General features: G+C 49.1%; 57 protein-coding genes and 2 pseudogenes (2 of these 59 running past the window's edge). 57 read left to right on the top strand and 2 right to left on the bottom strand.

Annotated features, from left to right (window positions below; all coding sequences use genetic code 11):
* The 23 genes and pseudogenes from EJL91_RS18100 to EJL91_RS18210 all read left to right on the top strand — a co-directional run.
* Positions 1–954, top strand: the 3' portion of a protein-coding gene (locus tag EJL91_RS18100; RefSeq protein WP_125143381.1) for a TolC family protein. Its footprint begins 267 nt before the window's first position; only the last 954 of its 1,221 coding nucleotides appear in the window; the start codon falls outside the window, past its left edge; the stop codon is at positions 952–954.
* Positions 955–973: 19 nt separating this feature from the next.
* Entirely contained in the window at positions 974–2,197 is a 1,224-nt protein-coding gene (locus EJL91_RS18105) for a TolC family protein (protein ID WP_125143382.1), read from the top strand.
* 309 nt (positions 2,198–2,506) lie between these two features.
* Positions 2,507–2,980, top strand: coding sequence for a flavodoxin (locus tag EJL91_RS18110; RefSeq protein WP_125143383.1), 474 nt, complete (start codon positions 2,507–2,509; stop codon positions 2,978–2,980).
* Positions 2,981–2,999: 19 nt separating this feature from the next.
* Complete coding sequence (locus EJL91_RS18115; RefSeq protein ID WP_125143384.1) at positions 3,000–3,437, top strand: cupin domain-containing protein; 438 nt, start codon at positions 3,000–3,002, stop codon at positions 3,435–3,437.
* A 33-nt stretch (positions 3,438–3,470) separates the two neighbouring features.
* On the top strand, positions 3,471–4,163 hold the full coding sequence (locus tag EJL91_RS18120; protein ID WP_125143385.1) for a dihydrofolate reductase family protein: 693 nt from the start codon (positions 3,471–3,473) through the stop codon (positions 4,161–4,163).
* Positions 4,164–4,671: 508 nt separating this feature from the next.
* A complete protein-coding gene (locus EJL91_RS18125; protein WP_243125451.1) occupies positions 4,672–6,366 on the top strand; it encodes a C40 family peptidase in 1,695 nt (564 codons plus the stop codon).
* 28 nt (positions 6,367–6,394) lie between these two features.
* Positions 6,395–6,574 (top strand): ATP-binding protein, encoded by a 180-nt coding sequence (locus tag EJL91_RS25160; protein ID WP_125143386.1) that lies wholly within the window; start codon positions 6,395–6,397, stop codon positions 6,572–6,574.
* Position 6,575: 1 nt separating this feature from the next.
* Positions 6,576–6,932: a winged helix-turn-helix domain-containing protein gene (locus EJL91_RS18135; RefSeq protein WP_479723356.1), complete on the top strand. Its 357-nt coding sequence runs from the start codon at positions 6,576–6,578 to the stop codon at positions 6,930–6,932.
* Positions 6,933–7,126: 194 nt separating this feature from the next.
* The gene (locus EJL91_RS18140) at positions 7,127–8,326 is read left to right on the top strand and encodes a S8 family peptidase (protein WP_243125453.1); all 1,200 of its coding nucleotides are present in this window, start codon (positions 7,127–7,129) and stop codon (positions 8,324–8,326) included.
* A gap of 90 nt (positions 8,327–8,416) precedes the next feature.
* Positions 8,417–11,233: a penicillin-binding transpeptidase domain-containing protein gene (locus EJL91_RS18145; RefSeq protein WP_164516880.1), complete on the top strand. Its 2,817-nt coding sequence runs from the start codon at positions 8,417–8,419 to the stop codon at positions 11,231–11,233.
* Positions 11,234–11,237: 4 nt separating this feature from the next.
* Positions 11,238–12,359 (top strand): FtsW/RodA/SpoVE family cell cycle protein, encoded by a 1,122-nt coding sequence (locus EJL91_RS18150; RefSeq protein ID WP_243125455.1) that lies wholly within the window; start codon positions 11,238–11,240, stop codon positions 12,357–12,359.
* Positions 12,360–12,436: 77 nt separating this feature from the next.
* The gene (locus EJL91_RS18155; RefSeq protein ID WP_125143389.1) at positions 12,437–12,796 is read left to right on the top strand and encodes a hypothetical protein; all 360 of its coding nucleotides are present in this window, start codon (positions 12,437–12,439) and stop codon (positions 12,794–12,796) included.
* Positions 12,783–13,394: an SH3 domain-containing protein gene (locus EJL91_RS18160; protein ID WP_125143390.1), complete on the top strand. Its 612-nt coding sequence runs from the start codon at positions 12,783–12,785 to the stop codon at positions 13,392–13,394. Before EJL91_RS18155 ends, EJL91_RS18160 begins: the two co-directional genes overlap by 14 nt.
* A gap of 98 nt (positions 13,395–13,492) precedes the next feature.
* On the top strand, positions 13,493–14,086 hold the full coding sequence (locus EJL91_RS18165) for a DUF362 domain-containing protein (protein WP_341467030.1): 594 nt from the start codon (positions 13,493–13,495) through the stop codon (positions 14,084–14,086).
* Between the two features lie 117 nt (positions 14,087–14,203).
* A pseudogene (locus EJL91_RS18170) lies at positions 14,204–14,512 on the top strand (nickel pincer cofactor biosynthesis protein LarB); the annotation flags it as partial.
* Between the two features lie 159 nt (positions 14,513–14,671).
* Positions 14,672–15,577 (top strand): LysR family transcriptional regulator, encoded by a 906-nt coding sequence (locus tag EJL91_RS18175; RefSeq protein ID WP_125143391.1) that lies wholly within the window; start codon positions 14,672–14,674, stop codon positions 15,575–15,577.
* Between the two features lie 186 nt (positions 15,578–15,763).
* Complete coding sequence (locus EJL91_RS18180) at positions 15,764–16,039, top strand: hypothetical protein (RefSeq protein ID WP_125143392.1); 276 nt, start codon at positions 15,764–15,766, stop codon at positions 16,037–16,039.
* 110 nt (positions 16,040–16,149) lie between these two features.
* Positions 16,150–16,869, top strand: coding sequence for an alpha/beta hydrolase family protein (locus EJL91_RS18185; RefSeq protein WP_206429520.1), 720 nt, complete (start codon positions 16,150–16,152; stop codon positions 16,867–16,869).
* A gap of 1 nt (position 16,870) precedes the next feature.
* Positions 16,871–18,040: an iron-containing alcohol dehydrogenase gene (locus tag EJL91_RS18190; protein ID WP_125143649.1), complete on the top strand. Its 1,170-nt coding sequence runs from the start codon at positions 16,871–16,873 to the stop codon at positions 18,038–18,040.
* A gap of 19 nt (positions 18,041–18,059) precedes the next feature.
* The gene (locus EJL91_RS18195; protein ID WP_125143393.1) at positions 18,060–18,782 is read left to right on the top strand and encodes a flavodoxin; all 723 of its coding nucleotides are present in this window, start codon (positions 18,060–18,062) and stop codon (positions 18,780–18,782) included.
* Positions 18,779–19,315, top strand: a complete 537-nt coding sequence (locus EJL91_RS18200; protein WP_125143394.1) for a flavodoxin family protein — start codon at positions 18,779–18,781, stop codon at positions 19,313–19,315. Before EJL91_RS18195 ends, EJL91_RS18200 begins: the two co-directional genes overlap by 4 nt.
* Positions 19,316–19,327: 12 nt before the next feature.
* Complete coding sequence (locus EJL91_RS18205) at positions 19,328–20,317, top strand: aldo/keto reductase (RefSeq protein ID WP_125143650.1); 990 nt, start codon at positions 19,328–19,330, stop codon at positions 20,315–20,317.
* A 138-nt stretch (positions 20,318–20,455) separates the two neighbouring features.
* Positions 20,456–21,298, top strand: coding sequence for an aldo/keto reductase (locus tag EJL91_RS18210; protein WP_125143395.1), 843 nt, complete (start codon positions 20,456–20,458; stop codon positions 21,296–21,298).
* Between the two features lie 61 nt (positions 21,299–21,359).
* Here the strand turns inward: EJL91_RS18210 and EJL91_RS18215 are convergent, their stop codons facing one another.
* Entirely contained in the window at positions 21,360–22,247 is an 888-nt protein-coding gene (locus EJL91_RS18215; protein WP_125143396.1) for a LysR family transcriptional regulator, read from the bottom strand.
* Between the two features lie 138 nt (positions 22,248–22,385).
* On the opposite strand from EJL91_RS18215, the gene EJL91_RS18220 reads away from it, so the two are divergent.
* From EJL91_RS18220 to EJL91_RS18355, 29 genes and pseudogenes are all read left to right on the top strand, one after another.
* A complete protein-coding gene (locus EJL91_RS18220) occupies positions 22,386–22,940 on the top strand; it encodes a flavodoxin (protein ID WP_125143397.1) in 555 nt (184 codons plus the stop codon).
* Positions 22,937–24,088, top strand: a complete 1,152-nt coding sequence (locus EJL91_RS18225; RefSeq protein ID WP_125143398.1) for an alpha/beta hydrolase — start codon at positions 22,937–22,939, stop codon at positions 24,086–24,088. The genes EJL91_RS18220 and EJL91_RS18225 overlap by 4 nt, the downstream gene beginning before the upstream one ends.
* A 39-nt stretch (positions 24,089–24,127) precedes the next feature.
* Positions 24,128–24,838: a flavodoxin gene (locus EJL91_RS18230; protein ID WP_125143399.1), complete on the top strand. Its 711-nt coding sequence runs from the start codon at positions 24,128–24,130 to the stop codon at positions 24,836–24,838.
* Between the two features lie 137 nt (positions 24,839–24,975).
* Positions 24,976–25,230, top strand: a pseudogene (locus EJL91_RS25010) (prolyl oligopeptidase family serine peptidase); the annotation flags it as partial.
* A 61-nt stretch (positions 25,231–25,291) separates the two neighbouring features.
* Positions 25,292–25,492, top strand: coding sequence for a hypothetical protein (locus EJL91_RS25015; protein WP_243125489.1), 201 nt, complete (start codon positions 25,292–25,294; stop codon positions 25,490–25,492).
* Positions 25,493–25,643: 151 nt separating this feature from the next.
* Positions 25,644–26,195, top strand: a complete 552-nt coding sequence (locus EJL91_RS18240) for a carboxylesterase family protein (protein WP_243125457.1) — start codon at positions 25,644–25,646, stop codon at positions 26,193–26,195.
* The gene (locus tag EJL91_RS25410) at positions 26,192–26,386 is read left to right on the top strand and encodes a flavodoxin (RefSeq protein WP_243125460.1); all 195 of its coding nucleotides are present in this window, start codon (positions 26,192–26,194) and stop codon (positions 26,384–26,386) included. The genes EJL91_RS18240 and EJL91_RS25410 overlap by 4 nt, the downstream gene beginning before the upstream one ends.
* A gap of 223 nt (positions 26,387–26,609) precedes the next feature.
* Positions 26,610–28,049, top strand: a complete 1,440-nt coding sequence (locus EJL91_RS18250) for an MATE family efflux transporter (protein WP_243125462.1) — start codon at positions 26,610–26,612, stop codon at positions 28,047–28,049.
* 32 nt (positions 28,050–28,081) lie between these two features.
* The gene (locus tag EJL91_RS25295; protein ID WP_341467031.1) at positions 28,082–28,780 is read left to right on the top strand and encodes a cyclophilin-like fold protein; all 699 of its coding nucleotides are present in this window, start codon (positions 28,082–28,084) and stop codon (positions 28,778–28,780) included.
* Positions 28,776–29,099, top strand: a complete 324-nt coding sequence (locus tag EJL91_RS18260) for an ABC transporter permease subunit (RefSeq protein WP_341467037.1) — start codon at positions 28,776–28,778, stop codon at positions 29,097–29,099. Before EJL91_RS25295 ends, EJL91_RS18260 begins: the two co-directional genes overlap by 5 nt.
* 16 nt (positions 29,100–29,115) lie before the next feature.
* Positions 29,116–29,871 carry an amino acid ABC transporter ATP-binding protein gene (locus EJL91_RS18265; protein ID WP_125143401.1) on the top strand — a complete coding sequence of 252 codons (756 nt, stop codon included), beginning with the start codon at positions 29,116–29,118 and terminating at the stop codon, positions 29,869–29,871.
* 33 nt (positions 29,872–29,904) lie between these two features.
* Positions 29,905–30,918, top strand: a complete 1,014-nt coding sequence (locus EJL91_RS18270) for a DUF362 domain-containing protein (protein WP_125143402.1) — start codon at positions 29,905–29,907, stop codon at positions 30,916–30,918.
* 91 nt (positions 30,919–31,009) lie between these two features.
* Positions 31,010–31,243: an HPr family phosphocarrier protein gene (locus EJL91_RS18275; RefSeq protein ID WP_125143403.1), complete on the top strand. Its 234-nt coding sequence runs from the start codon at positions 31,010–31,012 to the stop codon at positions 31,241–31,243.
* A 163-nt stretch (positions 31,244–31,406) separates the two neighbouring features.
* Positions 31,407–32,111, top strand: a complete 705-nt coding sequence (locus tag EJL91_RS18280; RefSeq protein WP_125143404.1) for a RibD family protein — start codon at positions 31,407–31,409, stop codon at positions 32,109–32,111.
* Positions 32,112–32,680: 569 nt separating this feature from the next.
* Positions 32,681–33,862 (top strand): linear amide C-N hydrolase, encoded by a 1,182-nt coding sequence (locus EJL91_RS18285; protein WP_125143405.1) that lies wholly within the window; start codon positions 32,681–32,683, stop codon positions 33,860–33,862.
* A 21-nt stretch (positions 33,863–33,883) separates the two neighbouring features.
* Complete coding sequence (locus EJL91_RS18290) at positions 33,884–35,227, top strand: phenylacetate--CoA ligase family protein (protein WP_125143406.1); 1,344 nt, start codon at positions 33,884–33,886, stop codon at positions 35,225–35,227.
* Positions 35,228–35,258: 31 nt separating this feature from the next.
* Positions 35,259–36,020 carry an ABC transporter ATP-binding protein gene (locus EJL91_RS18295; protein WP_125143407.1) on the top strand — a complete coding sequence of 254 codons (762 nt, stop codon included), beginning with the start codon at positions 35,259–35,261 and terminating at the stop codon, positions 36,018–36,020.
* Between the two features lie 16 nt (positions 36,021–36,036).
* Entirely contained in the window at positions 36,037–38,391 is a 2,355-nt protein-coding gene (locus EJL91_RS18300) for an ABC transporter permease (RefSeq protein ID WP_125143408.1), read from the top strand.
* 147 nt (positions 38,392–38,538) lie between these two features.
* The gene (locus EJL91_RS18305) at positions 38,539–39,147 is read left to right on the top strand and encodes a cyclophilin-like fold protein (RefSeq protein ID WP_125143409.1); all 609 of its coding nucleotides are present in this window, start codon (positions 38,539–38,541) and stop codon (positions 39,145–39,147) included.
* A gap of 27 nt (positions 39,148–39,174) precedes the next feature.
* Positions 39,175–39,978, top strand: a complete 804-nt coding sequence (locus EJL91_RS18310) for an ABC transporter permease subunit (RefSeq protein ID WP_164516881.1) — start codon at positions 39,175–39,177, stop codon at positions 39,976–39,978.
* A gap of 177 nt (positions 39,979–40,155) precedes the next feature.
* Positions 40,156–41,103 (top strand): alpha/beta hydrolase, encoded by a 948-nt coding sequence (locus EJL91_RS18315; RefSeq protein ID WP_125143410.1) that lies wholly within the window; start codon positions 40,156–40,158, stop codon positions 41,101–41,103.
* A 76-nt stretch (positions 41,104–41,179) separates the two neighbouring features.
* Positions 41,180–42,082 carry a transporter substrate-binding domain-containing protein gene (locus EJL91_RS18320; RefSeq protein ID WP_125143411.1) on the top strand — a complete coding sequence of 301 codons (903 nt, stop codon included), beginning with the start codon at positions 41,180–41,182 and terminating at the stop codon, positions 42,080–42,082.
* A 249-nt stretch (positions 42,083–42,331) separates the two neighbouring features.
* Positions 42,332–43,390: a C45 family autoproteolytic acyltransferase/hydrolase gene (locus EJL91_RS18325; protein WP_243125464.1), complete on the top strand. Its 1,059-nt coding sequence runs from the start codon at positions 42,332–42,334 to the stop codon at positions 43,388–43,390.
* A 48-nt stretch (positions 43,391–43,438) separates the two neighbouring features.
* Positions 43,439–44,092, top strand: coding sequence for a LysE family translocator (locus EJL91_RS18330; protein WP_125143412.1), 654 nt, complete (start codon positions 43,439–43,441; stop codon positions 44,090–44,092).
* Between the two features lie 386 nt (positions 44,093–44,478).
* On the top strand, positions 44,479–45,975 hold the full coding sequence (locus EJL91_RS18335; protein WP_125143413.1) for a sensor histidine kinase: 1,497 nt from the start codon (positions 44,479–44,481) through the stop codon (positions 45,973–45,975).
* A 30-nt stretch (positions 45,976–46,005) separates the two neighbouring features.
* The gene (locus EJL91_RS18340) at positions 46,006–46,701 is read left to right on the top strand and encodes a response regulator transcription factor (protein WP_125143414.1); all 696 of its coding nucleotides are present in this window, start codon (positions 46,006–46,008) and stop codon (positions 46,699–46,701) included.
* A 100-nt stretch (positions 46,702–46,801) separates the two neighbouring features.
* On the top strand, positions 46,802–47,320 hold the full coding sequence (locus EJL91_RS18345; protein WP_125143415.1) for a flavodoxin family protein: 519 nt from the start codon (positions 46,802–46,804) through the stop codon (positions 47,318–47,320).
* 15 nt (positions 47,321–47,335) lie between these two features.
* Positions 47,336–48,403, top strand: a complete 1,068-nt coding sequence (locus EJL91_RS18350; RefSeq protein ID WP_125143416.1) for a DUF362 domain-containing protein — start codon at positions 47,336–47,338, stop codon at positions 48,401–48,403.
* Between the two features lie 48 nt (positions 48,404–48,451).
* A complete protein-coding gene (locus EJL91_RS18355; protein ID WP_125143417.1) occupies positions 48,452–48,994 on the top strand; it encodes a flavodoxin family protein in 543 nt (180 codons plus the stop codon).
* A gap of 417 nt (positions 48,995–49,411) precedes the next feature.
* Here EJL91_RS18355 and EJL91_RS18365 read toward each other — a convergent pair whose 3' ends face one another.
* On the bottom strand, positions 49,412–50,302 hold the full coding sequence (locus EJL91_RS18365) for a LysR family transcriptional regulator (RefSeq protein ID WP_125143418.1): 891 nt from the start codon (positions 50,300–50,302) through the stop codon (positions 49,412–49,414).
* A 162-nt stretch (positions 50,303–50,464) separates the two neighbouring features.
* Between EJL91_RS18365 and EJL91_RS18370 the strand changes: the two genes are divergently transcribed.
* From EJL91_RS18370 to EJL91_RS18390, 5 genes are all read left to right on the top strand, one after another.
* Positions 50,465–51,871, top strand: a complete 1,407-nt coding sequence (locus EJL91_RS18370) for an MATE family efflux transporter (protein ID WP_243125467.1) — start codon at positions 50,465–50,467, stop codon at positions 51,869–51,871.
* Positions 51,872–51,984: 113 nt separating this feature from the next.
* Entirely contained in the window at positions 51,985–53,922 is a 1,938-nt protein-coding gene (locus EJL91_RS18375) for a beta-glucoside-specific PTS transporter subunit IIABC (protein ID WP_125143419.1), read from the top strand.
* A 216-nt stretch (positions 53,923–54,138) separates the two neighbouring features.
* The gene (locus EJL91_RS18380; protein WP_125143420.1) at positions 54,139–55,578 is read left to right on the top strand and encodes a glycoside hydrolase family 1 protein; all 1,440 of its coding nucleotides are present in this window, start codon (positions 54,139–54,141) and stop codon (positions 55,576–55,578) included.
* A 23-nt stretch (positions 55,579–55,601) separates the two neighbouring features.
* Complete coding sequence (locus tag EJL91_RS25025; protein ID WP_243125469.1) at positions 55,602–56,297, top strand: cyclophilin-like fold protein; 696 nt, start codon at positions 55,602–55,604, stop codon at positions 56,295–56,297.
* Positions 56,298–56,351: 54 nt separating this feature from the next.
* On the top strand, positions 56,352–57,671 hold the 5' portion of the coding sequence (locus EJL91_RS18390) for a glycoside hydrolase family 1 protein (RefSeq protein WP_125143421.1). 96 nt of this gene lie beyond the right edge of the window; only the first 1,320 of its 1,416 coding nucleotides appear in the window; the start codon lies at positions 56,352–56,354; its stop codon lies off the right edge, out of view.

A 57,671-nucleotide genomic window follows, 5' to 3' on the forward strand; every position in this document is an offset into this window, starting at 1 on the left:
TATGAGTATCAGAAATTTCTGAAAGAGTACGGAAGGACAAGAGAAGATATTGCGAAGGCCTACCGGGATATGGCAGATGATTTAGAGGCCGGTATGACCGGGGAAGACGGAGTGGCAATGATCAGTGATTTTCAGCTCCGGCAGCAGGCAGACCAGCTTCGGGAACAGGCAGATGATAACATCGAAGACAGCAGAATCATGTACCTGACCTATTGCAAAGCAGAGGCAAGTCTTGCTATGTCGGCTCAGTCATATTTTATATCATATTACCGGAAACAGCTGGAGCTTTTAACCGCGCAGGAAGATCGAAACCAACTGGCAAAGAATTTGGAGTTGGCGAAAGTCCAGAGACAGGCGGGGGTTCTCACCGATGCGGAAGTTCTGGCAGTACAGGAAAAAGTCATGACACAGGAAAAGACGGTGACAGCGGTGGAGCAGCAGATCGAGAATACAAGGCAGAAGCTGATTGTTATGTGCGGCTGGAACAGTACGGATCAGCCGGAGCTTACCGATGCGCCGATGCCGGATATGCCGGAACTGGATGCTATCGACCTGGATGCGGACAGACAGGCTGCAATCGGTAATAATTATACCGTTCGGATCAATCGGCAGAAGCTGGAGAATTCGTTGAATGCAGATCAGAAGGCCAGTATACAGAGAACGGTCGACGGAAATGTCCGTCAGGCAGGTGTCTCGCTGACCGGTGCATGGCAAAGCCTGCAGTCGGCACGGCGTTCCTATGAGCAGGCGGTTTCTGATGCGGCCGCGTCAGAACGGGATCTGGCGCTTGCAGGGGCAAAATACAGTGCGGGCATGATTACTGCTTATGATTATGAAACCGCCCGGTCGGATTTTACAGAAAAGCAGTATGCCATCCGGAGCATAGAACTGGATCTGCTGGAGGCACTGGAAGTTTATCGGTGGAATGTAAATGGAATGGCAAGCGCAGAGTAAGAAAGAGGTGGTTTGAGAGATGAAGATCAGAAAGCAGAAACGGATTACCGGAAGCAGCCGCCATCTCTTTGTGTGGGCCTGCAGTTTATCTGTGCTGCTGTGTATGAACAGTCAGGCTGCATTTGCCGCTGCTGGTCCGGGGCAGGAAGAACGGGAAAAGGAACTGTCTGAAGCTGCCTTATATGAGGCCGTGGACGGATATCAGATACCGGAAGAAGAACGTGTGGATTCGGTGATTGAATACCGGGAGCTGGGCAGTCTGATTTATTACTATAACTCATCTGTCCGGGAAATTGTAACAGGGACAGAGGACAGCAGGACGGAATATACGGAAATAAGGGATTATCTGCGGAACGAGAGGGACAGCGCTCACAGAGACAAAGAAGATGCGGAAGACAGCGGAAATATGGAGGACTACGTTGCTAACAGCACATTGGAAGAAATTTATCGGTCGGGAGTAAAAAGTTACAATGACAGCATAAAAAGATTGGATCAATATTCTTTTAACCGAAACAGGATCGTTCTGGAACGACAGCTGACCAGTGCGGCACAGAGCCTGATGATCTCTATGCAGTCGCTTCGTCTGCAGCAGAATTATTTGGGGACGGCAGAAGAACTTTACCATGCCCTGTATGATAATCAGACAGTTCAGTTTAAGGCTGGACTGTCAACCGGGCAGACGGTGCAGGCGGCATATAATAATTGGACATCTGCCAGAAATTCTTTAGAATCTCTGGCGGACAGCGAAAGTCAAATTTATCAGAACCTGTGCCTCTTACTTGGGGTGGATGAAAACGGGAGCATGACATTCGGAGCGCTACCGGATGTTGATTTTCAAAAAATAGACGCAATTGAACTGGAAAAAGACGTGGAACGGGCGGTAAATAATAATTCGGAAATGATAAATTTGAGAAGAACGAATTCGGATGGAGGCAGCTCAGGCATTCGTGATAAAAAGCGAAAGGTGGATGCGTTGGAGAAAGAGATACGAATAGAGGTTCAGCGGCTGCACGGAGAAATCATACAGACCAGACAGGCGTATGAAGCAGCAGCAACCGGCTTTTCCGGCGCAAAATCCACCTGGTCGAATGCACAGACGAAATACTCGATGGGAATGCTGAGTTATGCGGAATATCTGCAGGAAGAAATGTCCTATATTCGGAAAGAGACAGACTGTAAGACAGCAGAGCTGAATTTATTTCAGGCGGTGCAGGATTATGAATGGGCGGTGGCTGGGATATAAGCGTGACATTCATTTTCTATTGCCATTATGCAGCGGGCACCTATGTTAGCCCGTTCGGCGAGATCTTCTAGTCTCCAGCAGGAAATGGCTGGTTACGTCGGATTTGAGTGTTTTTCGTTCATTGGAGAATTCAGTTGATATGCTGATTGAAATAGCGGATAGCGGAGTGAAAGGATAGCGGAGTGAATGGCGGAGTGAAAAGACACTTGACTTAAAGTCAACTCTAAGTTGTAAAATCATATAAGTAAATAGGTGGTACTGACAGTTACAGCCGGGATCATCAACAGAAATAAGGAAAGGAGAGGAAGCATGAGAACAATAACCCTGTATTATTCCTATTCAGGAAACACAAAGAAAATTGCAGAAATGATACATGAGAAAACCGGAGGTGATATTGCGCAAATTGATACCGTTGTACCTTATGGTGATGATTACAATCAAGTGGTAGCGCAGGGGCAGGATGAGGTCAACTGCGGGTACACACCGGAAATTAAAAAACTGGAGGTTGACTTATCTGAGTATGACACGGTCGTGCTTGGGACGCCGGTGTGGTGGTATACGTTCGCGCCTGCGATAAAAACCTTCCTTGAATCCAACGATTTATCCGGCAAGACGGTTTATCCGTTTGCAACGAATGGAGGCTGGATCGGTCACACATTCAAGGACATCGAAAACGCATGCCGTGGTTCGGTGGTTAAGGCGGGGATGAATATCAGATTTACTGAGGACAGACTAAAAACACCGGCGGCTGATATAGAAAAATGGATACAGAAAATTCAATAGAAAAGTGAGGGCTCAATATATGAAGATCATGGACGAAACAGAATTTAAGAAAGTGAACGTATTTGGAAAAGGCGAGGAAAATACAGGATTTGCACAGTATTTTATCGGAAATTCTTATTTGAATCCGATGGTAAAGCCGGGTGAAACGCCGCTTTTCCTTGCCAATGTAACCTTTGAGCCGGGCTGCCGGAATAACTGGCATATCCACCATGCAAAGTCAGGCGGCGGGCAGATGTTAATCTGTACCGCGGGAGAAGGCTGGTATCAGGAGGAAGGAAATGAGGCTGTCAGCCTGCAGGCGGGTTCTTTTGTTACGATTCCGCCGAATGTAAAACACTGGCATGGAGCAAAAGCAGATTCCTGGTTTAGCCATATTGCGGTAGAGGTTCCCGGTGATGAGTGCACCAGCGAATGGTTCGGGCAGGTATCGGATGATGAATATGAGAAATTGGCCTGACAGAGATCTGTCGGGAAGAATGGAGAAAAATAGATGAAATCAAGAGCAAAAGTTATCTGCCATATGATGACAACGATTGACGGAAAGATCGTCATTGACTGGGACGGTAATTCTGATTATGAACTGGTCGGAGAGGAATACGACCGTTTGATTTCAGCCTACGGCAGTGCGATGGGCTGCGGTCGGGCTACGCTTCAGACAGACGATGACGTGGATTTTGAAAAATATAAGGGTGTGTCTGTTACATATACGGATAAGGCTGCGGTACTGGATCAGGATACTTCTCTCTCGGTTGCCTTTGACCGGTTTGGCAAGCTTCGGCCGCAGTCGCCGCATATGGAGTATGGCGGAATGAAGCAGGTAGTTCTGGAGGTTCTGACCGAACAGGTAAAACCGGAGTTTCTTGCTTATCTGGATGATAAGAAAATTCCGTATTTATTTGCAGGCAAGAGGGACTTTGAGCCGGAACTGTTTCTTGAAAAATTGAAAGAAGATTACCACGTGGATACCTTTGTACTGTGCGGCGGCGCTCAGATCAATGCGGAATTCATGCGTCATGATCTTGTGGATGAAATCAGCGTCGTGATTGGCCCGGCTGTAGACGGAAACAGAAATGCATTGACGCTGGTGGGAGCGGATGATGTAACCGGCTTTCCGAAATTCTTTAAGCTGAAAGAACTGCGGGAGCTGCCGGGCAATGGTGTTCTGCTGCGGTATGAGAGATAAGGACGCATCCAGGCAGTAAGGGATGCGGCCGATTCATAAAAGATTTGCGCTGTCAGAAAATTGTAAGCACCGTTTAGAAAATGTTTAGACTTTCGTGAGCTGGATGTTATATGTAAGTGCTAATGTATGATTATCTTATATATATTGCCAGCCTTCATAGGCAGAGAAATTGCCACACCTCCTAAAATAATATGCCCGACAGAGCTGCCAAATAGAATGGAAGCAGACTGTCCGGCATATTATTTTGATTTTTGTGAAATTGATCGAAGGACAGTCGGGGACGAACACTCCCGCCTTAAACATGAGATAGGTGAGCCATATGAAAGAGACAAAAGAGAGAATGGAAAAAAGCGTGAGATGAGATATTCCCGTAAGTCAAAGTAAAAAAGAGAAATTAAAGTACTCTTGAAAGCGTTTTACCTCACGCCACTTTTGTGGCCATGGGAAAGGAAACCTTCATCGTAAGTTAGAGACTGCGTGATACGCCAGCATAAACAGAGGTGAGAACATGGAAAAACATCGAAAAAAGAATAGACGGACGAATCAGCCCATATCATCGGAGCACGGTAAAGAGCGTATCCGCGGAAGCCGGAAGCGAAAGAAAAAAGAACGCTCTCCCTTAATGAAGATCACCATCGCGGTTCTCGTAATCGCCATCCTGGTGGCAGGAACCATTTCTATCATACGGATGCTGAACCGAACAGGAGATAACCGTTCCGGGAGCCAGGGGGAGGCAGGGATTGCAGTACAGGCTGCCTACCAGGAAAATGAAGAGCAGCCATTACAGGGAGATGAAGGCGGCGGAAGTGAAGGAGAGATACCGCCTGAGACAGCGGATGATCAGATACGGCAGGCGAGAGAGGGGGCGCTGACGGCTTATGGGAATCTTGGCATTGCAAATGTTTCAGATTCCTTAAATATCAGAGAGTCGCCCGGGGAGGATGGAACCATCATCGGAAGGCTGCCCTCAAACGGTGCATGTGACATTTTGGGGACAGAGGGGGAGTGGAACCATATCCGCTCCGGGGAAGTGGAAGGCTATGTCCACAGCCAGTTTCTTCTGGGCGGTGAGGCGGCAAGGGAGCAGGCTCTCATGATGATGGGGGAAATGGCTATCATCACATCGGAAAGTCTTAATATCAGGAGTGAACCCGTTATCGATTATGCAAATGTGGTTGGACAGGCATGGAAGGATGAGCGCTATCCCGTTGTTTCCAGAGAGGAAGGCTGGCTGCAGATAGAGGAGGGTTATATATCGGCCGAGTATGCTCAGGTTCGCTACGCGCTGGAGGAGGCCCGCCCTGTGGACCAGCAGACCATTGCGTTGAATCAGTACAGGCAGCTTGTTGTGTCCAAAGTCAATAACTATTTAAATGTACGCAGCTCCCCGGAGGATCGGGGAAACGGGAATGTAATCGGAAAGATGCCAAGCTACGCGGCGGGAGAAATCCTGGAGACGCTGGATGGCTGGTATCATATACAGTCCGGCGGAATCGACGGTTATATTACTTCCGATCCCCAGTACACCGCGGTGGGGCAGGAAGCCAGGGATCTGGCATATCAATCCATAGAGCTGATGGCCATTGTCAATACGGAAACGCTCAATGTCAGAGCGGAGCCCTCCACGGGTTCCGGCATCTGGACTCAGATTTCCAGGGAGGAACGGTATCATGTGGTGCAGCAGCTGGATGGTTGGGCGCAGATAGAACTGGACTCCGGCGGCGAAGGAGAGGAGATTGACGGCGCTTTCATATCGATTCAGGATGGAAATGCGGAGGTTCGTTATACCCTAGCCGAGGCAATCAAGTTTTCACCTCTCGAGGAACTGGCAAATGAACAGTCCTCCCTGCGGAGCCGGATTGTCAATTATGCAGTTCAATTTGTGGGGAATCCGTATGTATGGGGCGGAACCAGCCTGACAAACGGCGCGGACTGTTCGGGATTTGTATTATCTGTGATGAGAAACTTTGGAGTATCCCTGCCAAGAACCTCCCAGGCCCAGTCCCAGGCAGGAACGGCGGTGAGTTCCTCTGAAATGCAGCCCGGGGATCTGGTGTTTTATGCCAACGGCTCGGGAACCGTGAACCATGTGGCGATGTATATCGGGAACGGGCAGGTGGTTCACGCCTCCAGCCGCAGAACCGGAATCCGTATTTCTACATGGAATTACCGGACTCCCAAGGTGATCAGGAGGGTGCTCTAAAAGTTGGCCGGACTGTAACAAAAGCAGTATGTATTTTAGCGGTACATCCCGGCGAATCGGGCCGGGTGTTCCGGATGACAGCCTGGAACGGATTTTTGAAAGCTTTTACCGGGTGGATAATGCCAGAAGCCATGCCGGGGAGGGCAGCGGAATCGGACTGGCGGTGGTGCGGGAAATTATCATAGGACACGGAGGCAAGCGGCTTTGAGGTGGAGCTGGTACATGATGGGAATGAGGGAATGGACAGGAATGAGCAGAGGGGACAGGGGATCACAATCCGTAACCTGACTATCATGCCGGATGCAAGACGGGTATTTCTGGCGGGCGAGGAAATTAATCTTGCAAATAAAGAATTTGAACTGCTCTTGTTTTTGGCGGAAAATCCTAACATCGTATTTTCCAAAGAGACTTTATTTGACCGGATTTGGGGCATGGATGCCGCCGGGAATACGGCAACCGTTACCGTACATATAAACCGCTTGCGGGAAAAATTGGAAAAAAATGTTTTGACGCGGCCATTAATCGAAACGGTCTGGGGAGCCGGCTATCGTTTTCATGTTGAATGAGGCAGATCGGCTTGAAAGAAAAATTGTAAGGTTTGTTTTTAAATTGTTTAGGAATTTGAGAGATATAATTTATTTTTTTAAGGTACACTTCCGGAAACGGTGTGCCAGTGATTGCGGAGGTTCTCTGCAATCCATACCGCTGCCGGCGCTGTTAAAGCCGGTTATGTTTGATGAAAGAAAGAGAAAGGAGCATCATGGATAGAAAAAAAGTTACAGCGGCGCTCATGTGCGTTTTGTATATCAGCCTGTCTTTTCAGCCAGGATTAAGCCAGGCTGCGGCTGGCGATGAGATTATGACACGATCATCGTTCACACCTGTTGCAGAAATCAATCTGCAGGATGATATGCTTTCTTTTTATCAATATCAGTGGGCGCTAAAAAATGACGGCCGGTTAAGAGGGGCGTATTCCACAGCGGCCGGGCCCGGAACAGTAACAGGAAGCAGCATTGTGAATGTGGACGGCGTGGAGGGAATGGATATCCGCATAGAACCGGCATGGGATATTTATACGCAAGCCTCCTACCGGCGCCCGGTCACCATTGCTTTGATCGACACGGGTGTGGACATCGGACATCCTGAATTGCAGGATGCCATATGGGTGAATGAGGATGAGATTCCTGATGATGGGATAGACAATGACCTTAACGGTTATGTGGATGATGTAAATGGATGGAATTTTTATACCAATCGTCCACAAGTGTTTGACGGAACAGATGATGAGCACGGAACCCATGCGGCGGGAACCATCGCCGGGAAGTGGGACGGCAGGGGAATTACCGGTATATCGGACAGCAGCTATGTGAAAATCATGGTGCTCAAAGTGCTCGGTTCAGAAGAGGGAAGGGGAAGAACCACAGCAGTAAAGGAAGCAATCCGTTATGCAGAGAGGAACGGAGCAGATATCTGTAATCTCAGCATGGGAGCTCCGGAATATGATGAGGAACTGGAATTGCTCATTCGGAATTCCAATATGCTATTTGTGGTGTCGGCAGGAAATGGAGATGAAACAGGGCGTGGATATGACATAGACCGGCGGCCGGCATATCCGGCTTCCTATTCATCTGAAAATATCATTACAGTTGCGAACCTGATGTTTGACGGCTCCCTGGCGGCAAGTTCTAACTATGGAGCGGCCAGCGTGGATATCGCCGCACCCGGCAGCCTGATATTAAGTACATTGCCCAATCATACATTTGGTTTTATGTCGGGAACCTCGATGGCGGCGCCGATGGTAACAGGAGCAGCAGCCTTGGTTTATTCCTGCAACCCGAATCTGCCGCTTTCCGGTGTGAGAAGTGCAATCCTGAATTCAGCGAGAAAAATAGACGGCTTAAATGGAATGGTGGCCACAGGTGGTATTTTAGATGTTTATGCGGCGATGACAGGACAATAGGAAACAATAATAGGAATACAGATATGCCAGGCAGGGAAACGTAATGTGCGCTTTGTCTGGCATAAATGCATGAAGAAAAACAGGAGATATATGAGGACTTTTATTCATCATATTTTAAGATACAGGATGACTCTTTTTGGGATCGTGATGTTATTTATGGGGGTCATTGTGGCAAGACGGTTTTTTATGCTGCAGGTGGTGGACAGTGAAGAGTATCAGGAAAATTTCCGGAACCGGATTGAGCGGGAGCAGGTATTCCAGGGAAGCCGCGGTATTATATATGACCGAAATGGAACGGAGCTGGCCTATAATGAAGTGACGTATACTGTAACGATTGAAGATAACGGAGTGTATGGGAGCAGCAGGGAACGGAATGCCGCCCTGAATGAGCAGATTTCACAGGCCATTGATCTGATTGAAAAGAATGGAGATTCTGTCATTAACGATTTTCCCATTTCCATAGTTGACTCCAATTACACATTTCGGGATGAGGGAAACCGGCTGCTCCGGTTTCTGGCAGACGTATACGGTCATGCCGGAACCGATGATCTGGAATATAATGAGAGGCTTGGATATGATGAACGGACTGCCACAGCCGGACAGGTGATGGAATATCTCTGCTCGGAACGCAGGTATGGAATACCGGAGGATTATCCGGCTGAGCGCGCCCTGCAGGTGGCCTCGGTACGTTTTGCCATGGGCAGCAATAACTATCAGCGCTATATGACAACGGATCTGGCAAGAGAGGTAAGCCAGGAGACCATGGTAGCTATTTTGGAAAATCAGCCGGAACTGCCTGGTCTCGACGTAACAGAACGGCTCGTGAGACGATATACAGACAGCAAATATTTCGCCCACCTCCTGGGCTACACGGGACCTGTGTCGGAAGAGGAGCTGGAACAGCTTGCAGACAGCGGAGTTCAATATGACCGGAATGACATAGTAGGAAAAGCCGGAATTGAACAGTCCATGGAGCGGGAGCTTCACGGCAGAAATGGTGGGGAGAGGTTCTATGTGGACAACGTAGGGCGGGTAACCGAGATTTTGGAGTCCACCGGGGCGACTACGGGAAATAATATTTATCTGTCCATTGACGCGGAACTTCAGAAGGCCGTATATGACCTGCTGGAGCAGAAGCTGGCGGGAATTCTCCTTGCGAATATCACACGGGAACCGCCGGAAGGAACGAATGATTTGAGTATTCCGATTGAAGCCGTTTATTTTGCGCTGATTGACAACCATGTGATTGATACGGAACATTTTTCAGGTGCGGAAGCCGGGGCGGAGGAACGGGTGGTGTCAGGTCTGTTTGAGGAGAGGCTTAATCAGGTAATGGCAGAAATTCCCGAGGCTGTCAGACGGCCGAATCAGGAGCTGGGAGAAGAAATGCAGGCGTATCTGGACTATGCGCTGGGAATTCTGGAAGAGGAGGGATATTACCGCAGCGAAGAAGTGGACCGAAACAGTGAATTATACAGCCGGTGGCAGTCGGATGAAATCAGCCTGGAGCAGTTTCTGCAGGGGGGAATCGGAGAAGGCTGGGTGAGCACGGAAGGCCTTCTGCCCCAGGAGGGTTCCTATACAATGATAGAGGAGAATCTTAATGCGTTGGAATCATGGATCGTGAACCGGCTTTTGGATGACTCCGGCTTCCATGAACTTTTGTACCGCGAGATGATCCGGCAGGGGAGTATTACCGGGGAACAGATCAGCAGGATCCTGATAGAACAGGGAGCCGTGGAGGACAGGGGCGGAGATTACGACGGGCTGGGTATCGGGACTCTGGAAGCGTATACCTTTATCAGGGATAAAATCCGAAATCTCGAAATTACGCCGGCCCAGCTGGCGCTTGATCCCTCCACAGCCTCCAGCGTGGTTGTGGAACCGGGGACCGGGAAGGTTCTGGCCTGTGTCACCTATCCGGGGTATGACAATAACCGGCTGGCTAATTCCGTGGATGGAGACTATTACAATGGACTGCTGAATGACGCATCGCTGCCGTTATATAATAATGCGACACAGCAACGGACAGCGCCCGGCTCCACGTTCAAGCCAGTGACGGTGGCTGCGGGGCTAACGGAGCAGGTGATTGACAGAAATAGCGAAATTGAGGACCTCGGTATTTTTGAACTTATTACCCCCAGCCCGCGCTGCTGGATTTATCCATCCGGCGCCACCCACGGAGCCATTAACGTGACGGAGGCCCTCCGGGATTCCTGTAATTACTTTTTTTACACCTTAGGCTATGAAATGAGCCTGGAAAATGATGTCTATCGGGAAAATAGAGGAATCGAGACCATTAGAAAGTATACGGAAATGTTCGGCTTCAATGAAAATACAGGCATTGAGATTCCCGAAAGCGCTCCCCAGATGGCAGACGGATTCCCGGTTACGGCAGCGATCGGACAGAGCAACCACAACTATACGACAACCCAGATGGCCCGGTATGCGGCTGCTCTGGCAGATAAAGGGAACCTGCATAATCTGACGCTGATTGACCGGGTACAGGAAGGGGCGGATGGAGGGTTCAGACAGATGGATGAGCCGGATGAACGCCTTCTGGAGGAGATACTCCCCTCTGCCTGGAATACCATCGGAGAGGGCATGAGAATGATGGCGGAGAATAACCGTATTCTAAGAGAACTCCCTTTCTCTGTGGCAGGAAAAACCGGAACGGCCCAGCAGAACCGGACCAGGCCGAACCATGCGCTGTTTATCGGTTACGCTCCGTATGAAGCGCCGGAAATCGCAGTAGCAACCAGGATTGCTTATGGATATGCTTCGTCTAATGCAGTGGAGGTGACTTCAGATATACTTAAATATTACTTCCGTACAGAGGATGCATCGCAGCTTTTGACCGGCCAGGCGGAGCTTCCGGAAAACCGCGGCAACAGTTTTGCAGATTAGGAGGATGGTGAAGCATACGGATAAAATGCTGAATGATTTTACATTTAAGAAATTTGATTTTTTTTTAGCAGCCTGTACATTACTGCTTTCCCTGATTGGCGTGATTCTGATTGGAAGCGCCAATCCTGTCTACCGGGAACGTCAGATAGCCGGGGTTATACTGGGGACGGTAATGATGTTACTTTGTTCTTTGCTGAATTACAAGCTGATAGCGAGAACGGGATGGGCCATTTATATTACCAGTCTGGCACTGCTTCTGAGCGTGACCATTGCCGGCGCCATATCCGGCGGAGCGGCCAGATGGATTGAGATAGGCCCCCTGCGCTTTCAACCGTCAGAGCTGACAAAAATCCTGCTGATTGTATTTTTTGCATGGTTCTTTGACAGTAACCGGGAGAAAATGGACAGGCCGGGATTCATTCTGTGTATCCTGGCGGTACTGGCGCTTCCTCTTGTACTGATCCTGGAACAGCCGGACTTGTCTACCGCCATTGTGGTGGGATGGGTGGTCGTATGTATGCTTTATATAGCTGGACTTGACTACCGGATTATCCTTCGGGTACTGCTGGCCGGGGTTCCGGCGGCCGGGCTTTTCCTGTTTCTCGTCACACGTCCCGGCCAGGGAATACTGAACGATTATCAGTACCGGCGGATTATGTCATGGCTGGCGCCGGGAGAGTGGGCGCAGGATTCCTACCAACAACAGAATTCGGTCATGGCAGTAGCAAACGGCGGACTGTTTGGAAGGGGGCTTGGCAATGACAGCCCGGTTTCTGTCAAAAACGGCAGCTTTCTCCCTGAACCCCATACGGATTTCATCATGGCAGTGGCAGGGGAAGAATTAGGATTCTGGGGCTGCATGGTAATTCTGCTGCTTCTAAATCTGATTGTCTTTGAATGTATCAGAATCGGAATCCGCACAAGGGATTTGACGGGCAGGCTGATCTGTACCGGGATGGCTGCCCTCATCGCAGGACAGGCATTTGTCAATCTCTGTGTGGTAACCGGGCTGATGCCGACTACCGGACTTACGCTGCCCTTTGTCAGCTATGGCCTCACCTCCCTGGTGAGCCTGTATCTGGGATTAGGACTGGTGCTGAATGTGGGGCTGCAAAAAGGGGACTAGATGGTGGAACAAAAGTCCCTGACCGTGAGAATGAAATAACTCCAATCCGCTATCTTCTGGCAGATTCGGGAGAGAACATGGAGGAGAGAAGAGGAGGTGCGGCCGGAATTGCATTTATCACCCCGGAACTGGGATTTATGGCCTTGTCCCACAATGGAGGAGATGAAGCGGAGCTTTTTCGGACGGAGGACGGAGGAAGAACAACAAAGCGGGTGGAGCTTCCGTATTCTGTGATGGAAGAAGTGGCGAATCCAGATGAACCCTTTGATTTCCCGGAGATGCCATATGAGGAGGACGGAATACTGAAGATGCTAATTGGACAGGGCGCCGACGGTGATTACCACGGAGGAAGCAGGGCTCTTTATCAGTCGGAGGATCAGGGAATCACTTGGGATTATGTCAGGGAGATAGAAAGCGAGTGGAATGATGAACAATGAGAATTACGGAAGAATGCCGGAAGAATGGCAGCAGAAGCGGGAACGGAAACGGGAGGCCAGACGCCGCCGCGTTCTGATTTATAAAGGGCTGATAGGGCTTTTTATGTTGCCGCTGGTTGTAGGCGGGTATTTCATATTTGCAGGGCGGGGAGACGGAGAGGATGACCGGACCGAAGGAGTTCTGACCGAAACAACCGTGGAGACGACGGCGGAGTACACCGAATCCGCTGTCATTGCAACGCCATCCTCTGCAGAAGCGCCGGAGCAGCAGACGGAGGAAGAAGAGGAAACGCCTCCGGAAACGGCAGGTGAAGCGGATGTGCTGGAAGGATATGAAACCCCGGGAATTGCCAATGTTTCAGATTATCTGAATATCAGGGATCACGCTGAAGCTGACGCCTCTATTATCGGGCGGCTGCCAGCAGGCGGCATCTGTGAGATCCTGGAGGAAGGGGAGATATGGTACCGCATCCGCTACGGAGAGGTGGAAGGATATATTAACGGAAGCTATCTCCTGACAGGCGAAGCTGCGGCCGAGCGGGCGGTTTCCGGATCCTCAGATCTGCTGCCGGCTGCAGTAGATTCTGAAGAACAGTAAAAATTAAAGATATTCTGAATGAAAAAACTTTATGATAAGTTTAACTTATGGATTTGATTAAAAACGCGAATTGATGATTGCTCTGTTAGATTGCGGATGTGAAGATTCAGGATGAGGACGGCTCTATGACACTGCCTGTTGAGGGCGGAACCCGTCTGTCCGAAAACTATGTGGGCGCGGTTTTTGGGGATTATGATTCCTATCTGGTATTATCCCATTTTAAAGGCCATGCCATGGCCGGTTTTGGAGGAGCAATCAAGAATATCTCCATCGGACTTGGCTCCAGCGAAGGAAAGAACTGGATTCATACGGGCGGCGCCAGCCGGACAAGCTTCATGGGCGGAGCTCAGGATGCGTTTCTGGAAGCCATGGGAGATGCGGGAAAGTCTGTTTCCGACTACCTGGGAAACGGAGAGAGGATTACCTATATTAATGTAATGAACCGTTTATCCATTGACTGTGACTGTGATGGCAATCCCGCCGAGCCGGATATTCATGATATCGGTATTCTGGCATCCAACGATCCGGTGGCACTGGATCAGGCCTGCATCGATTTGGTGTCCAGTGCCCAGGGAAATGAGAGCCTGATGGATCGGATTGCGGACCGCGACGGGATTCATACCCTGGAAAACGCAGAGACCATTGGTCTTGGAAGCCGCTCTTACCGTCTGGTGAATCTGGATCAGGAGTAAAGAGTAAAATATAGGTATCAAAAGCATAAGTGTTCCGGGTGTGAAACAGCATCCGGGGCATTTCTTTTAGCATTATGCTTTGTGGAAGCGGGAGCAGACTCCACACGTTATTCGCTATCGGGGAGAATCACGGATCTGCCGGTGGCGGAAGAAGCGGCTCTTACAGCCGAAGCTCTGGGCAATGAGGTAGTCTGCTTGTACGATGTGGGGGTGGCCGGACTGCACAGATTGCTGGCGCATTCAGAGGATATTATGTCGGCCCGTGTGATTATCGCGATTGCCGGAATGGAAGGGGCGCTGGCCAGCGTGATTGGCGGCCTTGCAGACTGCCCGGTGAGCGTGGTAAATATAGATAATGGGTTTGGGGCTGCATATTTAGGCAGCATGATTAATCACATGAAGATTCCGGAGGCAGGGGGGATGTAATCCAAGGTTTTTCTCACATTTTAGGATATCTATAAAATTTGCTTGAATAGCCGGAGGACACACTTAGAACTGTGAGGAAGCAAAAAGAAAATTCAATTCGAAGTTCCTCCGGTTTCGTGATATACTTGATTGCAGGAAAAACAGAGAGAGGAGGTTTGTATGTATAATCACCAATTAGATACGTTTATTCAAGTAGCTGATGCCGGCAGCTTTTCCAAGGCGGCGGGGAGTATGTATATCTCCTCCACGGCGGTAATGAAACAGATTAACCTGCTGGAGAGCAGCCTTGAGGTGCAGTTATTCCATCGCACCCCACGAGGTCTGACGCTGACCGATGCCGGGAAATCCTATTATCAGGATGCGAAATACATGATACAATATGCGAAGGATGCACAGGTGCGGGCTAAAAATGCCATGCAGAGCAACGAAAACACGATACGGCTGGGAAGCTCGCTGATTACCCCATGCCAGTTCCTGATGGAGCTGTGGCCCCGTGTTCATGAGGTGTACCCTGCCCTTAAATTTGAAATTATCAATTTTGAAAACACACCGGAGAATGCAAGCGGGATTCTTAAGAATCTGGGACAGGACATCGATGTGGTAGCCGGGATTTTTGACGAAACCATGCTGGCCCTGCGAGGATGCAATGCGCTGGAACTTTTACGGGTTCCCATCTGCCTCGCGGTTTCCATCTATCATCCGCTGGCTCAGAAAAAACGGCTGTCTGTGGAGGATTTGCATGATCAAAAGCTGATGCTGATGAAACGAAACTGGAGCAAATATACCGACCGGCTCCGGGACGATTTGTGGGAACATCACCCGGAAATCCAAATTGAAGATTTCACGTTTTACAATCTGGAGGCGTTCAACCGGTGTGAGCATGAGAATGCCCTTCTGATGGCGGTTCCCCAATGGGAGAATGTCCATCCCCTGCTGAAGATGATTCCGGTAGACTGGAAACACGAAATCCCCTTTGGACTGCTGTATTCCCATACTCCATCTAAAACAGTGAGTAACTTTGTTCAGGCGGTGGCAAAGGTTTTTGATCTTGCTGCCGAAACATAAAACAGAATGAACGAAAAGAGTGTTTGTGAGATTTTCTTGCAGGCACTTTTTTTAGTTACAACCTTTGACTTGATGCTGAACAACCAAACGATACTTCTGTTCCGGTGCTGACGGATTTATAATCAGTGTATCAACAAAAGATTAACGGAGCGCAGCAAAAGGAGAACTGAAACAGGAGGAAGCATAATGAAAACAATATTTGCAACAAGTATTTTGCTTTTGTCTATGACCTTTTCAGGCTGCGCCGGACAGGAAATCATGCCCGGCATTTCCGATACAGGGCCACCGGCCATTCATGATGGGGAGCTGGCAGATATGACAATCTATGACGAAACTACACCCATCGCTGATGTAGTCAGTGACTCAGCGTTCGGGGACTATGGCAGACTGATTTTTCCTGCTGACGATGGATATTACAGCGGAACGACTCTGGCGAATTCCGGCTCACATGGTATACTATGAGCACTTAGTGAGGTATTCTACGAACTTAGTGCGAGTCATACCTGGCCACTTAATGAGGTACTCCACGAATTTAGTGGATATGGTATCACAACATACGCCCTGAAAAAACGGTGGAAATCGTCAATTACCTGAAAGATCATGCTGCCGCTGGAGAAACCGTCTTTTACAATATTTACACGGCAGAAGAAAAGGCGGCTGACCCTGATAAAGAGGACACGGGATTGTTTTTCTTCAAGGGAAATCCCGGAGAAAGATTTGCGGTATGTAATGCAGGCGGCGGTTTTGCTTATGTGGGCGCTATACAGGACAGTTTCCCCCATGCGCTGGAGCTGTCCAAAGCAGGCTATAACGCATTTGCACTCATCTACCGTCCCGGTGCGCAGACTGCCTGTGAGGATCTGGCACGAGCTGTCAGCTTTATCTTTGAAAATGCAGAGGAGTTGGAAGTGGACACCAGTGACTACTCCCTTTGGGGAGGCTCGGCGGGAGCCAGAATGGCGGCATGGCTCGGCTCCTATGGCCCCGGTGCCTTTGGGGGTAATGATCTTCCAAGGCCGGGAACCGTGGTCATGCAGTACACCGGTCACAGCGATTACACAGAGAACGATCCGCCCACCTATGCCTGCGTGGGGGAAAATGACGGCATCGCAAGCTGGCGCACGATGCAGAGCCGTCTCACGGCTATGAGCGCCCTGGGCATCGACACAGAGTTTCATAAATATCAAAACCTTGGTCATGGCTTCGGCCTCGGTATCGGTACAGATGCCGAGGGCTGGATCGGGGATGCAATCAAATTTTGGGAAGCCCATATGAATGGAAAGGATGAATAAAATGAACAACTTTATTTTTGAAAACGCCACGAAAGCCATTTTTGGCAAGGGGTGCGTCAAGGAATATCTGGGCTGTCTTACGAGTCACTATGGCCCCAATGTCATGCTGGCTTACGGCGGCGGCTCTATTAAACGGAATGGTGTCTATGATGAAATTACCGGCATTCTGCAAAGCGCAGGAAAAAACGTGATAGAATTCAGCGGCATCATGCCAAACCCCACCTATGCCAAGGTGCTGGAGGGCGCAAAGCTGGCCAGAGAAAATCAGGTGGCTCTCATTCTGGCTGTGGGTGGCGGCAGCGTTATGGATTGCTGCAAGGCGGTTTCCCTGGCCGCTGTCTATGAAGGGGATGTGTGGAAGCATTTCTGGGTCAATCCGGGCATCATTGACTTTGAGCCGCTTCCGCTGGGAATTGTGGTCACGGTGTCTGGTACCGGCAGCGAGATGAATGGCGGTGCGGTGATTACCAACGAGGAACTGAAAATGAAAACAGGCCGTGACTATCCCAAATGCAATGCCAAATTTGCCCTGATGGACCCGACCTATACGTTGTCTGTTCCTGAGCTCCAGATGGTGTCCGGCGGTTTTGACACCCTGAGCCACATCATGGAGATTTATTTCAGTGAGCCGGATGAGGAAAATGTGTCCGATGACATTGCCGAGGCACTGATGCGGGGCGTGATCCGTGACCTGCGGGCAGCGGTCAGGAATCCAAAGGATTACACCGCCCGCAGCAACCTGATGTGGGAGGCGACTATGGCAGAGAACCGTATCATCAAGCTGGGCAAGAAAACCGATTTTGAGTGTCACATGATGGAGCATCAGCTTGGCGCTTACACCGACTGCAATCATGGCGCTGGGCTGGCGGTACTGCATCCGGTCTATTACCGTCATATATGCGAGGCGGGCAAAACCAAATTCGCCCGGTTTGCCACCCGTGTCTGGGACATAGCCCCGGAGGGAAAAACGGAGAGCGAACTGGCGAACGCCGGTGTGGAGACGCTGGCAAAATTCATTGGGGAGTTGGGGCTGCCATCCACCCTTCGGGAGTTGGGGATGGATAGCAGGGAGAAGCTGAAAGAAATTGCAGATTCCTGTCCCATTGTTCCCGGAAGCTACAAGAAAATGACGCATGAAGAAATCCTTGCAATCTTCAACGAGTGCTTTTAACGAAAAGGAGAAAACCACGATGAAAAGTATACGCACAATCCTTCTTCTCCTTGCCATGAGTGTGAGCTTGACTGCCTGCGGCAAGGAGAGTGTTCCGAACAATGAAAGCCCTCCGCCGGGTATGTCCTCCACAAAACCGGAGCAGAAAACAATTCCTTCTGAAAACAGCAATATCCTGATTGCCTATTTCTCCGTTCCGGAGGATGTTGATACGACAGGAGCAGATGCTGTTGCAGGCGCAAGTGTTGTGGTAAGCGAAGGCGAGAAGCTGGGCAACACGCAGTATGTGGCGCAGCTTATCCAGCAGACCACAGGCGGTGACTTATTCCGCATTGAAACAACGCAAGTCTATCCCGGCGATCACGACCCGCTGGTGGAACAGGCTGCAAAAGAACAAGACGCAGATGCCCGTCCGGAGCTTGCCACGCAGATTGACAATTTTGACCAGTATGAAATTGTCCTGCTGGGCTATCCAAACTGGTGGGGAGATATGCCCCAGCCGCTATACACCTTCTTAGAGGAGTATGACTTTGGAGCCAAAACCATGATTCCCTTTATCACCCATGGAGGCAGTGGAGCATCCCGCACAGTGGAGACGATTTCAGAGCTTCAGCCCGGTGCGCTGATTCGGGATAATGCGCTGATACTATCCCGCAACGATGTGGCTGCCAGTGCCGGCGAAGTGACCGATTGGGCAGAAGGGCTCCATCTTAACAGAAAAAATGAGGAGAAAAGACGATGAAAAAAAATGTTTTGATATTATCAGGAAGTCCCCGTAAGGGCGGAAACTCTGACCTGCTGTGTGATCAATTTTTAAAAGGCGCACAGGAGAGCGGCAATCAGGTGGAGAAAATCTTCCTGCGCAGCAAGAAAGCAGCGCCGTGTAACGCCTGTTATTATTGCAAAAATGGCGGTCAGTGTGCCATCAAAGACGATATGGCGGAGATTCTCGACAAGATGCAGGCTGCCGATGTGATCGTCATGGCAAGCCCGGTCTATTTTTACTCCATCGACGCCCAGATGAAAGCGGTTATTGACCGCTCCGTGGCCCGCTGGACGAATATCCCGAACAAAGAGTTCTATTACATCATGACCGCTGCTGAGGACAGTGCCGATGTTATGGACTGTACATTGGAGTGTTTCCGTGGTTTTGCCCGGTGCTTAAACGGCTCCAAAGAAATGGGCGTAATCTATGGAAAAGGCGTGTATGAGGCCGGTGCAATTCAGGGAATGCCTGCCATGCGGGAAGCCTATGAGATGGGCAGACAGGTGTAAGGAGGTAAGATGATGAAGGCTCGCACTCTGGGAAAAGATTTGACGGTTGCTGCTGTGGGGCTGGGATGTATGGGATTCTCTCATGCCTACGGTGCGGCGACTGAAAAAAGTGAAGCAGTTGAAGCAATTCAGAAAGCCTTTGAGATAGGCTACACCTTTTTCGATACAGCGGAAAGCTATCTTGGAACAAACACAGACGGCAGCATTTCCTACAATGAGGAATTGGTTGGAGAGGCACTGTCCCCTTACCGGAATAAAGTGCAGCTTGCCACAAAATTCGGTGTTCGCCATGATAACAGAAATATCCTGACAGACAGCCGCCCGGAAACCATCCGAAGCTCTGTAGAAGGAAGTTTGCGCCGTCTGCATACGGATTATATTGATTTGTACTATCAGCACCGTATTGACCCGTCCGTTCCCGCCGAGGAAGTAGCAGGGGTAATGGCTGACCTGATTCGAGAGGGTAAAATTACCCATTGGGGCATCTCCGAGGCGAATGAGGATTATCTGCGAAAAGCGCACGCTGTCTGCCCCGTGACAGCTATCCAGAACCGCTATTCCATGATGTACCGGGATTATGAACGGTTGTTTCCGGTTTTGGAGGAGCTGGGTGTTGGGTTTGTTGCATTCAGTCCCATGGCAAACGGGTTTCTCACGGGGAAATACACAGCGGACAGTAAGTTTACGCAGGATGACTACCGCAGCGCCATGCCGCAGTTTACTGCGGATGCCATGCAGAAAAATCAGGAACTGCTGGCTCTGCTTTACGGGCTTGCGGAAAGTAAGAATGCCACTCCGGCTCAGATTTCTCTGGCGTGGATGTTATGCGGGAAATCATATATTGTTCCCATCCCCGGCACCCGAAAAATCAGCCGCCTGACAGAAAATGCGGGAGCTGCAGACATAGAACTGACCGCTGATGAAGTCAGAATGCTCAATAAGGCACTGGATGGAATGGAACTGTCCGGAGTATTTGGGGGTTCCCCCATGGCCAAAAAATAGGTCAGGAAAGGATTCATATTTATGGAAAAAAGTAACGGCTGGCAGAGATGCTATCCCCCCGTTTATGCGGGCTGGCCCAAAGCATGGGCGGCACTGCGAATGGCAAAAGAGGTTTACGAAAACTGAAGGAGAAAAAGTATGGAATATGTGAATTTGAATAACAGAGTGAAAATGCCCATTCTGGGCTACGGCGTGTATCAGGTATCCAATGACGAGTGTGAGCGGTGCGTACTGGATGCGATTGATGTGGGATACCGTGCCATCGACACCGCACAGGCTTATGGCAACGAAGAAGCTGTGGGCAGTGCAATCGCCAAATGCGGACTCCCACGAGAGGAATTGTTCCTCACAACGAAAATATGGATTTCCAACGGCGGTCAGGAAAAAGCTGCCGCATCCATTGACGAGTCCCTGAAGAAACTGGGGACGGACTACATTGATTTAATGCTGATTCACCAGCCTTTTAACGATTACTACGGCACTTACAGGGCGATGGAGGACGCATATAAGGCGGGAAAACTCAGGGCTATCGGTGTATCCAACTTTTATCCCGACCGTTTCATCGACTTGTGCAAGTTTGTGGAAATCAAACCTGCTGTCAACCAGATTGAAACCCATGTGTTCCAGCAGCAAAAGACAGCTCACTCCTATCTGGAAAAGTATGGTGTCCAGCATGAGAGCTGGGGGCCTTTTGCAGAGGGGCGCAAGGACTTTTTCGGGAATCTTGTGCTGAATCAAATCGGTGAAAAATATGGGAAGTCTGCGGCTCAAACCGCACTGCGTTTCCTGATTCAGAGTAATGTGGTGGTAATCCCCAAGTCTACCCACAAGGAGCGTATGGCTCAGAATCTCGATGTGTTTGACTTTGTGCTGAATGCCGGGGATATGGCAGCCATTTCTGCACTGGATGAGGGGGAGAGCCTGTTTTTCTCCCATTATGATCCTGATACTGTGGAGATGCTCACCGGGCTGGCGCGGTAAGTAAGACAGCATAAAAAAGCACGGAGCCAAAAACCTCAAAAGTTTCTGACACCGTGTTTTTTTATACTTCAACCTGTCCGATTGCCATGATAAACTGCAATACTTCCTTTGACGGGTTCTTAGCGTAAATCAGACCATAGGGAAAGGGGGAGTCCCATTCTACCGGGAGAGTCGTTAAAAGCGGATGAACGCCAGACCAGCATTCGGCTGAGAGCATCAGGTCATTGGAGGAAACAATGTGGTTAAACTGGTTCAAATCCACAGACTCCAAATCCCGTAAATGGATTTGAGGATGGTTCTGCTCCAGATCATCCCGAACCCGGTCAATGTAAGGCGTAATGCCCCGTTTTTCTATAAGCAGCGTTTCGCCGTGCAGATCTTCTACGGTCAATCGGCTTTTAGTTGCCAGACGATGAGTCTTAGAGCAGGCAACGCACATCGGCAGGTCGCACAGATGAAAGGAATTATAGCGGTCTCCCCAATAGTTTGTCTGGTAGGGACAGGAAATCAAGTCGATTTTCTTTCCCAGATTATCTAAAACCTCATTAAAAGCAGGGACGGTATCCTCGAAAGGAACGATGTCCAGCCGGATATTGGGGTACTGTTCTGATGCCTTATGCCATTGCTCCAGCAGGATACTTGCCGGATTCATTAAGGACAGGCCGATATGGATGACATATTCCTGCCGGTTTTCCAGTTCCTTTGCTTTTTGCAGGATGGAGTTTGAATGGCGGATCATCCTTTTCGCTTCGGCATAAATCAGTTTTCCGGCATCCGTCAGCACCAGACCTTGTGTGCTGCGGTGGAACAGCTTAATGCCCAAATGATCCTCTAACAGATTGATCTGTTTCGTGACCGCATTTGCAGAAACATACAGTTTCTCGGACGCTTTGAGGAAGCTGCCGCAGTCAGCTGCTTGAATAAAGGTGTCCAAATGTCTGTTATACATAATTCACTCACACCTGCCTTTCGTTCACACCTTTTGGTTGGTACTATTATAGCTTTTTTGCCGTTCCAATGCAAGACTTTCTGCTGTAAAATAAGTATGAAAAGTAACAGAAAAACTACAGCGTAGGAGGTGTGACATTTGAAATCGCTGATTGCCTACTATTCACGGCGGGGTGAAAACCTTGTGAATGGAAGCGTACAGAGGCTCACGGTTGGAAACACAGAACTGATCGCCGCAGTCCTTCAAAAATTTACAGATGCGGACTGCTTTCTCATTGAACCGTGTGAGGCATATCCGGAGGACTATTACCAGTGTATTGATCAGGCGCGGCAGGACTTGCAAAGAAATGTCCGGCCAAAGCTGAAGAAGTACCCGGAGAGTATTTCTCCCTATGATGTAATCTATCTGGGCTATCCGAACTACTGGGGAACCATGCCCATGGCCGTGTTTTCCTTTCTGGAACGGTTCGACTTTACCGGAAAAACGGTCAAACCCTTTTGCACCCACGATGGCGGTGGTATGGGTCACAGCGAGCGGGATTTAAAATGCGTTTGTCCTACCGCACATATTGCTCCCGGTCTTTCTATCCATGGAGCGGAATTCAAATATGAGCTGTCCTCCATAGAAGATTGGGTGCGGGAAACCGAATCAACCCCCTTAAAAAAACAAACAACAGGAGGAAACAATTTATGACAGTAAAACGTAGAATAGCAACACTTACGCTGACCGGCGTGCTGGCTCTTTCACTGCTGGCCGGATGCAGCAGCACCCCATCCACCGGCGGCACGGTGGAACCTTCGTCCCAAAATACGGCGGAACCAACAGAATCTCCGACCAGCGAAACCTCCAGCACCAATACGCTGAGGATTGCCGATCAGGGCATCTTTTCCGCCGGGGGCACGGTGACAACCTCTGATGGAACATTTGATGTTGAAAATTATTATACCTCGCGGGAAGGCTCTACCTCCCATGTAGACCACGCCAATGTGTTCTATCAGATCCCGGAAGAGGAAAACGGCCTGCCGATGGTATTTCTCCATGGCTACGGTCAATCCCGCATGGGTTGGATGACTACCCCTGATGGACGGGAGGGCTGGTCAGATATGTTCCTGAAAAAAGGCCACAGCGTATGGCTAATTGACCAACCCCGCCGCGGCGAAGCCGGACAGACCTCTGTGGCTGGTACGATCAGCACAGAACCCTCTGATCAGACTTGGTACACCCAATTCCGCATCGGTACTTATCGGGATGGTGCATTCACCTATAACGAAGGTTCCCAGTTCCCTGCCGGAGAAGATGCTCTGGATCAGTTTTTCCGCCAAATGACACCGGATACGGGCATGGATTCCGTGGGTGGCGACCAAAACATCGACATAACCGTGGTTGCTCAGGCTGTGGCGGCTGCCATTGATGAAGCATATGAACGCACCGGCAAGGAATCCATTTTAGTAACCCATTCTCAAGGCGGAATGCCCGGATGGGAGGCAGCCAGATATACAGACCACATTGCCGCCATCGTAGCCATTGAACCCGGTATGGCTCCTGCAGTGGACAGCGAAGATTATGCAGCTATGCTGGAACAGGAAATCCCGGTCGCCCTTTACTATGGGGATTATATCGGCGAGGAATTTACCGATGTCCCGGCGGCGGGTATGTGGTCGATGATGGCCTCAAGCGCAGATACTTTTACAGAGGCTTATACTGCGGCTGGGGCAGCCAGTACGGTCATTCATCTGCCTGACGAGGGCATTACCGGAAACGACCATTTCATGTTTCAGGATAGGAACAACGATGTGATTGCCGACCATGTGGAAGCATGGATTCAGGAAAATGTGAAATAAGCACAGGAATGAAAAATTCCACGATTGGAGGTACTACTTATGAAAAGAAACATTTTGAAAAAATGGATGAGCTGTCTGCTGGCGGTATCCACGCTCTTTGCCCTGACTGCCTGCGGCAGCAGCAACGCAGTTTCTCAAACTCCGTCTCCCAGCCAGAGTCAGAAAACCACGGCCCCGGAGAGCAGCGAAGCTGCCGACACGGCAGACACCACCACTTCCCAGCCGGGGGAAACTGTGCAGCCCACAACAGATGAGTCTGGCGGCGTTACATTGGTGGTTTACTACTCCGCCACCGGCAACACAGAAAGCGTGGCCAATGCCATAGCCGCTGCAACAGGCGGCGACCTGTTTGAACTGGAACCTGCAGAACCGTATACCGATGCTGATTTAAACTGGACGGACGACAATAGCCGGGTTAGCGTAGAGCATAACAATTCGGATGACAGAGTGGTGGAACTGACAGCCTCCACTGTGGATAACTGGGACAGCTACGATACGGTGTATATCGGGTATCCCATCTGGTGGGGCATTGCGGCGTGGCCGGTGGATACCTTTGTGAAAGCCAACGACTTCACCGGGAAAACCGTAATCCCGTTCTGTACTGCCGCCAGCTCCGGATTAGGCGAAAGCGGAGAATTGCTGGAAGAACTGGCGGGCAGCGGTGAGTGGCTGGAGGGGCAGCGGTTTAGAAGCGGAGCCTCTGAATCCGATGTGACCGACTGGATCAACGGACCCCAAATCAACCAATAAAGCAAAGAGCAAGGCAAGGGAGCCGCAGCTATGAAAGGCTTCGGCTCCCTTGTGCTGTCTCCGCTTTCCATAAGGAGGCAAATTTAATGAAAGAAAAGTCGATGATGCGCGTTATTCCATTGTTTATGAGCTTGAATATGCTGCTGTCTGCTTGTGCGGGCGCATCACAAAATAGCCAGATAAATGTGCTGACCGGGAGTGCTGCACCAATACAGCAGACTGGGCCGGAACAGACATCTGCTCTGCCGGTTCAAACTTATCTGAAGCAATTCGCTGTGGATAAAGCGCGAGTTTATGCCGCCGGGTACTCAGCGGGCGGCGAAACGATGTCGCAGGCAGTTTCAATGCGCCCGGATCTGTATGCCGCCTATCTTCACGGAGCTTCCCAATGGGACGGAACCTATGCGCCCGTGGCACAGAACCGGGTGTCAGTGTATATCTTTATGGCGGAGAATGACGAATATTACGGTTCCCAGAAAGCGAGGGACGCCTACAATGGCCTATTGGATGCATACCGTGAAACCGGCCTGTCCGATGAAGAAATCAACCGTTTTCTGCAAATCGAGATTCCTGATAATGAGTATTTCAACCGTCAAGGTATCTATCATTACCACGGAGGCGGAAATATCTTATTTGATGATGAAACGATTTTGAATTGGATTATTGAAAAAGAAAAGAAAGGAAACTGTTTTCCCTGTCTGCCTGCGGGCAGCAGGCGGAGCCTTCTGCACAAAGTCAGCAGCCGGAATCTTCTTCGGCGCAAAGCACGCAGACTGATGGTATCGTTCAGACTGCCGCCGGTCAGGTGCAGGGAACGGATCAGGACGGCATCCGCCGCTATCTCGGCGTTCCTTACGCACAGGCTGCCGAGCGGTTTGTTCCGGCAAAGGATGTGGAGCCGTGGGAGGGGGTTCTGGCAGCGGACAGCTATGGCTCCAAGTCTTTGCAGGGCAGCATCTCCGGGATTGACGGTGAAAGTGATCAGACCGGAACTGATAATAACTGCCATAATCTGAATATCTGGACACCTGGCATCAATGACGGGGAAAAACGCCCGGTTATGGTATGGCTGCACGGCGGCGGATTTTCTACCGGCTCTGCTAACGAGGAGGGCTATGACGGCGAAGCACTTAGCCGCAGCGGGGATGTGGTGGTGGTATCAGTCAATCATCGGCTGAATGTGTTCGGACATCTGGACTTGTCTGCTTATGATGACAAATACCAGCATTCTGCAAATGTAGGAATTACCGACATCGTGGCGGCACTTGAATGGATTCAGGATAACATCGAAGCCTTCGGCGGCGATCCTGAAAATGTGACTGTGTTTGGCCAGTCCGGCGGCGGAGCACCTTTGTGAAAGCCAACGATTTCACCGGAAAAACGGTAATTCCATTCTGCACATCCGCCAGTTACAGTTTGGGCGAAAGCGGCAAACGATTAGCTGAAATGGCTGGGACCGGTGATTGGCTGGATGGTCAAAGATTCTCGGAGAACCCTTCCGTTAAATCAACCATGCTGTCGTTTATAAAAAGTTTATGTTTTTGTTAGATGAATGTTATTACAGTCTTATATGATATCTGAAGTATTGATTTACTCTCTTTATATGAATTTAAAGCGATGTTTACAAAAACAATACATAGGCAAAAAGCATAGACCGGTATTTAATATAGGCATTTGATATTAACCCGCAAGGGTATTAAAATAAGTATAGCTACAAAGGAGGTGCAGAGGTGAGATCATACAAAAATAACAAGGTCAGATCTGTGGGCCGATGATGAGTATACTGGACGAAACCGGCACCATAAAGAAACGAAACAGAACAGAGGAACTGCTCTTTAAAATTAAAGAGGGGACGGATATGACGTCTTCCCAGCAGCTCAAATTGGTTCTCCGTTTGAGTATACCTGCCATTATGGCCCAGATTACATCAATCATCATGCAGTATATCGACGCTTCCATGGTGGGGCGGCTGGGAGCTGCAAAGTCCGCGTCGATTGGACTGGTATCCAGCAGTACCTGGCTGTTTGGAGGGCTGTGTACCGCGGCGGCAGCCGGATTTACCGTCCAGGTGGCACAGCTGATCGGGGCCGGGAAAGAAAAGGAAGCCAGGGCAGTCCTGCGCCAGGCATTACTTGTTACTTTGTTCTTCAGTATCCTACTGGTTATTGCAGGAACTGCAGTCAGCTTTCCGCTCCCGGGCTGGCTGGGGGCGGAACCCATAGTGCGAAACGATGCAGCACACTATTTTCGTATTTATATTTTTTCACTCCCCATGATCCAGTTAAGTCTTCTGGCGGGAGGGATGCTCCAGTGCAGTGGGAATATGCGTATACCCAGTTTACTAAACATTCTGATGTGTGGCTTGGATGTGGTGTTTAATGCCTTTTTAATCTTCCCGGCGCACAGGCTGTCCGTGCTTGGCCAGGTGGTTATCATTCCAGGGGCAGGACTTGGGGTAGCGGGAGCCGCGCTGGGTACTGCACTTGCCCAGGGGGTGACCGCGGTTTTGATGCTCCGTGCACTTATCTTTCATTCACCATCACTGGATATCCGGAAAGAGACCGGCTGGAAGATTGAAAAGGAATGCATAGAGAAAGCGGTCCGGATTGGAGTTCCGGTTGGCTGTGAACATGCATTGATGTCCGGCGCTATGGTGGTGACAACGCGGATTGTGGCTCCCCTCGGAACCATAGCGATTGCTGCCAATTCCTTTGCGGTTACGGCGGAAAGCCTATGCTATATGCCGGGATATGGAATTGCGGATGCCGCCGCAACGCTGGTAGGGCAGAGCCTGGGAGCCGGCAGGCGTGAACTGGTACGGAGATTTTCCCGGTTGACGGTTTATCTGGGAATGGCTGTAATGACGGTTACAGGTGCGGTCATGTTTTTAGCAGCGCCGCTCATGCTGTCTCTGCTGACTCCGGATCCGCAAATCCGGCAGTTGGGCGTCCATGTTCTGCGGATTGAAGCATTTGCGGAACCGCTATTTGCAGCCTCCATTGTAATATCCGGGGCGCTGCGGGGAGCAGGAGACACATTGATTCCGAGTATTATGAATTTTTTGAGCATCTGGGCAGTACGCCTTACGCTGGCGGCATGTTTGTCTGTTCCGCTGGGACTTACGGGAGTTTGGATTGCCATGTGTATAGAGTTATGTTTCCGTGGTGTGATATTCCTTTATCGTTTGTGGGGAGAACGTTGGATTAAATAGGATGCAGGATCGTGTATAGGAGGAAAGGAAACATGAGACAAAAGAAATGGATTCTAACCGTTGCAGCAGTGATGTTATTATCAGGTCTGCTGGCCGGGTGCACACCATTTGATCCCGGATCGGCTGACACAGCCGCAGCAGCAGACGCGACCGTGAAACCGGCGGTCAATTCTGAAGCAGAGGAGGAACCGGCGGAATCTGACAGCACCGGAACATCAGGTGATGGAACTGTCAATGGAAGTATGGAGTCTGAATCAAGGCCCGGACTGGAGGCCGGTTCGGAGGAAGAGATGATTAAGGAGGAAGATAAAGCCATGAAAATCAGTGTGGAAGGAAACGGACATACGGTTGTTTTTCAGTTGGTGGACAACAGCGCTTCAAGATCTCTGTATAAACAGCTGCCATTCACGGTCGAGGTACAGGATTACAGTAATGATGAAAAGATATTTTATCCCCCGGAAAAACTTGATATTACTGACGCGTCGTTGGGGCAGGGACCGGCGGGAAGCCTGGCATATTTTTCATCATGGGGGAATGTGATTATGTATTATGGAAGCTATGGACCGTATAACGGTTTATATGAACTTGGAACTGCTATTTCAGGAAGTGAGTTTATTGAAACAATGAGCGGAACATTGCAGATTCAAAAATCAGCAACAGTTCAGACGGCGGGAAAAGTTTGCTTTCAATACCGGCGCCTATGCGTCCGGGACGATCCGTACGGCCATTGAGTCTGTTCCGGATGGGCAGCTGGAGGCGGGATGCTGCGTGGGTATGACATACACACAGACCATGGTACGAATTATTTTACCGCAGGCGCTTAAGACGGCTTTTCCGCCGCTGAGCAATTCGCTGATCGGGCTTGTAAAGGATATCTCTCTTGCAGCCAATATCACGGTGATGGAAATGTTCATGTCGGCACAGAGAATTGCGGCCAGGACGTATGAGCCGTTTATACTGTATTGTGAGGTTGGTATGGTTTACCTTATTTTCTGTACGGTTCTAACGAAGCTGCAGAGGATATGGGAAAGGAAATTAAGGCTGGGATAAGGTAAGGAGGCAGGAAATGCTGGAGATAAAAAATATAAAGAAATCCTTTGACGGACAGGAAATCCTCAAAGGTGTGGACATTCGGGTGGATAAAGGGGATGTGGTCACAATCCTGGGGCCCAGCGGTTCAGGTAAGACAACTCTTTTACGATGCATCAATTTTCTTGAACGACCGGATAAAGGAACTATGGTTTTTGACCAGGACCATCTGGACCTGGAGGCAGTACACAAGAGAGACATTGCAAAAATACGCCGGAAAACCGCATTTGTATTCCAAAATTACAACCTGTTCCGGAATAAGACGGCCCTGGAAAATGTGACAGAGGGGCTGATCGTTGCCCGGAAGATGCCAAAAGCCCGGGCCGTCCAGATTGGAAAAAGAGCGCTTGACAAAGTGGGTCTGTCGGACCGGTATGATTACTATCCGCACCAGCTGTCAGGAGGGCAGCAGCAGCGGGTGGGGATCGCGCGTGCGATTGCCACGGATCCGGAACTGATCCTATTTGACGAACCTACTTCCGCCTTGGATCCGGAACTGATTGGGGAAGTCTTAGAAGTGATGAAGCAGCTGGCGGCGGAGGGAATGACCATGCTGGTAGTTACACACGAGATGAACTTTGCCAGGAATGTGGCCACAAAGGTGATTTTCATGGATAAAGGTGTGGTGGTGGAGGAAAATACCCCACAGGCATTTTTTGAGACTCCCGGAGAAGAACGGACGAGACAGTTTTTAGGTGTAATGAGTTGGGGAGAAGAGATGCAAAAACGTTAAGAACAAAATAAACTGATTCGAGGAGGAAGAACTATGTTAAAGAAAAAAATTGTTCCGGGAAACGGCGGAAACCGGTATGTCCCCTATGAAGAAAGAAGCGGAAATGAGTCAATTGTTTACTTTACCCGTGATTTGTCAGCAGAGGGACTTAAGAAGCTTTACCGGCGCATCAATGCCAATTTGACCGGAAAAATCGGAATCAAGCTTCACACGGGAGAAAAAAACGGACCCAATATCATACCGAGGCCATGGGTGAAGGCTCTGGTTGATTCTGAAATCCCACGAGGCGCAATTGTGGAGACGAATACTTATTACGATGGAGACCGTTATACAACCAAACAGCACCGTGAGATCTTAAAGATTAACGGCTGGACCTTTTGCCCGGTAGATATTATGGACGAAGATGGAACGGTCATGCTTCCGGTGATGGGAGGAAAATGGTTTAAGGAAATGTCCATGGGAAAGAACCTTTTAAATTATGATTCCCTGCTTGCGCTGACGCACTTTAAAGGACACGTACAGGGCGGCTTTGGCGGCTCCGATAAAAACCTTGGAATCGGGTGCGCAGATGGACAGATTGGAAAAGCAATGATACACACCACACCCGGATCGGCTGACATGTGGGATATTGGCCAGGAAGAGTTTATGGAGCGCATGACGGAATCCACAAAGGCGGTGACGGACCATTTTGGTAAAAGGATTGCGTACATCAATGTCCTGCGGAATATGTCGGTATCCTGTGACTGCGAGGGCTGCGCCGCACTTCCCGTAGTGACACCGAACATCGGAATGGTTGCTTCTACGGATATTCTGGCGGCAGACCAGGCTTCCATTGACTTGGTTTATGCGCTTGACGAGAAGGATCATGCAGACTTGGTAGAGCGGATACAAAGCCGCCATGCTCACCGGCAGCTTTCCTATATGAAGGAGCTGGGAATGGGAAATGACCGCTATATTCTGATTGATATTGACCATGAAGACAGGCAGATACAGCCGAAGGAAGCAGTCAGCGGCGTGAAGCCGTTTTGCCGGGAGCAGGGAGTTTAAAGACGGATAAACTAATTTCATACCTATAAAATGGCTGAGCAGGCAGGTGGATAGGACCTGCTTTGCGGCTGATTAAACAAGGAGGATAACGATGAGATACAAGATAATTTTAACAACAGTCCAGGATGTATGTGAATTTGTGAAAAAAATGAGCCGGTATCCATTTGATATTGACCTTTATTATGGTCATATTGTATTGGATGCAAAGTCCATTATGGGTGTATTAGCCGTGGGGCTGAATAAACAGATGGAATTATGCGTTCATGCCGACAGGACAACTGTATTTGAGCATGAGATAGGCCAGTATATGTGCCTTTGTGCGTAAAATGGTGTCAATGGCTATTTTGATTCCGAGAGATAGCGAGGAAGCACGTTATGAAAATTGCAAGACACGAAACACCGGGAACTACTGCAGGTATATCATGGAGTGTTTTGTAAAAGATTGACGGACAAAAAAATAGAAGAATTTTAAAGGGAGAACACAAACAATGAAGAAACCATATATTATCTGCCATATGATGGCAGCTATTGATGGAAGAATTGATTGCGGCATGACCGCAAAACTGGAGGGCGTAGAGGAATACTATGAGGTTCTCAACCAGCTAAATGTACCTACCACCGTCAGTGGAAAAGTGACTGCAAAACTGGAGATGGCAAAACCGGGCGAGTTCGTTCCACAGAACGGGGAGTCTCTTGGTATGGAGAAGGTATCAAAAAAGAGGGAAGCTGCCGGCTATGAAATCATTGTGGATACCAGGGGTACCTTACTTTGGGAGGACGATACGAATCATGAAAAGCCGCTTCTTATCATCACCAGCGAACAGGTCACAAAGGAGTACCTTGCCTATCTGGATTCCTTAGATATTTCCTGGATTGCCTGCGGCCAGACAAAGATTGATCTGCAAAGAGCGTCTGAGATTTTAGCCGACGTGTTCGGCGTTCAGCGGATGGCCATTGTCGGCGGTGGAGCTATCAATGCAGGTTTTCTGGATGCGGGACTTCTGGATGAGGTAAGCATCCTGTTTGCACCGGGAATCGATGGACGGGGCGGAATGGCTGCCATATTCGATGGACTGCCTATGGACAGGGAGCCGTTTGCTGTGAAACTTGAGAGTGTAACACCTTATGATGATGGTGTTGTATGGCTTCGATATCTGGTAAAATGTAACAGTTCAGACGGCGCATCTTCTTGACCGAAAAAGCCGGTCAAGAAGCATCGGATATCCATCCGATGTGAAAAAAAGTGCAAAAACAGTCTTATAAGCGAGCTTAACGCCTGTTTTTGTACTTTTTTTCCGCCGTCTGAACTGTTACGGTAAAATAGTAAAGTTTAGAAAAAGTTTATATTTTTGTTAGTTGTATGTTATTTTAAGGGTTTATGATAGCCTCAGTTACCGGAACAGCGGTATAGAAGTCCAATTACATAAACTCATAGCCGTAACAGCGCCTAGCAATGGAAGACAGGCTGAGCAGGGCCTGTCTTTTTCAATTCATAGGAAATTGCGTCCTATGAATTAAAAAACGCTCCGCGGGGATGCACACGCCGCGCAGCGGTAAATGGTTGCTTCAGCAACCGCGCGGCAGCGCGAGAGTTCCGATCGCGGAACTCTTTATGATACAGGAAAGGATATGAGTTATCAGTAATTGGATAAAAAATGCTTTTATATATAGTAAAAAAGCATAGATAAGTATTTAATATAGGTATTTGATATTATACAAATATGGTATTACAATAAGTGTATCGAAAGGAGAGAATCACAAAATGAAAAAGAAGAGAAGCGTAGTATTACTGATATCCGCATTGACAGCGGCTGCTTTGAGCACAGGGTGCGGAGGAACAGGGACTGTACAGGCAGAGACAATACCGGCAAGTACGGCGCGTGTGGAGTCTGCCGATTCACTGACAGCACCAGTCGGAGATGCAAATACTGATGTTATTACACCGGGGACAGAGATCAGGCAGCTGGAAAATGGATTATCAGCAGTGAACTATGAAGGGGATTACTGGTTTAGCCAGTTTCTTGAGCAGGGGGGCGCTTCCTCGGATTCAGATGTGATTGGGTTTATAACCGGTCGGCTGCAGCTGGGGTCTGCTGATATCGGTTTTGGCACAGAAGGGTTTGGCTGCAGTACGCTGGCAGTAAAGAACCCGGAGGGGGAAGCCCTCTTTGGCAGGAATTTTGACTGGCAGAACTGTGAGGCCATGATTGTTAAGTCTGCGCCTTCTGATGGATATGCCTCCCTATCAACCGTGAACATGGACTTTATCCGGACCGGATATGGAGAGTCCCCCTCACCTGCGTTCGGCGGAAAGTCTGGCGCGGGACTTTCAGAGCTTCCCGATGAAATCCGTACATTAATTGCTTTATATGCCCCTCTCGACGGCATGAACGAAAAAGGACTGGCCGTATCCGTTAATATGATTCAGGATTCCGCAGTGATTAGTCAGGATACGGGAAAGCCCGATATTACAACGACCACTGCAATCCGGATGCTGTTAGACCGGGCGGCCGATGTGGAGGAGGCCCTGGCTATGCTCCGGCAGTATGATATGCACTCCTCCATGGGGATGATGGTACATTTTGCGCTGGCGGACCGAAGCGGCAGGAGTGTCGTGGTTGAATATGTGAACAATGAAATGGTGGTTACAGATACACCGGCCGTGACGAATTTCTATTTGGCGCCCGGTGAAAAACAGGGGATTGGCACCTCGCAGTCCCATACAAGGTATGAAATATTAATGAAACGGCTGACGGAGACGAATACCATGGGCATGGACGAAGTCCGTGACGCTTTAGACAGTGTCAGCAAGGATAATTTTGGGGAGTTTGAGTCAACAGAGTGGAGTATCGTGTTTAATTTAGAGCAGGGAGAAGCGCGGTATTATCATAGAGAAAATTATGAAAACAGCTATTTATTTCAAGTAAACGAACAGGCCGGATAATGGTGGAACGAGGAGGTTACCATGAATTATTTAAATTTATTATGGAATTTGTACCAGTTAAAGAGGAACGCAGGAAGAGGCAGGGAGGACATAAAGAGGGTCCGGGAGAAGAAACTGAGGAAACTGCTGGCTTATGCCTATGACAATTCCGCTTATTACCACAGGGTCTTTGAAGAAGCGGGTATTACGGGCAATCAGATTTCCACCATGCCCCTGTCAGCTTTTCCGGTGCTGGATAAACAGCTTCTGATGGAACATTTTGATGAGTTGGTTACGGTGCCGGATTTAAAGCAGGAGGAGCTGCGCCGGTTTGATGAACAGGAATCCACCGACCAGAAACGGTTTAAGGATTCATACCATGTGGTACACTCCTCGGGCAGTACCGGGACCCCCGGATATTTTGTCTATGATGAGACGGCGTGGAGCCAGATGCTGCTTGGAATTATCCGGGCCGCGCTGTGGGATATGTCCATGCCTCAGATTTTAAAGCTGCTGCATCATGGACCGCGTATTGTATACATTGCGGCTACGGATGGCAGGTACGGCGGGGCCATGGCGGTCAGCGACGGCATAGAAGGTGTCCGCGCCGACCAGCTCTTCCTGGATGTGAAGACGCCGCTTGCGGAATGGGTTCGCCAGATTAAGGAGTTTGGGCCCAACATGGTGGTCGGTTACCCTTCCGCTGTTAAAATCCTGGGCGAGCTTGTAGAAAACGGGGATGTGGAACTGGATGTATTCCGGGTGGTATCCTGCGGGGAACCTCTTGGAGCCAGCCTTCGAAGCTATCTGGAGGAGACCTTTGAATCTGATGTGGTGAATATCTACGGAGCCAGTGAGTCCCTGGCGCTGGGTGTGGAGACCAGCCACGAGGAAGGGATGTATCTGTTTGATGATTTAAACTATATCGAGGTGGAGAATGGGGAAATGTATCTGACCTGCCTTTATAATTATGTCCAGCCCCTCATCCGTTATCGGATTTCCGATAAGCTGGTACTGGCGGAGCCGGACAAAGACAGCTCTTATCCCTTCACGCGTGCCGGCAACATCATGGGCCGCAATGAGGACTTAATGTGGTTTGAGGATGGCCGCGGCGCCAGGGATTTCCTTCACCCGCTTGTGGTAGAAGGCTTTTGCCTGGAGGGACTTCTGGATTACCAGTTCCGGCAGCTGGATGAACAATCCTTTGAGATGCTGGCGGAAGTATCGGACCGGAAGCGGATCCAGGAAATCCAGTCGGAAATGATCAGGGAGATGAGGCAGATTTTAAAAGAAAAGCACCTGGAGTATGTAGACTTTTTCATCCGCTTTGTGGAAGAAATCCGTCCCGACTCAAGGACGGGTAAGAAACCGCTGATTGTGGCATAAGCCGCAGTAAGGGATCATGGAGGAGAACCGCTTGAAAGAAATATTATTATCAGCAAAAGATATCAGTAAGTCATTTGCGAAGGCAGCAGAAACGCCTCCTGTGCTGGACCATGTGACGGTAGACATATACAAAAACGATTTTACCATTATCATGGGGCCGTCGGGTGCAGGTAAATCCACCTTATTATATGCACTCAGTGGAATGGACCGGGTTTCTTCCGGCAAGGTGGTTTATCAGGGAAAGGTAATCAGCCGCTTTAAAGAGAAACAGATGGCGGAAATCCGTTCCCATGAATTTGGTTTTGTATTCCAGCAGACCCATCTTGTGAGCAATCTCACTCTTTATGAAAATGTGGCGGTCGCGGGCTATTTGAGAAAGGACCGGCCGGCAGAGGAAACAGAGCGCCGGGTGGAGGCCCTGCTGGAACAGATGAATGTGAACGGGGCAAAAAACCGTATGCCGTCGGAGGTATCAGGCGGGGAGGCGCAGAGAGCTGCCATAGCCAGGGCCATGATCCACGAACCGGGAATTGTATTTGCGGACGAACCCACCGGCGCGCTGAACCGGCAGAATACCGGAGAAGTGCTGAACCTGCTGACGTCCCTCAACAGGGAGGGACAGAGCATCCTGATGGTCACCCATGATTTGCGCGCCGCAATCCGGGGAACGAGGCTTCTCTACTTAGAGGATGGAAAAATCTTAGATGAACTGGAGCTGCCGGTTTATCATCCGGATGATGAGAGGGAAAGGGAGGCCGCTGTGAATGAATGGCTTGCCTCGTTCCAGTGGTAGGGGAGGCATGATGGCAATGAAGGAGTATAAAACGTTATTAAAAGCGGATTTTAAACGCCATAAAGGCAGCCTGACCGGTGTGTTTCTCCTAATTCTGCTGGCCGCAGCCGCTCTGGGTACCGTCCTCACCGTAGGGATCAGTTCCGGAAGATATGTGAATGGAGAGATGGGCCGCGCAGGGTTTGGAGCATTGACGGCATGGGTTTCCAATGTTTCTGATATGGAATCCCTCACCGGGAGCATCGAAAATCTGGAGGATGTGGGACGGGTGGATACCCAGAACCTTATTTTTTCCGATTATGCGGTCAATGACCAGGAATCCGACAGTGAAGGCCAGCTGCTTCCCTACTCCCGGGAACAGGCCCGTTATAAATTTTTTACGGATGATTTTTCTTCTTATCAGGAAGGGACACCGGAACTATTACCCGGAGAGGTCTACGTTTCCCCGTCCATGGTCTCCATGTTTGGTCTGCAGGCCGGCGATAAGATAAGCTTTCCTATTGCCAGGGCCGGGCGGGATCTGGTTCTCACGGTAAAAGGATTCTATGAAGATCCGTTTATGGGCAGTTCCATGATCGGCATGAAAGGTTTCCTGATCAGTGAAGACGATTATACGGCTGCGCAGCAGATCATTCGGGATTCCGGTATTGACGCGCTTGCCAGGAGCGGTGCAATGCTGCATATTTTCCAGAAAGAAGGAAGCAGTGCGGCGGTTTCTGAATTAAACAGTCTGCTCAATGAAAACACCAGCCTGCCTCAGTATACAGAGTTTGTACACAGCGCAGGTTCCATTGCCGGCTTTATGCTGGTGCTGCAAAATGCATTCAGCGGCCTGCTTATTGCTTTTGTGATCGTACTGCTTTTTGTTGTTATGGTGGTCCTCGGCCACAGCATCAGCAGCGCGGTAGAAGCCGATTATGTGAATATGGGGATCTTAAAGACCATTGGATTTACCGGCAGCGGACTGCGCCGAATCCAGATGATTCAGTATTTATGTGTGATTCTGGCGGGGATGCTAATTGGCGGAATACTAACGCTGCCATTAAGCCGGTTTGTGAGCAGCGCCACATTGACGACCACGGGAATCCGGATACCGGAAGGAATGCCCATTGGTCCCTGCCTCCTGGCTTTTGTGGGTATCATACTGATCCTTGCCGGCTTTATTGCTCTCAAATCCGGAAAAATAGGTGAAGTTGCACCGATGAAGGCAATCCGGGGCGAGGTTTTAAATGATCATGGAGGCGCCGGAACATTTGCAGCGATCCGTGGGAAGCAGTTGGAACTGAGCCTGGCCCTGCGCCAGCTGGCAGCGGGAAAGAGCCGGTATGTCGGCGCCTGCCTCGTAGCGCTTCTTCTGGTATTCTTTGCTTCCATGATCGGGCGTATGGATTCATGGCTTGGGGCGGATGGAAAAGGAATGATGGAGGCGTTTAATCCGGCCGACCATGATATCGGTGTACAGATTTTTGGAGTCAATTCCTCTGAAGAGGCCGAACAGACAATCCTTTCCTATACGGATATTACAGACCGTTACCTGCTGGCTATGCCGGGGGTATCCGTGAATGGAATTGACTACACGGCAAATGTAATCTCCGATCCGGAGCGGTTCCATATGATAGAAGGAAGAACCAGCAGGGCGAATGATGAAATTGTTTTGACAGAATTTGTGGCCTCTGATTTAGGTGTCTCGGTCGGTGATACGGTTACGGTCCAGGCCGATATGGGGAGCGGGGTATATACCGTTTCGGGAATCTATACCTGTGCCAATGATATGGGTGCGAATGTGGGGCTCAGCCGTGAGGGATACTTAAAAATTGGCCAGGATAGTGAGGAACTTTGGTGCCACCATTATTTTCTTGCTGACCCATCACAAAAAACAGCCGTTACGGAAGCACTCCAGGAAACATATGGAGGAGATGTTCATGTGCATGAGAATACCTGGCCCGGACTGTTTGGCATCATTTCCGCTATGCAGGCATTGATGGTATTCCAATACGGCATGGTGATTGTATTTATCCTGATTGTTACAGCCATGACCGGAAGCAAGATTCTTAACGCTGAAAAACGGGATATCGGGATTTTTAAGGCCCTTGGATTTACCAGCGGACAGCTGCGGACATCATTTGCCCTGCGGTTTGGTCTGGCGGCTGTTCCCGGTGCGGTGATTGGTACCGGACTGGCTGCGGTGCTGACGGATCCATTGGTTTCCACAGTCATGAAAATGGCAGGTATCAGTAATTTTGCTTCCGCTGCCACCATAGGAAATACGTTGTTTCCGGCTGCTTCTGTTATCCTGTTATTTATGAGCTTTGCCTACGTTGCGTCATGGAAGATAAAAAATGTAGATCTGGCTGTATTGATTACGGAGTAAGGATTTATGCATGCCTAAAAGGTATAAATATGTATGTAATATAAGTATTTGCTGTATTTAATGCGTGGTACTATAATGATAGAGAAGATATAACTTGCATAATTAATTTCGGATGTGCCTGGTGAAAGGTACAGGAAAGGATGATATATGAAAAGAAAGATAGGAAAAAAGAGCTCTTTGGTAATTATACTCACCGTTGCTCTTACGGCTGCGCTTGCCGGTTGTGGGCGTAGCAGTGAGAGAGAAGTGACCACTACGGCTGCGACAGTGCCCACAAGCAGCATTACCCGGGATAGCAGCATTGATGAAAATAACGAAACAGACGCGCCGGAATATCCTGCCGGAGCAGATACATTAGAAATCCGTTTTGGTGATGATGGAGAACCATTTGTCATGAACATGCTTGACAATCCGACGGCTGCCGCCATTGCAGGCTATGTGGGCACCGCCAGCTGGAGGCTCCCGATTTACCACTATGATGATTATGATGACTGGGAAGTGATGCAGTATTACGACATTCCCAGCCGGTATGAGATTCCTTCTGGTGCAGAGACTGTCACTTCAGAGAAAGCCGGTGAGGTATACTATTCCGAACCCAACCGGATCATTCTTTTCTATCAGGACGCGGAAGTGACGGGAGAGTATACAAAAGTCGGTGATATTGAAGATTCCGAAGCATTCCGTTTGGCGGTGGAGAATAACCCGGTGCTGGAAGGCTGGGGAAATAAGATTGTTCACATAGACAGCATCAGATAAGAAGAAAGTGAGTGAGGGCCGGTGGCTATGATAGATGGAAGATTGTTTCATATTTTAGCGGATTCCTTTAGTAAGATCCTGATACCGGGACTGACGATGACCATACCGCTGACCGCGATATCTTTTACACTGGCGCTTTTGATTGCCGTTGCCACGGCCCTGGTGCAGTTTGCCAATGTGTCCTTCTTTAAGCATATGGCCCGGTTTTATATCTGGGTCATCCGCGGGATTCCGCTTCTGGTTCAGTTGTATGTGGTATTTTACGGCCTGCCGAGGCTGGGGATTGTCATTTCCCCATTTCCGGCCGCAGTCATCGTATTTTCCATTAACGAGGGAGCGTATGCAGCGGAAATCATGCGCGCGGCACTGGAGTCGGTTCCGGCCGGACAGCTGGAAGCCGGTTACTGTGCCGGAATGTCTTATCTGCAGACGATGAGGCGGATTGTTCTGCCCCAGGCGCTTAGGACCGCGTTTCCCTCCCTGTCCAATTCCCTGATTGCCATGGTGAAGGACACTTCCCTGGCAGCCAATATCACGGTGACGGAAATGTTTATGGTGACGCAGCGGATTGTGGCCAGAACCTATGAGCCGCTGGCGCTTTATATCGAGATCGGGCTGATTTACCTGATGTTCTCCACGGTGCTGACAAAAGTGCAGCGGGTGGGTGAAAGTAAGCTGAGTCTTCAGGGAAAGCCAAAGACCCGGGCAGCAGCAACAAAAAAATCAGGTAGATCAATAGTTCCGGCCTTTTTTCAGAATGCCCGCATGCGGAAACCCTTATGCCCCATGGAGCATGTGCCGGAACAGCCATGTACCAGGATAAATAATTAGTAACAGTTCAGGACGGCGGGAAAAATAGTGCAAAAGCAGGTGTTAAGCTTGCTTATAAGACTGTTTTTGCACTATTTTTCACATCGGATGGACATCCGATGCTTCTTGACCGGTTTTTTCGGTCAAGAAGATGAGCCGTCCTGAACAGTTACAATAATTAAAAGGAGGAGAACAAAAATGTCTGAATATTATATTTTTAAATTAAGTGAGAACGTGTCCCGTACCCATGTACGTTATAAAAACCGGTATGGAATTGAGCTGGCCGGTGATTTGTATATGGCAAAAAATAGGGAGGAAGGGCGGAAATACCCGGCGCTGGTAGTGGGAGCCCCTTACGGCGGAGTTAAGGAACAGGGGCCTGGCGTATATGCCAACGAGCTTGCCCAGAGAGGGTTTGTTGTTCTTACCTTTGATCCTTCTTTTAAGGGGGAGAGCGGCGGGGAACCCCGTCAGGTATCCTCACCGGAAATTTTCTCTGAAGATTTTTCGGCCGGTGTGGACTATTTAGGGACGCGTCCGTTTGTAAACCGGGAACAGATTGGCGCCATTGGCATCTGCGGCAGCGGTGGATTTGCATTATCCGCAGCACAGATGGATTCCCGAATCAAAGCGGTAGCGACTGCCAGTATGTACGATATCAGCGCCATGCGCGGAACAATGTCTCAGGAAGAACTGTCATACAGAATTGATGAGTTGAGCCGTAAACGCTTTCGTGATTTTGAAAAGGGGGAACCGGAGTATATCCCATCGTTCCCGGAGACACCGGCAGATGCCATACCAGAAGGTCTTGATTCGGTGGGAGCTGAATTTTTCAGCTTTTACGGATTGAAACGGGGGCATCATCCCAACGCCCGCGCAGGACACACGACAACCAGTGATTTGTCCTTTTTAAACTATCAGTTGTTAAATCATATTGATACCATTTCTCCCCGCCCAATCCTCTTTATTATGGGGGAAAATGCACATTCTCGTTTTTTTAGTGAAAACGCATATGCTGCCGCAGCCGAACCGAAGGAGCTTTGTATCGTTCCGAATGCAATTCATATCGATCTCTATGATGACATAGAGAAAATTCCATTTAGCAAGATGGAGGATTTTTTTATGACGGCTTTTAAGTCTGAATAAAACGGGGCAATGTCCCAGCCTATAAAAGATGCAATAACTAGAATATAAATAACAGGAAAGAAAAATGAGGTAAACCATGAAGAAAACTAGATTAACTACACTGCTGCTTGCGGTTTCAGCAATTGGAGTACTCGGAATGACAGGATGCTCCGGAAATAATCAGCAGGCGCCGGCGCAGGGAAGTACGGCAGCCCAGACACAGGAAGGAACCCAGACACAGGGAGAGACTGAGGCACAGGAGGAGACTGGGGAAGAGCCGGATGATCTCTTGTCAGCGATCCAGGATAAGGGAGAGATTGTAATCGCTATGGAGGGGACCTGGGCGCCCTGGACCTATCATGATGAGGATGATAACCTGGTCGGTTATGATGTAGAGGTTGGACAGTTAATCGCAGATAAACTGGGCGTGGACGCAACCTTTGTGGAAGGGGAGTGGGACGGCCTGCTTGCCGGTCTGGATGCAGGCCGCTATGATATGATGGTCAATGGTGTTGAAATTACGGATGAGCGTGCGGAAAAATATGATTTCACAGACCCATACGCCTATATCCGAACCGCGATTATTGTAAATGGAGATAACAATGAGATCCAGTCCTATGATGACCTGGACGGGAAGAACACAGCCAATACCATTTCCAGTACCTATGCGGAGCTTGCGGAACGCTTTGGCGCCCAGGTGACCGGGGTGGATGATTTGAACCAGACATTTGAGCTGTTGTTAAGCGGACGTATTGACGCTACACTGAATGCCGAAGTAACCTATTACGACTATATGAAGGCGCATCCGGAAGCAAACATAAAGATTGCCGCCTTGACAGAGGAAGCGTCCCATGTCGCAATTCCGCTGAGAAAAGGCGGGGAATCAGACCGTCTGCAGGAAGCAATCAATGAGGCTCTTGCTGAACTGGACGAATCAGGGGAGCTGTCTGAACTTTCCATGAAATACTTTGGAAGTGATATTTCTCAGATTTCAGAATAAACACGGACATAGGTGGGCCCGCGGCTATGCCGTGGGCTCAATTACTACAAACCATTCATTTGGAGTAACAGTTCAGAACGGCGGGAAAAATAGTGCAAAAGCAGGCGTTAAGCTCGCTTATAAAACTGTTTTTGCACTATTTTTCACATCGGATGGACATCCGATGCTTCTTGACCGGCTTTTTCGGTCAAGAAGATGAGCCGTTCTGAACAGTTACCATTTAGAAAAGCAAAGGAGACAGATATCCATATGCGTCACGGAATAAAAAAGAGAACAAAAATCCTGTTGATTACGCTTGCGGTTATCGTGGCAGGGGGAGCCTATGTTTTATTCCGGATTAAAGCCGGACTTAATTCGGCTATCCAGGTAAAGAAACTGGAAGATGGACTTTATTACATGGAGTATAACGGAGACTATGGGTTTGACCGGTTTCTGGAGCAGGGTGGAGCCTCCTCTGATCTGGAGGTGGCCCAGTTCGTCGGAAAGGATTTATTGAAGGGCCTGGTCATTCCCGGATTTAAGACGGGGAAATTTGGCTGCAGCACCCTGACTGCCAGAAATGCAGAGGGCGGAGTGGTATATGGCAGGAACTTTGACTGGATGGAGTGTACGGCAATGATTGTCAAATCAAAACCGGCTGTCGGATATGCGTCCATCTCCACAGTAGACTTGGATTTTTTGGATATCGGGACGGAGTATGATCCGGACAAAACGCTTTCCAAGATAGTATCGGCAGCGTCTCTCTATGCCCCGCTTGATGGAATCAATGAGAAAGGTCTCTGTGTGGCCGTGCTCATGATTGATGATCCGGATGTTACCGGGCAGGATACGGGAAAACCGGGTATTACGACAACAACGGCGGTGCGCCTTCTTCTTGATCAGGCGGCTGATGTGGAGGAAGCGATAGAACTGCTGGGACAGTATGACATGCATGCTTCCGCCGGAATGATGCTTCATCTGGCGCTGACAGACCGAACCGGTCGCTCTGTGGCAGTGGAATATGTGAACAACGAAATGTCGGTGATAGAAACGCCAGTATTAACTAATTTCTATCTGACACCGGGAGATAAATTCGGAATCGGGACAGAGCAGTCCCATACAAGGTATGAAATCCTGATGAACCGCTTGTCAGAGCAGCCGGTCATGGATTTAGAGGATATGAAGGATGCCATGTCCAGTGTGAGTAAAAATAATTTTGGCGAATTTCTGTCAACAGAATGGACGATTGTTTACGATCAGGACAAAGGAGAAATACGATACTATCACAGGGAAAATTATAATGACTACATGACGTTTTCCCTTCAATAAGAGTGCAGGTGTTATGTTAGAGAACCATTTAGTGAAAGGACAGGGCTTATGTTAGAGAACTATTTAATGAGAGGTTTCATCATTGGGATTGTATTTGGTGTTCCCGCCGGTGCAGTGGGGATCCTATCAATCCAGCGGGTCCTGTCCCGGGGCGCGGCGGCAGGTTTTGTGACCGGACTCGGTTCTTCTGTGGCGGATGTGTTCTATGCCTGTGTCGGGGTATTTGGGATTACGGTTATCTCGGATTTTTTGTTAAGGCACCAGCACCTCATCTGTATGGTTGGATGCCTGGCGGTCATCCTGTTAGGAATTCAGTGTTTTAAGAAAAAGAAGATAGAGAAGCCGGCTGATTTTTTCCAAAAGGTGCAGGATGAAGCAAAACGTCCGGGGGGATTTCGGTATCTTGTTTCCTGTTTCCTGTCCTCGTTCGTCATTGCGATCACCAATCCGGCAGCGATTCTTTCCTTTATGGTGGTATTTTCCATGTTCCGGATTGGAGGGACAGAGACGGTGGGAGAGGATATCCAGCTGGTTCTGGGTATTTTCTGCGGAACCTGCTTCTGGTGGCTGCTGATTGCAGTGGTGGTGAGTTGTATCAGGAAACGGGTGACAGATAATTTTTATTTGAAGCTGAACCGGATATTTGGGATTTTAATGGTTCTGTTTGGCGCAGGGATTGGAGTACGTGCCCTGTTGATCTGATGGGATAATTGGAGGGAGCGTTGATGGAATTTGTCAAAGCGTGTGTCAGGTCAGGATATTTTATAGGATAACACTTTTTTGAACTGCTCGTTTAGAAAAAGTTTATATTTATGAGAGAAATTTGTTAACTTTAACCTTTATAATAGTCTGACCGAGATTGCAGAGTATTTAAAGTCCTGTACATAAGGAAGGTCCCTGTTTTAATATAATCCCCCATTTTTATAATATACCGGATACCATACAAATCCAATTGGGCCAAGGATGTACAGGACTTTAAATACCCTGCAATTCCCGCTATCGAAATGCGGCTTACTTTAACCTGGTCAGGAAGCCCTGGCCTCGTTATCCTTCACTTAAAATTCAAGATGTATCGGGAGAAAAGGGAAATGACAATCAAGCAGAAAATAAAATTATCAAATGTGATGATGGCGTTGATACCAATCTTGCTGACGGCGGTTATCGTTGTTATCTGCATTAACACCTCACTGGGCAGTTACTGGTATACTTTAGAGACCATGTATCAGGATGAAAACGGAATTCAATCGGCCCAGAGCCTGATTTATACCTATCAGCAGGAGCTGTGGGAAAATAACTGGGGGCAGGGGGAGCACACAGAGCTTTCAGAGGGGATAAAAAAGAATGAGGAAATGTGCCATCTGGAAGAGAAGCTGTCCAGGATGGGGTATCATTTCCTGATCCGAAAGGATGGGACCGAGATTTATTCCAACATATCGGAGGAGGAGATGGAGACGGCAGAGTCGGTTGCGGGTACCGCCATCGAATCCGCGAAAACCCTGACGGCCAGCTACCATGACGTATCGGTGATCAAGCATACCTTTTTCCATGGGGAAAAGGCTTTTTCCATTATTGCAGTTCACAGCGGTGAGACGGACCAGGGGGTTATCTCCTATCTGCAGAATTACATTTTGAAATATATCCTGGGATTTGTTTTTGCATTCCTGGTACTGACCATCTTGGTGAATATTATTTTATCCTACTGGATTTCAAAGAGTGTCCTGGTTCCGTTAAAGAAGCTGGGGCGCGGTACAAATGAAATCAAGGAGGGGAATTTAGATACGGTCATTGATTACACAAAGCAGGATGAGTTTGGCGAGGTGTGCCGGGACTTTGATGATATGAGAGCCTATCTGAAGGAGTCGGTGGAGCAGCGTTTAAAGGATGAACAGCGTAAAAAAGACCTGATTATCGGAATCTCCCATGACCTGCGGACACCGCTTACTTCCATCAGCGGATATTTGGACGGGCTGATGGAGGGGATTGCTAATACACCGGAAAAAAGGCAGCGGTATCTGGCTGCCATTAAGACGCGCACCAGGGACTTGTCCCGTCTGGTTGACAGTCTCTCCGAATATAACCGTCTGGACAGCCAGAATTTCCACTATCATCTGGAGCCCGGGGATTTAAAGAGTTTTATCGGCCAGTATCTGATCTCTTATGAGGAGGAGGCCAGACAGAACCATGTGGAGTTCCAGTTGATTGGAGACTCTCTTTCTTATCCCGTTCTTTTGGATAAAGATGAGATGAAGCGGGTTCTGGATAACCTGTTCACCAATACAATCCGATACCGCGGGCAGCCCCGCAGCAAGGTGATTATTTCCTTAAAGCGGATTGAGCACAGCACCGTGGTGGAATTTGTTTTTTCAGATGACGGACCGGGTGTACCGGAAGAGAGCCTGGACCGCATTTTTGAGAGCTTCTACAGGGTAGACGGGGCGAGGAGCAATACAGGCGAGGGAAGCGGAATCGGCCTGGCCGTTGTAAAGGAAATTATTGCGGGGCACAAAGGCATTGTCCATGCGGAGAACCATGGGGGCCTGGCGATTATCATACATCTGCCTTCACATTCCGCCGAACGAAGGTGAGGGGGACTTACCCAACAGAGGAGAGTTAAAATGAGTAAAGTATTAATTGTTGAAGATGACGAACTGATTGCAGAGCTGGAGAGGGATTATCTGGAGGCCGGCGGTTTTGAGGTGGAAATTGTATTAGATGGAACCGAGGGGCTGAACCGGGCGCTGGCCGGGGGCTGGGATGCATTAATCCTGGATGTGATGCTGCCTGGCAGGAATGGATTTGATGTATGCCGCGAGGTGCGGAAAGAACTGGACCTTCCGGTCCTGATGGTTACAGCCAAAAAAGAAGATGTGGATAAAATCAGAGGGCTGGGGCTGGGCGCCGATGATTATCTGGTGAAACCCTTCAGCCCTGCGGAGCTGGTAGCCAGGGTAAAATCCCATATTCAGATCCATGAACGGTTATTGGAACATCGGGAACAGCAGCAGGATTTGGGAATACAGGTAAAAAATCTTCTGATTCTTCCCAAGGCAAGGCGGGTTTATTTAAACGGTGATGAAATGAACCTGGCGAATAAGGAATTTGAGCTGCTTCTGTTCCTGGCGCAGAATCCGAATATTGTATTCTCTAAAGATACGCTGTTTGACCGGATCTGGGGAATGGACGCAGTGGGGAATACCGCGACCGTGACGGTACATGTCAACCGTCTGAGAGAAAAGCTGGAGAAGGACGAGGTCTCGCCACAGTACATAGAGACGGTTTGGGGTGCAGGATACCGGTTTAAGGTAGGGTAACAGTGCCCGTTCCATGTGAAGTAGACGGAGCGTATGAAGGAGATTAAGGCGTATTTTGGCAAATAGGGAATAGAGCGTGTCCAAGGGGAGGAAAAGTGGAATGAATATTTTAATCTTAAACGGCAGTCCGCGGGCGAACGGAAGCACAGCTGCCATGACTCAGGCATTTGCAGAGGGTGCAAGAGAAGCAGGCCATGAAGTAACGGTCATTCCGGTGGGAAGGAAGAAAATTGCGGGCTGTCTGGGATGTGAGTATTGTCATACAAAAGGAAACGGCAGATGTATCCAGAAGGATGATGAGGAAGAGGTATACGAAGCGCTGGAACAGGCCGAGATGCTGGTGCTGGCCTCGCCTGTTTATTACTATACCCTGTCCGCACAGCTCCAGGCGGCCATTCACCGTACCTATGCGGTGAAAATCCCTAAACGTATCAGGCAGACGGCCCTTCTTTTAAGCTCCGGTTCTCCCGGAGTTTATGAACCGGCCATCAAACAGTACCAGTTCTCAATTGTAGATTATTATGAAGTAAAAGACATGGGCATTATGACGGTCAATGAGGAGGATAAGCGGGTGGAAGATAACCTGGAGGCCATACGTGAGTTCGGAAGAAGTATGTAGAGGAGGACGAAAAACATGAAGAAACGCTATTTGGCAGCGGCAGCTATCCTGCTTTGTATGCTGACCGGCTGCAGCAGAAGTACAGGGGATTTGACAGATACAGCGGCAGCAGATAAACATGTGACGAATCCTGTCCAGGCCATGCCGGCCGCCGCGGTTCCATCAGCCGGTTCAGGAGCGGAAAATCAAGATGGTAAAAAAGAAGGAAAACCGGCCGTCTACATGACAAACGATATCAGTCCGGAGGGAATGAGAAAGGTTTATGATGTCTTGGGCAGAAGCCTGACCGGTAAGGTGGCAGTGAAACTGAGCACCGGTGAGGCGGGCGGGAGTTACTACCTGTCACCGGATTTGATAAAAGAGCTGGTTCAATCGGTAGATGGAACCATTGTGGAGTGTAATACCGCTTACGGCGGTTCCCGTTCCAGTACGGCTATGCACCGGCAGGTAGCCGAAGATCATGGGTTTACGGCCATAGCAGAGGTCGATATCATGGATGAAAACGGCTCGATGAGCATACCGGTGACCGGAGGAAAGAATCTGAGCGAGGACCTGGTGGGCGAAAACCTGAAGAATTATGATTCCATGATGGTGTTATCTCATTTTAAGGGACATTCTATGGGCGGATTTGGCGGCGCAATCAAGAATATTTCCATCGGAGTTGGATCAGCCGACGGCAAACGGCTGATTCATAGCGGTGGAAAAAGCCGGAGTTCCTGGGGCGGCGGGACGCAGGATGAGTTTCTGGAATCCATGGCGGAGGCGGCCAGCGCAGTGATTGACTACATGGGTGAGGAGAACATGCTGTATATCAGTGTAATGAATAACCTGTCCGTGGATTGTGACTGCGATAGCAATCCGGCAAAACCGGATATGCATGACATCGGGATTCTGGCGTCCCTTGATCCGGTTGCCCTGGACCAGGCATGTGTGGATCTGGTTTATGCGGCGCCGGACGGGGCTTCATTAATCCAGAGGATTGAATCCAGGAATGGAATCCATACACTGGAACATGCGGAGGGAATTGGCGCGGGCAGCCGCAGCTATGAATTGGTATCCGTAGATGTACCGGTTTCGCAGTGAAATGGGTCTGGAAAGATTAAAAGAAATATATTTGAGCGAGGTGATTTAATGAAAAAAATAAACTTGGCAGCGTTGATTCTTATTATGGGAATTACACTTACAGCATGCCAAAGCACCATGAGACCGAATAAATCCAGTGTGATTACAGGAGAAACAGCGGCCGTGGAAAATCAGTTAAGTAACGGAATCTTAATTGCATCCGTGTCGGATACTGATACAGAGGGCGGCGTTTCCTCCTATGATATAGGGGCAGCTGCCAATAGGATAGAAGAGGTTACCGGCGGAATGATGGTTGATATGGACAGTCCGGCTCCTCTGCCCGAGGATTTTGGCACAATTTTTCTTGATGTATCCGGATCTTCCGAGCTTTCGGAACCATTGCGTGTATTTATGGAAAATAATGATTTCAGTGGAAAAACAATCATTCCTTTTGGTATGATAAGTGAATCTGACTTTGAGACGGCTCTGGCAACCCTTTATGAACTAAATCCTGATTCTGAGTTTTTAGATGGACTTTCCATCAGCAAGAATTCTGCAGATATGCAGTCAGAGGTAAATGAATGGTTGAGTGGACTGGGATTTCATGATTAACTGGACTGATTTTGATTTTCTATAATTTAGTAAAAGTTTATCTTTTCGTTAGGTGGACGTTATATCATAACCTTTCCGGTCAGTGCATATTCCCTTCCGTATCAGTCACTTACTAAAATTAACGGCTGGAATTAAATTTGGAGAAATACATTTTCAGATATGGTTTCAGGTACTGACAGATCGGAAATATATTTATGCAGTAAGATTTTTATTACCAGTCACCATGGTATCGGCCTGATACAGGACTGGAATTTTCCATGCCCGTGGCGCCAGTAATAAAATCTGCACTGTTAGATGAAAAACTTGTGTTAATCACTGCCGAGAGCAATATAATCCGTTTTGTTCCGCCTTCATGCTATCAAGCAGTAATTTATCAGCGTGACAGCATGAAGGCGGTTTTGCAGTTCCCGTATCATATCAGACGGCAGGGCTGCCAAATGACTGTTGGACTTTACTCAAGAATCGTTCGGCTGCTCCGGAAAAAAGCTGGTACTTTTTCCACACCATATTCAAATGGGCCTCCATACGCGGCTCCAGCGGACGGAAGCAGAGACGGCTGTTTTCCGAAGTGTTTACCAGTTTGTCGAGGCACAGGGCATAGCCCATACCTTCGTCCACCATGAGAGAGGCATTGTAGACCAGGTTATAGGTAGCCACGATGTTCAGTTTCTCATAATCAGTTCCCAGCCAGCCGGAAAATGCATTGCCGGTCAGAGTCTGGCGGGAGGTGATGATAGGGATCTCCCTAAGATCCTTTGAACGGATCGAAGCGCGGGAGGCCAGGGGACAGTCTTTGGGCATCAGCAGTCCCCAGGTATCAGTGGCGGGAAGTCTGATGTAGTCATATTTTTTCATATCGGCCGGTTCTATGAGGATTCCAAAGTCCAGCAGTCCCTTATCCAGCCGTTCTGTCACATCATCCGCATTGCCGCTGAATAAATGATAGCGGATCTGGGGACAGGATTTCTGAAGATCCGTGGCAATCCTGGCGATATAACGCATGGCGTCCGTTTCCCCGCCTCCGATATAGATATCCCCGCCTACGGCTTCGTCGGGAGCCATCAGTTCGGCCTCTGTCTTGTCCACCAGGTCCAGAATCTCGGTTGCCCGCTTGCGAAGCAGCATTCCTTCCTCTGTGAGGGTGATCCTGCGGTTACCGCGTATTAACAGCTTCTTGCCAATCTCCTCCTCCAAATCCATCAGCTGTCTGGACAGCGTGGGCTGCGTCATGTGAAGGGACTCTGCCGCTCCGGATATGCTTTCTTCCCTGGTTACTGCCAGGAAATACCGTAAAACTCGAATGTCCAATCTGATTCCTCCTTCATTATGTGAGCTGTTATTAAAACGTCTATATCAATTATAGTTTGTAAAGCTATGCCTGTCAAGTATGGCGAATTATTTAATATAAGTATTTGATATGAGCGTATTTTGGTATTAGAATAAAGATATCAAAGATAAGAGGTGCATGAAATGGAAAAAGCAGTTAAGGCTGATTGCAGGAATATGGAAGAAAAAAAGAAAAAGGAAGGCGGGAACGAAAGCCTGATGGGCACCCTGCCGATTCCCCTTTTAATTATCAAGACATCGATTCCGCTGATTATATCCTTGTTGGTAAACAATCTTTATAATCTGGTAGACAGTATCTTCGTTTCCCGGGTAAACGAAGATGCGCTGACCGGAATTTCGCTGGCGGCGCCTCTCCAGATGATTATGATTTCTCTGGGCTGCGGCCTGGCCGTGGGGCTGAATGCCCTGGTCTCAAAGGCCATGGGGGAGAAGAAGCAGGATGAGGTGAAAAAGGCCGCGTCAGCGGCAATCGTAATGGCATTTGGTGCGTACCTGATTAACGCGGTTGTCTGCTTATTGATTGCGGTTCCATATTTCAGATGGCAGGCAGGAGGGAATGAAGCCATTGCCCGGTACGGAATTGCCTATATCCGGATTTGTATGCTTTTTTCCTTCGGACAGATGATTCAGTGGGTATTTGACCGGTTACTCATTGCAACGGGAAAGTCAACACTTTTCCTTGCCACATTGGGAACCGCCTCCCTTGTAAACCTGATTTTAGACCCGATTCTGATTTTTGGTTATTTTGGTCTGCCGGCCATGGGAACCGCGGGGGCGGCCATAGCAACCGTAACCGGACAGCTTGCGGGAGGGCTTTTGGGGATTTATCTGAATATAAAGAGGAACAAAGAGATTCCGATTCATTTTACAATCCATATTTCGAAGAAGCATGTAGTGAATATCCTGAAGGTCGGTATTCCAACCGCAATCATGCAGGGAATTATGTCGGTCATGGGGATTTTCATTAATACGATTCTGTACCAGTTTTCATCAACCGTTGTAGCGATTTACGGGATCCTTTTAAAAGTGCAGAATATAGCGCAGATCTGTGTACAGGGAATGAATAACAGCCTGATTCCGATTATCGCGTACAATTATGGGGCGAAAAAAGAAAAGCGGATTCATGAAACCATCCGGTGTGCATTTATTTATGCGGTGATTATTATGGCAGTGGTTTTAGTTATCCTGGAACTGATTCCCGACAAAATCCTGCTGCTGTTTGACGCGTCGGAACAGATGCTGCAGTTTGGTATACCGGCAGTCAGAATCATGTCACTCAGCTTCTTTGTATCCAGCATCGGAATTATTTTTGCAGCAATCTTTCAGGGGTTTGGGAACGGGAATTACAGTATGTATCTTGCATTTATGCGTCAGGTGATTTTGCTGATACCAATTCTGCTGGCAGGTGCATTTATGAATAACCTGACGGTGATCTGGTTTGGATTTGTGATAGCGGAAGCGCTGGCAATCCCGTTTGGGCTGCTGTTATACAGGAAAATCAAAAAGACAGTATTTGTGACTGCGGGATAGGCCGGACACTGCGGGATAAGACGGACAATTATATGCGGGGAGTGCGGGCGGAATAAGAAGATTTCGATATGAAAACATAGAAATAATATAAATGTGGAGAGAGGGATGGAAACATGGCAAGCAAATATGATGGATTGGCAAGGATTATTATCCAAAATGTAGGAGGGAAGGAGAATATCATCAGCCTGGCCCACTGTGCAACCAGGCTGCGCTTCAACTTAAAAGATGAAGCAAAGACCAACACGGACATTTTAAAGGAAACGGAAGGGATTGTTACGGTAATCCAAAGCGGCGGGCAGTACATGGTGGTAATCGGCAATCATGTGCCGGATGTCTATGATGCGGTGGTCGCCCGCGGCCATCTGGAAACAAAATCAGACAGCGGGGACGAGGAGACAGAGCCGGCGGATAAAAAGAAACAGAAGCCCCTGGACGCATTTATCAGTATCGTCACAGGCGTATTCAGCCCGGTGCTGGGAGTTTTAAGCGCCTGCGGTATCTTAAAAGGAGTCCTGGCCCTCTTTGTTGCAATCGGTGTCCTGGAAAGTACAGGCAGCACCTATACGTTCCTCTTTGCCCTGTCGGATTCCCTGTTCTTTTATTTCCCCATCATACTGGGGTATACGGCTGCAAAGCGGTTTGGTATCTCGGAATTTGAAGGTCTGGTGATCGGCGCCACCATGGTTTATCCGAACTTGCTCAGTTCCAGTACCCTGGATCTCTCTTCCATCTTTGGTATTCCGGTTATCATGCCGGCGGCCGGGGACTATTCCAGCAGCGTCATTCCTGTAATCTGCGCCATCGCGTTTGCAGGCTGGTTTGAGAAGCGGTATAAGAAATGGATTCCCGATACCGTAAAAATGTTTGCGCTTCCTCTGATTACATGCCTGGTTACCGTATGTGCAACCTTCTGGGTGATTGGGCCGGTAGCATCCACTGCTTCCGATTTACTCGGCGCAGGCTTCACTGCAATTTATCAGTTCAGTCCTGTTTTAATGGGAACGGTAATAGGCGGTCTGTGGCAGGTTCTGGTTATGTTTGGCCTCCACTGGGCGATTACGCCTATGATGATTAACAATATACAGACCATTGGATTTGATACGGTTATGGTAGGGATGTTTGGCGCATCGTTTGCACAGTTAGGAGCAGTCATCGCCATCTATTTTAAAACGAAAAATAAGCGTTTAAAGGCATTGTGTGTTCCTGCCATCGTATCAGGTGTGGCAGGCGTTACGGAGCCGGCCATCTATGGTATTACCCTTCCCAAGAAAAAACCATTTGCCATCACATGCTTCGTGGGAGCTGTCACCGGCGGTTTTCTGACGGCGGTTGGTGCAAAGTATTTTGTGGTCCCGGGTATGGGGGTATTCGGATATACCGCATTTGTAAATGCCGCTGCCAGGGATTTTTCCGGAATGATATGGGCGGGTGTGGTGTCGGTCATTGCGCTTGCGGCAGGTATTGTCCTGGTGTATCTGACCTATAAGGATGAAGAACCAAAGAAAAAAGAAATACCCTTTGCTGACCCCTTTGCTGAAGCAGATGGAAATAAGACGGAAGCGGCAACTGCTAAGGAGGAAGCAGCCGTTACAGAACAGAACGAAATAATCATAAGCGCACCGTTGACAGGAACGGTAATTCCTTTAAGTGAAGTAAAAGATGAAGCATTTTCTTCCGGAGTCTTGGGACAGGGAGCCGCAATTATCCCGGAGGAAGGGAAACTGTATGCGCCGGTCGACGGTGTCATAGCCGCGTTCTTCCCAACCGGCCATGCCATTGGAATCCAGACCGCGGATGAGGTAGAACTTTTAATCCACGTAGGAATGGATACCGTCAGTTTAAATGGAAAAGGATTTGAGAAAAAGGTCAATCAGGGGGATTCTGTAAAAAAAGGGGATCTGCTTCTGGAGTTTGATTTACAGGCGATTGCAGATGCCGGACTGTCAGCAGTCACTCCGGTTCTGGTTACCAACCCGGCCGGGCGGTCTGATTTGAAACAGACCGAGGCGAAAACGGTCAAGCCGGGAGAGCCATTCTTAATCATCCAGTAAAGATATACATATGAGATGCAGATAAAACCAGAAATGTAACTGTTCAGGTCGGCTCATCTTCTTGACCGAAAAAGCCGGTCAAGAAGCATCGGATGTCCATCCGATGTGAAAAATAGTGCAAAAACAGTCTTATAAGCAAGCTTAACACCTGCTTTTGCACTGTTTTTCCCGCCGTCCTGAACTGTTACCCAGAAATAATGGAGGAATGGAATTACGATGAAAACATTCAGAAATGATTTTTTATGGGGCGGGGCCACTGCCGCCAATCAGTTTGAAGGAGCCTGGGATGCTGACGGAAAAGGGCCGTCCACCTCTGATATGTGTACCAATGGTTCCCCGGAACACCCAAAGCGAATTACCAGACAGTGGGAGGAGGGAGCGTTTTACCCCAGCAGGGAAGCTTCAGACTTTTACCATCACTATGAAGAAGATATTGCACTGATGGCAGAGATGGGATATAAGACCTTCCGCTTCTCCATTGCCTGGACCAGGATTTTCCCTACCGGTATGGAAAATACGCCAAATGAAGCCGGGCTGGCCTTTTATGACAGGGTACTGGATGCGTGCAGGAAGCATGGAATTGAGCCGTTAGTCACCATCTCCCATTACGAGATGCCTTATGCCCTGGTAGAGAAGTGCAATGGCTGGGAGGGCAGAGAATGCATCGGATATTTTATGAATTACTGCCGGACCATCTTTGAACGGTACCAGGGAAAGGTAACATACTGGCTGACGTTTAATGAGATCAACGCGGGGGCCATGCCTATGGGAAATGTCATGTCTTTGGGAACCGTAAAGGGCTATACCGGCACCATTCTGGATTTTCCGGATAATCCCAGGGTGAGGTTCCAGGCGCTGCACCACCAGTTTGTGGCAAGCGCTAAGGCCGTGAAGCTGGCCCATGATAAATACCCGCAGTTTCAGATGGGAAATATGATCTGTTTTATTACCAAGTACCCCCTGACCTGCAAACCGGGTGATATTTTAAAGGCACAGCAGGAAATGCAGATGATGAACTGGTTCTGTTCCGATGTCCAGGTAAGAGGGGAATACCCCTACTATGCAGGAAGGTATTTTGAGGAAAACGGAATAGAAATCCGCATGGAGGAGGGGGACACAGAGCTTTTAAAGGAAGGATGTGTGGACTTTTACACCTTCAGCTATTACATGAGCAACTGCTCCTCCGATGAGCCGGGGGCGGAAATCGGACACGGGAACCTGACAACCGGACTAAAGAATCCCTATTTAAAGGCCAGCGCCTGGGACTGGCAGATTGATCCCCAGGGGCTGCGCTACACACTGAATGAGATTTATTCCCGTTACCAGATTCCCATGATGGTGGTGGAAAACGGCCTGGGCGCCCGGGACGCGGTGGAAGAGGATGGCTCTATTAACGATACCTACCGGATTGACTACCTCCGTCAGCATATTGAAGAGATGAAGGAAGCGGTAAAAGACGGTGTTGACTTAATGGGATATACGCCATGGGGCTGTATTGATCTGGTGAGTGCCTCCACCGGAGAGATGGGAAAGCGGTATGGAATGATCTATGTTGACAAACAGGATGATGGAACCGGAACGCTGGAACGGAAAAGGAAGAAATCATTTGAATGGTATAAACGGGTGATTGCCAGTAATGGCGAGGAACTTGATTGAAAGTAAAAGAAGGAGGAAGCAGAGTGAAAAAATTTTTATGTGCACTTTCCATTATGGTGATGAGTCTGTTGGCATCCATGACTGCTTATGCAGGTCAATGGCGGGAAGAGGCAGGCTCAAATGGAGCACAGTGGAGATATGAGAACAATGACGGAACCTATGCGGCAGCCGGCTGGTTCTGGCTGGATGGCAATGGGGATGGGATCGCGGAGTGCTACTACTTTGATCCGAACGGTTGGATGCTTTCCAATACCGTGACTCCGGACGGGTACCAGGTAAATGAAGACGGTGCGTGGACCGAGTCTGGGATTGTAAGGACACAGGCCGCCCCGCAGACCCCGGAAACACAAACAGAAGGAGAGCAAACTATGATACCAGTGACCATTACTGCAGGCGGCAGGCAGTTTGAGGCATCATTACTTAATAATGCTTCCACACAGGCACTGATTGCCCAGATGCCTATGACGGTAAGTATGGGCGAGATGAATGGGAATGAAAAATACTATTATCTTTCATCGTCCCTGCCTACAGATACAAGGAGTGTAGGGAATATCCATACCGGTGATCTTATGCTTTATGGATCGGACTGCCTGGTACTGTTTTACGAGGATTTCAGAACATCCTACCGATACACGCGGCTTGGAGCTGTTTCCAACCCGGAGGGGCTTTCAGAGGCTTTGGGCAGAGGAAGTGTTTCAGTGACATTTGAGCGGAAATAATATCTGGGTGTAGAATTACAGTCTGAAACTAAATATCTATGAGGAGGAAACATTATGCTGCACAAGAATTTAAAGCCATTTCCAAACGGCTTTTTCTGGGGGGCGAGCACTTCCGCTTACCAGGTGGAAGGGGCCAGCTTAGAAGACGGCAAGGGACCGTCCTGCCAGGATGTAAAGATGGTGCCGGAAGGGACATCCGACCTTACGGTTTGCGCGGACCATTACCATCATTATCAGGAAGACATTGCCCTGATGGCGGAGATGGGCTTTCATTCATACCGCTTCTCCATTTCCTGGTCCCGAATCCTGCCGGAGGGAACTGGCAGGATTAATCCACAGGGAATTGAGTTCTACAGCAATCTGATTGATGAATGCCGGAAATATGGCATAGAACCCATCGTTACCATGTTCCATTTTGATATGCCGGCGGCACTGGACGAAAGGGGGTCCTGGTCCAACCGGGAGTCTGTGGAATGGTTTTTGGAGTTTGCGCGGATTCTATTTGAAAATTTCGGCGACCGGGTAAAATACTGGCTTACCATCAATGAGCAGAATATGCTTACCCTTGTGGGGCCTGCCATCGGAAGCCTTTTTATCCCGGAGGGCTGCACCAACCAGATGAAAGAGATCTACCAGCAGAACCATCACCAGCTGGTGGCCCAGGCCAAAGCCATGGAACTCTGCCACAAGATGCTGCCGGAGGCTAAAATCGGACCGGCACCCAACATCAGCCTGGTTTACGCAGCCACCTGTAAGCCGGAGGACGTCCTGGCAGCACAGAATTTTAACGCAATCAGGAACTGGCTCTATCTGGATATGGCGGTTTACGGTGTCTATAACCATCTGGTTTGGTCGTACTTGGAGGCCCATGACGCATGCCCGGTATTTTCAGAGGGAGACGAGGATGTATTAAAAAATGCCCATCCTGATTTTATCGGTTTCAATTATTATTCAACGGCAACCGCAGAGGCAGACAATGGCGGGGAAGAGACGGAAACGACTGTGGATCAGCAGTCCGCCGGAGGGGAAGCCGGAGTTTACAAAGGGTACCACAACCCCAACTTAATGAAAACGGAGTTTGGCTGGGAGATTGACCCAATCGGATTCCGGGCAACCATGAGGGAGCTGTATTCCCGATACCGTCTGCCGCTGCTGGTAACGGAAAACGGCCTGGGAGCTTATGACAAACTGGAAGACGGCAAGATACATGACCCGTACAGAATCCAGTATCTCAGAGAGCATATTGCACAGATTCAGCAGGCCATCACAGACGGTGTGGATATGCTGGGCTATAACCCATGGTCTGCCATTGATCTGATTTCCACTCATGAGGGAATGAAGAAACGGTACGGGCTCATCTATGTTGACCGTGAT

It is taken from the genome of Clostridium transplantifaecale, assembly GCF_900626075.1.
Taxonomy (GTDB): domain Bacteria; phylum Bacillota; class Clostridia; order Lachnospirales; family Lachnospiraceae; genus Otoolea; species Otoolea transplantifaecalis.

Coding starts and splice junctions, on each gene's coding strand:
- EJL91_RS18105 (WP_125143382.1), top strand. CDS start 974: ATGAAGATCAGAAAGCAGAAACGGATTACCGGAAGCAGCCGCCATCTC.
- EJL91_RS18110 (WP_125143383.1), top strand. CDS start 2,507: ATGAGAACAATAACCCTGTATTATTCCTATTCAGGAAACACAAAGAAA.
- EJL91_RS18115 (WP_125143384.1), top strand. CDS start 3,000: ATGAAGATCATGGACGAAACAGAATTTAAGAAAGTGAACGTATTTGGA.
- EJL91_RS18120 (WP_125143385.1), top strand. CDS start 3,471: ATGAAATCAAGAGCAAAAGTTATCTGCCATATGATGACAACGATTGAC.
- EJL91_RS18125 (WP_243125451.1), top strand. CDS start 4,672: ATGGAAAAACATCGAAAAAAGAATAGACGGACGAATCAGCCCATATCA.
- EJL91_RS25160 (WP_125143386.1), top strand. CDS start 6,395: ATGTATTTTAGCGGTACATCCCGGCGAATCGGGCCGGGTGTTCCGGAT.
- EJL91_RS18140 (WP_243125453.1), top strand. CDS start 7,127: ATGGATAGAAAAAAAGTTACAGCGGCGCTCATGTGCGTTTTGTATATC.
- EJL91_RS18145 (WP_164516880.1), top strand. CDS start 8,417: ATGAGGACTTTTATTCATCATATTTTAAGATACAGGATGACTCTTTTT.
- EJL91_RS18150 (WP_243125455.1), top strand. CDS start 11,238: ATGGTGAAGCATACGGATAAAATGCTGAATGATTTTACATTTAAGAAA.
- EJL91_RS18155 (WP_125143389.1), top strand. CDS start 12,437: ATGGAGGAGAGAAGAGGAGGTGCGGCCGGAATTGCATTTATCACCCCG.
- EJL91_RS18160 (WP_125143390.1), top strand. CDS start 12,783: ATGATGAACAATGAGAATTACGGAAGAATGCCGGAAGAATGGCAGCAG.
- EJL91_RS18175 (WP_125143391.1), top strand. CDS start 14,672: ATGTATAATCACCAATTAGATACGTTTATTCAAGTAGCTGATGCCGGC.
- EJL91_RS18180 (WP_125143392.1), top strand. CDS start 15,764: ATGAAAACAATATTTGCAACAAGTATTTTGCTTTTGTCTATGACCTTT.
- EJL91_RS18190 (WP_125143649.1), top strand. CDS start 16,871: ATGAACAACTTTATTTTTGAAAACGCCACGAAAGCCATTTTTGGCAAG.
- EJL91_RS18195 (WP_125143393.1), top strand. CDS start 18,060: ATGAAAAGTATACGCACAATCCTTCTTCTCCTTGCCATGAGTGTGAGC.
- EJL91_RS18200 (WP_125143394.1), top strand. CDS start 18,779: ATGAAAAAAAATGTTTTGATATTATCAGGAAGTCCCCGTAAGGGCGGA.
- EJL91_RS18205 (WP_125143650.1), top strand. CDS start 19,328: ATGAAGGCTCGCACTCTGGGAAAAGATTTGACGGTTGCTGCTGTGGGG.
- EJL91_RS18210 (WP_125143395.1), top strand. CDS start 20,456: ATGGAATATGTGAATTTGAATAACAGAGTGAAAATGCCCATTCTGGGC.
- EJL91_RS18215 (WP_125143396.1), bottom strand. CDS start 22,247: ATGTATAACAGACATTTGGACACCTTTATTCAAGCAGCTGACTGCGGC.
- EJL91_RS18225 (WP_125143398.1), top strand. CDS start 22,937: ATGACAGTAAAACGTAGAATAGCAACACTTACGCTGACCGGCGTGCTG.
- EJL91_RS18230 (WP_125143399.1), top strand. CDS start 24,128: ATGAAAAGAAACATTTTGAAAAAATGGATGAGCTGTCTGCTGGCGGTA.
- EJL91_RS25015 (WP_243125489.1), top strand. CDS start 25,292: ATGACGAATATTACGGTTCCCAGAAAGCGAGGGACGCCTACAATGGCC.
- EJL91_RS18250 (WP_243125462.1), top strand. CDS start 26,610: ATGATGAGTATACTGGACGAAACCGGCACCATAAAGAAACGAAACAGA.
- EJL91_RS25295 (WP_341467031.1), top strand. CDS start 28,082: ATGAGACAAAAGAAATGGATTCTAACCGTTGCAGCAGTGATGTTATTA.
- EJL91_RS18265 (WP_125143401.1), top strand. CDS start 29,116: ATGCTGGAGATAAAAAATATAAAGAAATCCTTTGACGGACAGGAAATC.
- EJL91_RS18270 (WP_125143402.1), top strand. CDS start 29,905: ATGTTAAAGAAAAAAATTGTTCCGGGAAACGGCGGAAACCGGTATGTC.
- EJL91_RS18275 (WP_125143403.1), top strand. CDS start 31,010: ATGAGATACAAGATAATTTTAACAACAGTCCAGGATGTATGTGAATTT.
- EJL91_RS18280 (WP_125143404.1), top strand. CDS start 31,407: ATGAAGAAACCATATATTATCTGCCATATGATGGCAGCTATTGATGGA.
- EJL91_RS18285 (WP_125143405.1), top strand. CDS start 32,681: ATGAAAAAGAAGAGAAGCGTAGTATTACTGATATCCGCATTGACAGCG.
- EJL91_RS18290 (WP_125143406.1), top strand. CDS start 33,884: ATGAATTATTTAAATTTATTATGGAATTTGTACCAGTTAAAGAGGAAC.
- EJL91_RS18300 (WP_125143408.1), top strand. CDS start 36,037: ATGAAGGAGTATAAAACGTTATTAAAAGCGGATTTTAAACGCCATAAA.
- EJL91_RS18305 (WP_125143409.1), top strand. CDS start 38,539: ATGAAAAGAAAGATAGGAAAAAAGAGCTCTTTGGTAATTATACTCACC.
- EJL91_RS18310 (WP_164516881.1), top strand. CDS start 39,175: ATGATAGATGGAAGATTGTTTCATATTTTAGCGGATTCCTTTAGTAAG.
- EJL91_RS18315 (WP_125143410.1), top strand. CDS start 40,156: ATGTCTGAATATTATATTTTTAAATTAAGTGAGAACGTGTCCCGTACC.
- EJL91_RS18320 (WP_125143411.1), top strand. CDS start 41,180: ATGAAGAAAACTAGATTAACTACACTGCTGCTTGCGGTTTCAGCAATT.
- EJL91_RS18325 (WP_243125464.1), top strand. CDS start 42,332: ATGCGTCACGGAATAAAAAAGAGAACAAAAATCCTGTTGATTACGCTT.
- EJL91_RS18330 (WP_125143412.1), top strand. CDS start 43,439: ATGTTAGAGAACTATTTAATGAGAGGTTTCATCATTGGGATTGTATTT.
- EJL91_RS18335 (WP_125143413.1), top strand. CDS start 44,479: ATGACAATCAAGCAGAAAATAAAATTATCAAATGTGATGATGGCGTTG.
- EJL91_RS18340 (WP_125143414.1), top strand. CDS start 46,006: ATGAGTAAAGTATTAATTGTTGAAGATGACGAACTGATTGCAGAGCTG.
- EJL91_RS18345 (WP_125143415.1), top strand. CDS start 46,802: ATGAATATTTTAATCTTAAACGGCAGTCCGCGGGCGAACGGAAGCACA.
- EJL91_RS18350 (WP_125143416.1), top strand. CDS start 47,336: ATGAAGAAACGCTATTTGGCAGCGGCAGCTATCCTGCTTTGTATGCTG.
- EJL91_RS18355 (WP_125143417.1), top strand. CDS start 48,452: ATGAAAAAAATAAACTTGGCAGCGTTGATTCTTATTATGGGAATTACA.
- EJL91_RS18370 (WP_243125467.1), top strand. CDS start 50,465: ATGGAAAAAGCAGTTAAGGCTGATTGCAGGAATATGGAAGAAAAAAAG.
- EJL91_RS18375 (WP_125143419.1), top strand. CDS start 51,985: ATGGCAAGCAAATATGATGGATTGGCAAGGATTATTATCCAAAATGTA.
- EJL91_RS18380 (WP_125143420.1), top strand. CDS start 54,139: ATGAAAACATTCAGAAATGATTTTTTATGGGGCGGGGCCACTGCCGCC.